The organism is Chryseobacterium sp. IHB B 17019 (genome assembly GCF_001456155.1).
Lineage (GTDB): Bacteria > Bacteroidota > Bacteroidia > Flavobacteriales > Weeksellaceae > Chryseobacterium.
The window spans coordinates 692,060-749,730 of the sequence record NZ_CP013293.1 but is presented as its reverse complement, the minus strand read 5'-3'; the positions used below and the strand labels follow the sequence as shown (position 1 = coordinate 749,730).

The 57,671-nt window shown below is 38.4% G+C and carries 38 protein-coding genes; 6 read left to right on the top strand and 32 right to left on the bottom strand.

Annotation, left to right across the window (positions count from 1 at the left end; all coding sequences use genetic code 11):
* The first annotated feature begins 311 nt into the window (after positions 1–311).
* The 3 genes from ATE47_RS03375 to ATE47_RS03370 all read left to right on the top strand — a co-directional run bounded on the left by ATE47_RS03375 (position 312) and on the right by ATE47_RS03370 (position 1,901).
* Positions 312–551 (top strand): hypothetical protein, encoded by a 240-nt coding sequence (locus ATE47_RS03375; RefSeq protein ID WP_062160633.1) that lies wholly within the window; start codon positions 312–314, stop codon positions 549–551.
* A gap of 363 nt (positions 552–914) precedes the next feature.
* Positions 915–1,064, top strand: a complete 150-nt coding sequence (locus ATE47_RS19140; RefSeq protein ID WP_185097120.1) for a hypothetical protein — start codon at positions 915–917, stop codon at positions 1,062–1,064.
* Positions 1,065–1,076: 12 nt separating this feature from the next.
* On the top strand, positions 1,077–1,901 hold the full coding sequence (locus ATE47_RS03370; protein ID WP_150114767.1) for a hypothetical protein: 825 nt from the start codon (positions 1,077–1,079) through the stop codon (positions 1,899–1,901).
* Between the two features lie 64 nt (positions 1,902–1,965).
* On the opposite strand, the gene ATE47_RS03365 is transcribed toward ATE47_RS03370, so the two are convergent.
* Entirely contained in the window at positions 1,966–2,340 is a 375-nt protein-coding gene (locus ATE47_RS03365; RefSeq protein ID WP_062160631.1) for a hypothetical protein, read from the bottom strand.
* A 547-nt stretch (positions 2,341–2,887) separates the two neighbouring features.
* Between ATE47_RS03365 and ATE47_RS03360 the strand changes: the two genes are divergently transcribed.
* Positions 2,888–3,526, top strand: coding sequence for a hypothetical protein (locus tag ATE47_RS03360; RefSeq protein WP_062160630.1), 639 nt, complete (start codon positions 2,888–2,890; stop codon positions 3,524–3,526).
* A gap of 1,337 nt (positions 3,527–4,863) precedes the next feature.
* A complete protein-coding gene (locus ATE47_RS03350; protein ID WP_062160628.1) occupies positions 4,864–6,015 on the top strand; it encodes a terpene synthase family protein in 1,152 nt (383 codons plus the stop codon).
* 524 nt (positions 6,016–6,539) lie between these two features.
* Here ATE47_RS03350 and ATE47_RS03345 read toward each other — a convergent pair.
* The 11 genes from ATE47_RS03345 to ATE47_RS03295 form a co-directional block, all read right to left on the bottom strand.
* A complete protein-coding gene (locus ATE47_RS03345; protein ID WP_062160627.1) occupies positions 6,540–7,037 on the bottom strand; it encodes a zinc ribbon domain-containing protein in 498 nt (165 codons plus the stop codon).
* A gap of 28 nt (positions 7,038–7,065) precedes the next feature.
* A complete protein-coding gene (locus ATE47_RS03340) occupies positions 7,066–7,863 on the bottom strand; it encodes a Cof-type HAD-IIB family hydrolase (RefSeq protein WP_062160626.1) in 798 nt (265 codons plus the stop codon).
* 75 nt (positions 7,864–7,938) lie between these two features.
* A complete protein-coding gene (locus tag ATE47_RS03335; protein ID WP_335338442.1) occupies positions 7,939–9,006 on the bottom strand; it encodes a UDP-glucose--hexose-1-phosphate uridylyltransferase in 1,068 nt (355 codons plus the stop codon).
* Entirely contained in the window at positions 8,975–10,162 is a 1,188-nt protein-coding gene (gene galK, locus ATE47_RS03330) for a galactokinase (RefSeq protein WP_062160624.1), read from the bottom strand. Before galK ends, ATE47_RS03335 begins: the two co-directional genes overlap by 32 nt.
* Before the next feature lie 97 nt (positions 10,163–10,259).
* A complete protein-coding gene (fsa, locus tag ATE47_RS03325) occupies positions 10,260–10,913 on the bottom strand; it encodes a fructose-6-phosphate aldolase (RefSeq protein WP_062160623.1) in 654 nt (217 codons plus the stop codon).
* Between the two features lie 130 nt (positions 10,914–11,043).
* Entirely contained in the window at positions 11,044–13,077 is a 2,034-nt protein-coding gene (locus ATE47_RS03320; RefSeq protein WP_062160622.1) for an alpha-glucuronidase, read from the bottom strand.
* Positions 13,078–13,184: 107 nt separating this feature from the next.
* On the bottom strand, positions 13,185–14,153 hold the full coding sequence (locus ATE47_RS03315) for a glycoside hydrolase family 43 protein (RefSeq protein WP_062160621.1): 969 nt from the start codon (positions 14,151–14,153) through the stop codon (positions 13,185–13,187).
* Between the two features lie 162 nt (positions 14,154–14,315).
* Positions 14,316–15,437 carry an endo-1,4-beta-xylanase gene (locus ATE47_RS03310; RefSeq protein WP_062160620.1) on the bottom strand — a complete coding sequence of 374 codons (1,122 nt, stop codon included), beginning with the start codon at positions 15,435–15,437 and terminating at the stop codon, positions 14,316–14,318.
* Positions 15,438–15,612: 175 nt separating this feature from the next.
* Complete coding sequence (locus ATE47_RS03305; protein WP_062160619.1) at positions 15,613–17,058, bottom strand: MFS transporter; 1,446 nt, start codon at positions 17,056–17,058, stop codon at positions 15,613–15,615.
* A gap of 33 nt (positions 17,059–17,091) precedes the next feature.
* Complete coding sequence (locus ATE47_RS03300) at positions 17,092–18,996, bottom strand: sialate O-acetylesterase (protein ID WP_082632466.1); 1,905 nt, start codon at positions 18,994–18,996, stop codon at positions 17,092–17,094.
* 56 nt (positions 18,997–19,052) lie between these two features.
* Positions 19,053–21,428 carry a glycoside hydrolase family 127 protein gene (locus tag ATE47_RS03295; RefSeq protein WP_062160617.1) on the bottom strand — a complete coding sequence of 792 codons (2,376 nt, stop codon included), beginning with the start codon at positions 21,426–21,428 and terminating at the stop codon, positions 19,053–19,055.
* Positions 21,429–21,954: 526 nt separating this feature from the next.
* On the opposite strand from ATE47_RS03295, the gene ATE47_RS03290 reads away from it, so the two are divergent.
* The gene (locus ATE47_RS03290; RefSeq protein WP_062160616.1) at positions 21,955–22,641 is read left to right on the top strand and encodes an NUDIX hydrolase; all 687 of its coding nucleotides are present in this window, start codon (positions 21,955–21,957) and stop codon (positions 22,639–22,641) included.
* 2 nt (positions 22,642–22,643) lie between these two features.
* On the opposite strand, the gene ATE47_RS03285 is transcribed toward ATE47_RS03290, so the two are convergent.
* From ATE47_RS03285 to ATE47_RS03190, 20 genes are all read right to left on the bottom strand, one after another.
* Complete coding sequence (locus ATE47_RS03285; protein ID WP_062160615.1) at positions 22,644–24,554, bottom strand: DUF294 nucleotidyltransferase-like domain-containing protein; 1,911 nt, start codon at positions 24,552–24,554, stop codon at positions 22,644–22,646.
* A gap of 2 nt (positions 24,555–24,556) precedes the next feature.
* Positions 24,557–25,201 (bottom strand): 3'-5' exonuclease, encoded by a 645-nt coding sequence (locus ATE47_RS03280; protein ID WP_062160614.1) that lies wholly within the window; start codon positions 25,199–25,201, stop codon positions 24,557–24,559.
* A 313-nt stretch (positions 25,202–25,514) separates the two neighbouring features.
* Positions 25,515–27,242, bottom strand: coding sequence for a sodium:solute symporter family transporter (locus tag ATE47_RS03275; RefSeq protein WP_062160613.1), 1,728 nt, complete (start codon positions 27,240–27,242; stop codon positions 25,515–25,517).
* A 3-nt stretch (positions 27,243–27,245) separates the two neighbouring features.
* Positions 27,246–28,403 carry an aldose epimerase family protein gene (locus ATE47_RS03270; RefSeq protein WP_062160612.1) on the bottom strand — a complete coding sequence of 386 codons (1,158 nt, stop codon included), beginning with the start codon at positions 28,401–28,403 and terminating at the stop codon, positions 27,246–27,248.
* Between the two features lie 21 nt (positions 28,404–28,424).
* A complete protein-coding gene (araA, locus tag ATE47_RS03265; protein WP_062160611.1) occupies positions 28,425–29,921 on the bottom strand; it encodes an L-arabinose isomerase in 1,497 nt (498 codons plus the stop codon).
* Between the two features lie 160 nt (positions 29,922–30,081).
* Entirely contained in the window at positions 30,082–30,780 is a 699-nt protein-coding gene (locus ATE47_RS03260; protein ID WP_062160610.1) for an L-ribulose-5-phosphate 4-epimerase, read from the bottom strand.
* A gap of 393 nt (positions 30,781–31,173) precedes the next feature.
* Positions 31,174–32,871, bottom strand: a complete 1,698-nt coding sequence (locus tag ATE47_RS03255; protein WP_062160609.1) for a ribulokinase — start codon at positions 32,869–32,871, stop codon at positions 31,174–31,176.
* Positions 32,872–33,106: 235 nt separating this feature from the next.
* On the bottom strand, positions 33,107–35,074 hold the full coding sequence (locus ATE47_RS03250; RefSeq protein ID WP_062160608.1) for an alpha-L-arabinofuranosidase C-terminal domain-containing protein: 1,968 nt from the start codon (positions 35,072–35,074) through the stop codon (positions 33,107–33,109).
* A 214-nt stretch (positions 35,075–35,288) separates the two neighbouring features.
* Positions 35,289–37,916, bottom strand: coding sequence for a glycoside hydrolase family 3 C-terminal domain-containing protein (locus ATE47_RS03245; protein WP_062160607.1), 2,628 nt, complete (start codon positions 37,914–37,916; stop codon positions 35,289–35,291).
* A 204-nt stretch (positions 37,917–38,120) separates the two neighbouring features.
* Complete coding sequence (locus ATE47_RS03240; RefSeq protein WP_062160606.1) at positions 38,121–40,862, bottom strand: T9SS type A sorting domain-containing protein; 2,742 nt, start codon at positions 40,860–40,862, stop codon at positions 38,121–38,123.
* 146 nt (positions 40,863–41,008) lie between these two features.
* A complete protein-coding gene (locus ATE47_RS03235; RefSeq protein WP_062160605.1) occupies positions 41,009–43,537 on the bottom strand; it encodes a glycosyl hydrolase 115 family protein in 2,529 nt (842 codons plus the stop codon).
* Between the two features lie 183 nt (positions 43,538–43,720).
* Positions 43,721–45,664, bottom strand: coding sequence for a glycoside hydrolase family 97 protein (locus ATE47_RS03230; protein WP_062160604.1), 1,944 nt, complete (start codon positions 45,662–45,664; stop codon positions 43,721–43,723).
* Between the two features lie 7 nt (positions 45,665–45,671).
* Positions 45,672–47,039 carry a glycoside hydrolase family 43 protein gene (locus ATE47_RS03225; RefSeq protein ID WP_062160603.1) on the bottom strand — a complete coding sequence of 456 codons (1,368 nt, stop codon included), beginning with the start codon at positions 47,037–47,039 and terminating at the stop codon, positions 45,672–45,674.
* 26 nt (positions 47,040–47,065) lie between these two features.
* Positions 47,066–48,457: a glycoside hydrolase family 43 protein gene (locus ATE47_RS03220; RefSeq protein ID WP_062160602.1), complete on the bottom strand. Its 1,392-nt coding sequence runs from the start codon at positions 48,455–48,457 to the stop codon at positions 47,066–47,068.
* 72 nt (positions 48,458–48,529) lie between these two features.
* A complete protein-coding gene (locus ATE47_RS03215; RefSeq protein WP_228376315.1) occupies positions 48,530–50,998 on the bottom strand; it encodes a glycoside hydrolase family 31 protein in 2,469 nt (822 codons plus the stop codon).
* A 26-nt stretch (positions 50,999–51,024) separates the two neighbouring features.
* Positions 51,025–51,900, bottom strand: coding sequence for an alpha/beta hydrolase (locus tag ATE47_RS03210; RefSeq protein WP_062160601.1), 876 nt, complete (start codon positions 51,898–51,900; stop codon positions 51,025–51,027).
* 92 nt (positions 51,901–51,992) lie between these two features.
* Positions 51,993–53,612 (bottom strand): glycoside hydrolase family 43 protein, encoded by a 1,620-nt coding sequence (locus ATE47_RS03205; protein ID WP_062160600.1) that lies wholly within the window; start codon positions 53,610–53,612, stop codon positions 51,993–51,995.
* 3 nt (positions 53,613–53,615) lie between these two features.
* Positions 53,616–55,331 carry a glycoside hydrolase family 43 protein gene (locus tag ATE47_RS03200; protein ID WP_150114766.1) on the bottom strand — a complete coding sequence of 572 codons (1,716 nt, stop codon included), beginning with the start codon at positions 55,329–55,331 and terminating at the stop codon, positions 53,616–53,618.
* 63 nt (positions 55,332–55,394) lie between these two features.
* A complete protein-coding gene (locus ATE47_RS03195; RefSeq protein WP_062160598.1) occupies positions 55,395–56,669 on the bottom strand; it encodes an MFS transporter in 1,275 nt (424 codons plus the stop codon).
* Positions 56,670–56,826: 157 nt separating this feature from the next.
* Positions 56,827–57,642: an SDR family oxidoreductase gene (locus ATE47_RS03190; RefSeq protein ID WP_062160597.1), complete on the bottom strand. Its 816-nt coding sequence runs from the start codon at positions 57,640–57,642 to the stop codon at positions 56,827–56,829.
* Positions 57,643–57,671 lie beyond the last annotated feature (29 nt).

Below are 57,671 nucleotides of genomic sequence, written 5' to 3'. Positions count from 1 at the left end.
CTAATCTGCCTAATGTAACTTTTACAGGAACTACTAATGTTACAGGTAATCATACTCATAACTATACGTAATCCTGCAACAACAATCAATGCGACCGGTGGTACCAATAACCCAATTGCGGCCAACAATCAACTGGCAAGTAACGTCTTGAGCTCGGGAAGCCATAACCATACACTCAGCTTTTCTCTGGGCGGAAGCAGCCAGCCTGTTCCTCTTGAGCCCGGGAATATTATTACCAATGTATTTATCTATCTAGGGAACTAATGAAATCAAAATATTTTTACACATGGATAGGGACGTTATTTTTTATAATGATAAGCTCCCAAGTCGGCATAGGAACTTCCAACCCTTCCAATTCTGCAATTTTAGAACTCAACAGCAATAATAAGGGATTTCTGATGAATACCTCTGCCCTTACCTCTACCACCTCACCCTCCCCCTTCACAAACCATGTGGAAGGTATGTGGGTTTATAATACAGCAGCAGCCGGAGCACCACCTAACAAAGTGATACCGGATTATATTATAATGACGGTACAAAATGGGTTTTAATGTCTTTCAGCGGTGATCTTCCAAAACCCGGAGATATAAAGTCAAGCGTATCCACAGCCGATCATGACGGATGGTATTTGCTAAATGGAAGAAACATTTCAGCGTTACCAGTAAATGCACAGGCCATTGCTGTCAATCTAGGTTTCACAACCGCTTTGCCGGATTCCGGTGACAGAATGATAAAGGGAAAGAATAATGCCGAGACCTTAGCTGCTAGGAGGCTCAAACTCTTATTCTATACTTCGTGCCAATCTTCCAAATCTTACTTTTACAGGAAACACCAGCTCAAGCGGAGCGCATGTACACTCCTATACACAGAGAGGTGCCACCTATTGGAATTACACAGCCGGAGGCTTAGCTGCCGTGCGGTTTATCAATACCGAAACGAGAACTACGGAAGCAGCAGGAAATCACAGCCACACTATTTCTGTAGCCAGCGGAGGAAGCAATACACCTGTTGTACGCTATCCCAAACATCTGGTAGTTCAATACTTTATCTATTTAGGAAATTAACACTTACCAAAAATGAAAAAATTCATATCTATATTAGGCCTGCTTCCGATCTGCTTCGTTTGCAAAGCACAGGTCATGATAACAAGCGGAGTACCCGCAAATCCTACTCCCAGCAATAATGCGATTTTGCAACTTTATTCGGAAAACCCAAACAAGGGTCTCCTGATGCCGAAAGTATCATTAACCGCAACGGATAATCCCAGCCCATTCCCCAATCATCTTGCCGGAATTACCGTTTATAATACAAATACTTCAACAGTAAACAATCTCACAAGTGTAAGTCCGGGAATTTATTATAATGACGGAGTCTCGTGGAACCGCATGGAAGTTCAGGCACCGACTGTAGGCGATATTAAATACAGCAGCACTCCGGACGATCATGACGGATGGTACCTTTTAAATGGCAGAGCAGTTTCCACACTTTCATCTACAGCGCGAAACAATGCTGCTGCCGTTGGGTTTACAACTACTCTTCCCAACAGCACCGACCGTTTTCTAAAAGCAAAATCAGGAACGGAAACCTTGGGCACTACAGCGGGTAACACCTCTGTTACACTTACACAAGCAAATCTTCCCAACGTTACTTACACCAATATCGTAACACAGACTACCGGAGCACATAGCCACACCTATAACGACAGGGCAAATGGTGCACTAAACAGCACAGAGGGCAGCACAACACAAACCGTAGTAGATGATGGGTTCACTACATTAAATACAACCAGTGCCGGAGCTCATACCCATACGTTCTCAATCTCTACAGGAGGTTCCGGAACCGCATTAAATTTACAGCCCAAATATTTATCCGCTTATATTTTTGTATATCTGGGGCAGTAAACTCTGATTATGGGCAAATGGCAAAATAAAGAACATCAAAATAGTCTTGTTTGCTTTTATCCATTTATTGTAAGTCCTTCCCAGGAGTTTTCTCTCTTACATTAAGTATGATATATATTAAATAAGTTATTATAAAAATTGTCAGAGGAATTTGAAATGCTAAATAATTGAACATTCCAATTGGAACTTGTATCAACCTGCTAATGACTGGTGATAACATAAGTATGAAGCTTAGGATAGTTACAATTATGTTTGTTTTCCATTTAGTCAGATTTAAAATAATTCCTGTACATCCAAATATTGCAAATAATTGGTCAATATTTCCGAAATCAAAGACTGTAAAAATTAAATATATTATAAGAGGAATTCCACTCATCCATCCTGCCAAAATAATTAATAAATAAGAAATGATCGAGATTCTCCTAATGAAATTTTTCATCCTTGATGCGCGTTAATTTTATACATTATTTTTAAGTGAAAATAATATTTTTTCTTTAATATTACTGAGCCGTGGTTCTATCTTCGCTTTATTTATACAACACACGAATGTTTTCAATAATGCTAAGCCGTGCTGATGAAACTCGGATTATAAAAACATAACAGTAGGCTAAGTAAAGAATTACTGTTGCAATAACATAGCCGTTACTAGCAAGACTATAAAATAATATCTGGCAAGAAAATAAAAAAATCAATATATCATTTTTAATAAAATTTTAAGCTGATTTTAATTAAATTTTAATCGATCGTTCCCACAAAAACTCCCTGTAATCAAGCAATGTTTGTAAATTTGATCAACAATTGGTGATTTATCAGATAAGGTTTTGGAATATCGTTTTTTGCAGCAGTGACTGACAAAAAAGAAAAAAGATAAAGCTCTTTGAAAAATTCAAGGATTCTGCTAAACACCATAAACTAATAGTCAATAATCGGAAGAAGAAAAATCCTCGACTTCTGCCGAATAATACAAGGGGATTTTATATCTTATTATGAAAAAAATTGTAATCTTATCGTTATCTTTACTTTTTAGTGCACTGTCTGTTTATTCTTGCGACAATCAGGGAGATATTACCAATGATACAACGACAACAGCTCATACTCAAAACAAAATAGGGGCAAATGCATCCAAGCTCGGAGCAATAGAAAACCTTACGAGCCTTGATGCGGTCAGCAATATTGGGAAAGAAGATTATTTCGATGGATTTAAACCAGTAAGCACTGCTGAACTTGATTTCACCCACGGAGAAAACCATGTTAAGGTGAACAGTGGTTTAGATGCCGAAGGTAACTATGTTTTCGATATGGATGGCGACAGGCTGATTGATCTGAAAGTAGTTCCGGTTACCTCAGATTATAGCGAAATCGTTTATGTGGATGGTGAAGGAAATAAGATCAGCCGGGCTAAAGTTGAATTGGACGGAACAGATGCATATGTAACGATTCTGGAAGTTTACAGTACATCTTCCAAATACACCCAGCTTACTCAAAAAGGTAAATGGCGTGCATGTTTTGAAGGTGTAGCAGGTTCTGCAGAAGGTATTGCCGGTGCTGTAGTATGCTCTTTCGGAGGTCCATGGTGCTATGCAGGATATTACTCAGGTATTGCGGTAGGCTGTTTGTTTGCATAATATATTTTATATGAAAAAAAATATTTTAATATCCTTTTTATTTGCATTTGCAATTGGTTTGCTAGTGTTTTTTTTGAAAAGAGGGCACTTTAATGGAAACAGTAATATTATCATTCTTGTTTTATGTGTGATTTTTACTGTTCCGTTTATTAAGCTGTTATTCCCTTCTACCAAGGAGATGGGAATTGGGACAATAAGATTTTATCCCAATCTCTTTTCCAAGGTATTGAATTTTTTTAAAAAGAAATCTCAAAAAACAAACTGATAAAGGGTATTTTCAATATGTACAATGTATGGCAGCAGATATTTAATTTGCTGCCTTATTTTTTTTGATAAGAATGAGGTTTGTACTTTAATTTACCTTAACCGAACCAAATCATCAATAAAAGTGTTTGAAGAAACGCTCATCAAGGTCCCTTAACAGGATTCTTAAGTTGATAAATTGCATAAATTCTTTCTAAATCTTCTATTAAATGGTTCGACACTTCTTCGGTCTTGGGCACAAAAACCTCTGAAATCATTTGATTTTCAGAGGTTTTAATTATTAGGTGGTCGTTTTTTAACCGTTCTATTTTTACTTTATTGGCTCATCCATAAAATATTTTTTAATTTGAGCTTTGAATTACTTAAGTAAATACATAAAATCTGCCGAATCAGGTAATGCTGGTTTCAGAATTGATTGCCAATTCGTCCCAAAGCTTCTCTCTCACCTTCTATTTGCTTTTTAACAATATTAAGTGAATTTGCGCTTGGAGTAGGTTCGTCAAATAAGGACTTATTAAAAGTATTCGATTAGGTAATACTACAATTTAGCGATTTCTTTATCTTGGGATAAGCAAGGCGTCAGCTTGATTTAAGCAACAAAATGACCATAGTTTTCTAAAACATTATGCTCTATATTATTTTATCATCTTATTGATCTACATTTTCAGATTTAAATTAAGAGCTAAATAAGATATATCCACAAGACTTATATCTGTATTCTATTATAGCAGACACAAGATTACTATATTATCATGAACTCAATATGCATGATGTGTTTCTTAAAACGACTGAACGAAAAATTTTATCGAATAAAGTCCTTTGTGCAACGTATTTCAATTGATTGTGAAAATTTAACATAAAAAATTCACTACAATTGGAAAATTATTTTAAATTTACTTATGTAAACATCTGATTTTCTATCCCTTATCTATTAGAAGAAATATGAGCGAGTGATGGGTTCCCATCGTAAGTATTGATTTTTAAAACCAAACTAAAATAATAACCTTTGAAAAACACTTCATCTTATTTTTTTCGAAAACTATAAAAATAAATTAACAAAACTCAAAAAAACCATGAACACACTTGAACTACTAAATGAAGAAAGTATCCAGAAAGATACTGCCACCGAAAAAGAACCTCTACAATTCTATCTTCGTAAATTTAAGAATATACAAAAATATAAATGCTACGTTTTGTACAATGAACAGCTAGAGAAAAAACTCATAGAGTGGGGAGCAAAAAAAAGTGGCATCAAAAAAGGAACAAGAGCATACCAGCAAACCATTTCAAGTGGTATCAGCTATTGGATGGCATTATGCTTCCCTCTCACCAGAGATTTGAATAAATTTAAAAAAACATTTTATTTTTTTCAAATGTTTACTATTATGGATGATCATGCGGATGAAGACTGGGGAGACGGAAATTCTGATTCTGAAACTATAGCTAAGTTTTGGAAAAAGGCTATAAAATTGATAGAAACTCTAAGAGACAGTACTCCATGGCACGTTAAAGCAGTTCGTACTATTTTGATGAGGATGCCTAATGTCCCAATTTATATGCGAAGAAACTTCAGTATGATGAAAAATATTATAGATGATCTGTCTCCTATGCAGAGAGAACGCTATATCAACAGCTTTAAAAGCTATATGGAAAATGCCATGTTACAAGCCAAGATGAGTGGTAATGAAAAAAGCACCACACTACAGCAATACAAAGAGTACAGAGTGAAAAGCGTTGCATCTATTCCCTGCACATTAATGTTGGAATATTTATATGATATAGAACTCACAAATGAGGAATATTTCCACCCTAAGCTTCAGGAATTAGAGAAAATTGGAACACTTCATGTAGCGTTTATCAATGATCTTTTTTCACTCTTTAAAGAATATAAAGGAACGTTTGAGAATCTTCATCTTGCTGTTTCCATATTTATTCTAAATGAAGGAATGACCTTTCAACAGGCTATAGATAAATTATGTGATGAAATAGAACAAATGCAGGAAGAATATATTCAAATAAAAGACGAGTGGTTTGCAAGTGGTGAATATATTTCAAAAAATGTCCGGCAGTTTATTGAAGGACAGCAATATTATATGTCAGGAAATGAAAAATGGCACAGGTTGTCTAAAAGATATCATGGCGAAAGCTTCAATACAACCATAGCTTCTGGCATACTGAAGCGGAGTCCGGAAGGAGGGACAATATATATACCCGATGATTTATAAAAATCCCCTTAAAGTTGACACCCCCATACAGTTACCTGAATTATAAATAACAACTTCTTTGTGAGTCGGAATTCCCAAATAGAAATTACTATACCATCAATAACAAATAAAAAATTAGATAATGACATATTAGTTTATGCCAATATTAAACAACAATATAACATAATAATATAATTAAGATTTTAATTGGTCATTATAATAGTTAATTGCATTATCAACTATAGCGTGATTTTTTTATTTGGAATACTAAATGCTATATAGGCTTTAACCGCCATTCCTTTATTTTTTCCAAATTCCTCAATAAATGTTTCGATATCTCTTCGGTTGTGAGTACAAGACCGGAAAGAGATGATAATTCACTTTCTTTCGGTTTTTTTCGTATGTAACTTGCTATTAATATGTAAGATAAATCTATTTTTTTTCACAGTATCTTCACTTATTTTTTTTCAATTTCCCAATCTGGGTTTGACAATCCTATTTTATTTCATAATATTCGTCATTTTCAATAACTTCTTCGAGTAAATTTATTTCTTGCAAGTTTGAGCTTGTTTTGTAACCTTTAAATTTCTGACAATTTTTTTTCTTCTGTGAATGGGATTCTCATTAATGTCTTTAAAGTTTTCGATAAGTAATTTTCGCAAATAATTCTTCACAGATTCTTTCATTTCAGCTCGCTTGAATATTTCCAAAAACTTGTCATTAACTACCTCTGCTTTACATCTGTAGGTACATGGTGCTTTACAATGATAATAGTAATATCTGTTAGCACGCCCTTTAAAAGCACTTCCGTTACGGATTCGACCACACTCCGGGCAAGTTAAAAATCCTCTTAAAGGAAGATTCTCATCGCATAATATTTTAACATTAGGACGTGTTTTTGAAATTCTGCGATCCATCAGGCCCTGTACTTTATCAAAAAGTTCTTCATAAATAATAGCCTCGTGGATACTCCTTACAAAATGAGCTTCTTCTTCATTATGTTTCTCAATAAATATTTTTCCAGGGTTTCGCAAAGCTACCAAAAATGCACTTAATTGTGTCTGCTTAAAATTAAATTTCTAAATATTCACTAATCGTTTTTAAGACTCCAAAATCATCATTTGAAAGTGTAGAGAAGCTGGCGGCAACCTTTACAGAAGGATGGGCATTTTCCATTGCATAAGAATATTTTGATTTTTCCAGCATGGTAATATCATTCATATAATCTCCGAAGGACATGGTTTGGGACGGTGAAATATTCAGAAGGTTCTGCAGCTTTTCCAGCGCATTGCCTTTGTTGATATCTTTATTCATAATATCAAGCCAGTATTTCCCGGATACAACGACTTCAAGATTATTCTCCCTGAACTTTTCCAGGAAAGGGTAAAGGTTCTTTTCAGAACCTTCAGGATGATAAACTGCGATCTTGAAGACATCGTCATCCACTTCTTCTCCCAAATCATTTACTTTTTGATTCTCCGTATAATATCTTGTAAAATAATCAACAAATTGTTGATCATCACTTTCATAATATGCTTTCTTTTTTGCTGATAAAACTGCTCTCGCACCAGGAATTTCACGAATAGCTGCAGTAATATCAACAATAAATTGATGGTCTAATTTATCTGCGAAAAGCTCTTCATTTTTGTAAACGACATATCCCCCATTTTCTGCAATAAAACCGATGTCATTCTTAATTTCTTCAAAATATTGAGTAATACCCGGCATTTGTCTGCCACTTGCTGGGACAAACAGGATATTTCTTTTTTTCAGCTCTTTAAAAATAGCAGAAAAGTTAGGACTTACCTCGTAATCCGAATTGAGAAAAGTGCCGTCCATATCTGTGACAATCAGTTTAATATCTCTCATAATAATATTCTTTACAAAAAATTCAAATGGAATTTCTTGATCAATTAAAATTTATGGTGCAAAGTTAAGTTCTTTTTATTTATAGGTTTTGTAATGTACAACTGAAAGATTCTGCAATATTTCCGCGCTTTGTTCGGGTGTAATATCGCGTTGTGGTTCTGCCAGCATTTCGTAGCCTACCATAAATTTTTTCACCTCTGCATTTCGTAGCAAAGGCGGATAAAAATGCATATGGAAATGCCATTCAGGGTGTGGTTTCCCATCCGTTGGCGATTGATGAATTCCTGCTGAATACGGAAAAGAAATCTCAAAAAGATTGTCATATTTTATGGTTAAATCTTTCAATATTTCTGCTAAAGAATGTTTTTCGGAATCAGAAAACTTCAGAATATTTTCAGTTTTCCTTTTGCTGACAATCATTGTTTCATAAGGCCAGATTGCCCAAAATGGAACTAAAGCCACAAAATCCTCATTTTCAAAAATGATTCTTTCTCTTACTTCCAGTTCTTTTTTAACGTAATCTTCTAAAAGTGACCTTCCGTTTTTTTCAAAATATTTTTTCAGATTTTCCTGCGTTCTCAAAACTGTTGACGGAATAGAAGATTGCGCCCAGATCTGACCATGAGGATGCGGATTGCTGCATCCCATCACGCTTCCTTTGTTTTCAAAAATCTGAACGTGATTGATGTAATCTTCGGCTCCCAATTCCTCATATTGCTGTTGCCAGACGTCAACGACTTTCTTAATATCATTTACTTCCATTTCCGGTAAAGTAAGGCTGTGATTATCCGAGAAACAAATGACCCTGTTAATCCCGCGCTCAGGTTTTAATGAAAAAAAATCCGGCTGTTCATCAGAAAATTCAACATCAACTTTCATCAGAGAACCAAAATCATTATCAAAAACATAAACCCCTTTATAATCGGGATTTTTCTCGCCATTGACACGCATGTTTCCGGAGCATAAATAACAATTCGGGTCGTGAACAGGAAGTTTTTCTTCGGCAACTTTCTCGGTTTGCCCTTGCCATGGGCGGTTTGCTCTTTGCGGAGACACCAGAATCCATTCATCCGAAAGAGGATTGTATCTTCTGTGAGGGTGTTTTTTCTGATTAAATGACGAATTCATTTCTTTTGTATTCATTAATTCCATCCGATATTTTTACACGGTACACTTTCATTTCGATGTTAAAATCCGTTTTGTATTTTAAACTGATATTTTTAATCACTTCAGCTACATTTTCATCTTTAATAAGATTGATGCTGCATCCGCCGAAACCACCGCCCATTATTCTTGCACCTGAAACGCCTTTTTCCTTTAAAGTTTCCTTTACCATAAAATCGAGTTCTTCGCAGCTCACTTCAAATTCAGTGGAAAGCCCGGAATGTGTTTCGGTAAGAAGCTCACCCAGATACTTTACATCGCCTTCTGCCAAGGCTTTAGCAGCTTTTTCAACTCTTTTGATTTCCTTTAAAAGGTAAAGGCATCTTTTATAAGACGTCTCTCCTATTTCTGCTCTCACTTCATCCAGCATTGAAAAACTGAAATCTCTGAATTTCTCTATTTCAGGGAATTTTTCCCACAATATCTTTTTCCCTTTATCAACATCTTTTCGCCTGTCATTGTAGCCGGAAGTGAGATGCGTGTGTTTTACACAACTGTCGAAAAGCACCAGACTATACCCTTCCAGATTGGCTTCAAAATACTGATGTTCCAGAGAATTGCAATCCAGCATGATCACCTGATGCTCTTTGCCGAAAACGGAAGCAAACTGATCCATAATTCCGCACTTTACACCAACAAAGGTATGTTCGGATTTCTGCCCGATTAATGCCAACTCTTTCTTTGTTAAATTTAAATCAAAAAACTGGTTGAGAATAAAGGCGAATCCGCATTCCAAAGCTGCTGACGACGATAAACCGGAGCCCATCGGTATGTTGCTGCTAAAAGCAATCTGTAAACCGCCAATCTTTTTTCCACTTTCCTGAATAGCATTAAATACACCCAATAAATAATTAACCCAAATCTGCGAAACCGGAGTTTGTTTTTGGTTGATATTAAAACTAAAAGAATCGTCAAAGTCTTTAGCAAAAAAGGTACAGGTTTCCGAGTTATCCACCTTTTTTACAGCAAAACAAATGTGTTTGTCAATAGCCGCGGGAAGCACAAAACCATCGCTGTAATCGACATGCTCACCAATAATATTAATTCTTCCCGGAGCCAGAAAAATACTGTCCGGTTCTGAATTGAATTTTAATTTAAATGCTTCTGTTGTATAATTGATTAATTTCTCCATCATAGATGACTGCAATTTATACTTTTTTAGATAAATTGAGTCTTAAAATTTGATTTAGCTTTTTATCAGGAATATTTTGCAAAGAAGTATCTGCATATAATTATTTCATTTTTTGAGAATCTTTGATAAACTGATCTAAACCACTGTCTGTTAAGGGATGCTTCAGCAATGACAAAATCGGAGGCAACGGACAGGTAACAACATCGGCACCAATTTTAGCACAATTGATTATGTGCATGCTGTGTCTTACGGAAGCTGCCAAAATCTGTGTTTCAAATCCGAAATTATCAAAAATGGTTCTGATTTCTTCAATTAAATTTAAACCGTCTGTAGAAACATCATCCAGCCTGCCCAAAAAAGGGGAAACATAGGTTGCTCCGGCTTTTGCAGCCAGAAGAGCCTGTCCGGCAGAAAAAATCAAAGTACAATTTGTTCGGATTCCTTTTTGGGAAAAATATTTGATTGCCTTGATACCGTCTTTAATGATGGGAACTTTTACCACGATCTGAGGATGCAGTGCAGCCAGCTCTTCTCCTTCTTTGATCATTTCATCATACGTAATTCCGATCACTTCGGCACTTACATCGCCATCTACGATATCGCAGATTTTAAGGTAATGATTCAGAATATTTTCCTTTCCGGAAATCCCTTCTTTTGCCATTAAAGAAGGATTGGTTGTAACGCCATCCAGAATGCCCAAAGCATTGGCTTCTTCGATCATAGCAAGATTGGCTGTGTCTATAAAAAACTTCATAAAATATATTGTTAAAATTATTTAAGTGTTAAATTTACACTTATTAAATTATCCGTACAATTTTTCTCTAACTATTTTAGAATAAAAACTGGAAAATAAGAAAGCAAGTGATTTCTAGGTTGTAAGAATCTTAATTGTGATGTCCCATATTCAGTTTAATCTTCTTCAAATCTTCAAGTTCGTGAACCGGTCTCTCAATATCATAAGGAATCGGCATTTTCGAAAAAGTCTGGAAATAAAGCAGGCAGGCGTCTTTCCACCAAACGGCATCTTTTGCCTGAATTTTTAATTTTGACTGAACGTTTTGAAATCTTTCTTCATCTACATAAGGCTGCATTTTATCCCATATTTTCTGGTATTCGCGTACATTTTTTACACCTGTATCGTATTTGTAAGATAATTCTTCCCACAAAGTCTTTCCGTCTTTCATCTGATGATCCCACGGAACATGATGAAACCACAAAAGCAGGTTTTCCGGGCAGGTTTTGATATTTCCATAGATTTCATTTAACGGAGGAAAATATTGTGAAACAGCATAACTTCCTGATTTTGTTCTGTCAAAACCGATTCCCTGAGCATTTGCCTGATGGTAATATACTGGTGACCAATCCGGTCTTCCGCCTTTGTAATCTCCCCACGGCTCCGGACCGTAATGATGTCCACCTGCGAAAATATGGTGTAAGCCGAGAGGCATCATATAATCCACTGCTGTTTCCCTTGAAATGAGCATCATTTCTTTTACAGGATTGATGAATTTTTCATTATCCGTAAATGTCATTTTAATCCATTCATCGGCAATCTGTTCCGAAGTCAAATCGTGATTCCAGGCCAAACGTCCGAAGGCGTACCAATTAGCTTGCGCAAAATGATGTCCCGTCCAGTTTTTATCTTCCCCAATATTGGAAACTGCTGAGATAGCCGAAATCTTTGCCGGTCTTAAAGTTCCGTCCGTAATTTTAGCAATTGTAGAACCTTTTCCGTTGGAATAAGTATCGCTGTCAAGTGTTTCCTTAAATAACGGAGCAAGATAAACGAGATGATTTGAGAATCCTAAATACTCCTGGGTAATTTGGAATTCAACCATTTCAGAAGTTTTTTTCAAGGCTCCGAAAAGTGGATTAAACGCTTCACGGGGCTGAAAATCAACGGGTCCGTTTTTGATCTGAATGATGACATTATCTCTGAATTTCCCGTCAAGCGGAACAAATTCCAGGTAAGCCTGTTTTGCACGGTCTTCTTTACTTGGACTATACACAAAAGCTCTCCACATCACAATTCCGGCATAAGGTTTCAGAACATCCGCCATCATATTGGCGCCGTCTGCGTGCGTTCTACCGTAGTCCTGCGGACCGGGTTGTCCTTCAGAATTCGCTTTCACCAAAAATCCTCCGAAATCTGGAATTAATTTATAAATTTCGGAAGCTTTATCTTTCCACCATCTCTGAACATCTTTGTTCAAAGGATCGGAATTTTCCAGCCCGCCTAAAACTTTTGGCGATGAAAAATTAACGGAAAGATAGACTTTGATTCCGTAAGGCCTGAAAATGTCTGCCAGGACTTTTACTTTTTCCAGATAGTCTTTCCTGAGCATATTCGGAGAGGCATTCACATTGTTGAGAACAGCCGCATTAATTCCAACCGAAGCGTTGGCTCTTGCATATTCTTCATATCTGGGCGAAATTGTTTTGGGTAAATCTTCCCATTTCCAAAGCGAATGTCCCGCGTACCCACGCTCAATAGTTCCGTCCAGATTATCCCAATGGTTGAGAATTCTGACATCATACGAAGGCTTTTCAGTAATATTAAGATTTGTTACCGCTGATTTTGTCTGCTGCAATCGTAAAATATGATAGACTCCGTAAAGCAATCCGATCTCTTTTTCAGCAGAAATAACCAATTTGTTCTGAACCGATTTTATCGTATAACCGCCTTTCAAATTTTTTAATGATTTATCCGTGCGCAGTTCAATTTCCTGGCCCTGCCAATGATTCATCAATTCTTTTTTGGCAATATTCAACGTCGGACTGTTTCCTTTGACGATAATTTTATCTGCTGAAACTCCATTCTTCGCCGGAAACCGAAGCCAAAGCTGACTTCCGTCCTCAGCCAAAACCGTTAACGGAATCATTAAAAATAATAGGATGTATAATCGGAAATTTTGCATTGGTAAATGTTTCAAATTTATTAAGTTTTGGCTAAGCCAAATTGCATATTGCATTTTAAACGGGCTCCTTCGACTCCGTTCAGGATGATATTGCCCGTTCCTATTGATTATCCCTCTAGACCTTCAATGGTTTTAATTTTACCATCTATGTCATATTCAAGTTCAATGACTTTCATGCTTCTGAGCCATGTTTTTCCTTCGCTCGGAACACAATCATGGAAGAACAGATACCATTTCCCTTTAAACTCCACCATACTGTGATGGGTTGTCCATCCAACGACAGGCGTCAGAATCTCTCCCTGAAAAGTAAATGGCCCGTAAGGATTGTCGCCCGTTGCATAACATATCAAATGGGTGTCGCCGGTAGAGTATGAAAAATAATATTTACCGTTGTATTTATGCATCCACGAAGCCTCAAAAAAGCGGTGTTTGTCGCCGTGAAGTAAAGGACTTCCGTTTTCGTCAAGAATCAGAACGTCTTTAGGCTCTTCCCCGAATTCCAGCATATCATCGCTCAAAACAGCAACCTTTGAAGGAATTGCCGGTTCATTTTCATTAGGAAGAATCGCAGATTCCAGAGCCTTGTTGTTTCTGTAACGTTGTAATTGCCCACCCCAGATTCCGCCGAAATACATATAATGTTTTCCGTTTTCTTCGAAAATACAGGGATCGATGCTGTAACTTCCCATCATCGGATGTTTCTCCGGAACGAATGGCCCGTAAGGTTTATCGCTCACGGCAACACCGATTCTGAAGATGTCATTTTTATCTTTTAAAGGAAAATACATATAATATTTGCCATTTCTATACGCTACATCGCAATCCCACAGCTGTCTTCCCGACCAGGGAATATCTTTTACCGAAAGGACAACACCGTGATCAGTAATCTCACCGTTTTCAACGTCGTCTAAAGAAAAAACGTGATAATCATTCATATCAAAATGGTCGCCGTTGTCATTTTCTTCCATTCCGCTTTCCCAGTCGTGTGACGGGTAGATGTACAGTTTGCCTTCAAAAACGTGTACGGAAGGGTCTGCCATATAATCTTTCGGGAATAGATATTTTGCTTTTTTCATTGTTTTAATATAGATATTTAGATAATAAACTGATAGATAATAAATTTCATTAAATTAAATTGAATCTCTCGTAGATCATTTAACTGAAGAATCTACTTGATCTGCCAAATCTGCGAGATAAACATTTTCTTAATCTGTTTAAACCTTAGGTTTTGAGGGGTATTATTTTTCTTTTGTTAGCTGAATGATTTTTTCCACCACAGGTTTTGTCTGATCATTACGGTCGAAAAGTAACGGATAATCGGTTCTGCCTTTTACCGGAAAATCGTTTTTCCAGGATTGCGCATCGGTAGTGCCCCACAATGTCACTCTTCTGATTTTATCCTGATGTTTCAGGAATAATCTGAAAAAATCCAGATAGCGGTTTTCCCATGCTGTTTTTACGTTTTCGGGAAGACCTTTGGTATAAGGATTCATTTTGGCCTGATATTCCACGGTATCGGAAACGTTGGCTGAAGTTCCCCACGGTGAAGGAAGTGCGCTGATCTCCATTTCAGTAACATTCACTTTTACACCGTTTGCTGCGTAGGCTGCAATTGCTTTTTCATATTCGTCAAGTGTTGGTGTATCGAGACCCACATGGGTCTGCATCCCGACACCATCGATGCGGATTCCTCTGGATTTCAGGTTTTGAACCATTTTGCTGACGGTCTGAACTTTTCCGGAATACCATTCGTTATAATCATTGTAATACAATTCTGCATTCGGATCCGCTTCCTGAGCATACTGAAAAGCCAGGGGGATAAATTCTTCGCCAAGGATTTCGTAAAATTTGCTTTTACGGTAAGAACCGTCCTCCATAATGGCCTCGTTAACCACATCCCAACCTTTTACGCGGCCTTTGTATCTGGTTACCACCGTGGTGATATGATTTTTCATTCTTTGTTTAAGGACTTCCGCTGAAACGTCTTTTCCGTCTTTATCTACGAAAAACCATTTGGGTAACTGAGAATGCCAAATCAACGTATGACCGATGATGAACATTTTGTTTTTCTCTCCGAAAGCAACGAATTTATCGGCATCATCAAAGAAGAATTTCCCTTCCTGCGGTTGCAGAAACATTGATTTCATACAGTTTTCCGCAACAATGGAGCTGAACTGTTTTTTAATGATCTCAACAGATCTCACCTCAGTTTCGTGAATCTGCGGAAGACTCATTGCTGTCCCGATATAGAATTTATTTTTGAATGCACTTTTCAGGGTGGCATCAGAAGCTGCTGTACCTGCTGTTTTGCATGAGACGGTCAAGGTTAAAATTCCTAATAATGCTGCTATTTTTTTCATAAGATTTTATTTGATTTTCAATCAGCCTTGTCAAGGTTTCGAACCTTGACAAGGCTTTTTTAATACGCCCGAATTGCACGCAGCCCGGCTTGAACGGAGCTCTTTTTGCGAGGAACGAGCAAAAAAGCGGGAGTGGAAGACGGATTAAGCTGCCCAAAAAATTATATCTGATCAGTTATTTTCTTCTTTCTTTAAGCTCTTGTTCGATTTTGATTTCCATTTTTTTGTTGATTTCGTAAAACATCAACAATCCACACGCTAAAAAGAACGGAATGGACGGAAATACGCTGACCAACATTTTTGCTCCCGCGGAAACTGTTTCCGGCTGAACAACACTCATTGCACCTTCTGACGAAATATACCCGTACTGGCCAATGATATAAGCTACTAATGAGCTTCCGATGCTTAAACCTACCTTCAGGCCAACCATCATTGCCGAAAAAATAATGGCGGTTGCTCTTCGGTTGTTCTTCCATTCCGAATAGTCTGCGACATCGGCAATCATTGCCCAAAGCAAAGGCGTTCCGATCCCGTAAAAGAAACCGTGTAAAATCTGAGAAAGGAACATCAATCCAACCGATTTTGGCGGATAAAATATAAATGCCAGCACAAATAAAGTTGAAATAAATAACGAAGCAATAAACGCATCTTTTTTGCCGTATTTGTCTGCAAATCTTTTGGAAAAAGTAATCCCGACAATCATCATAATGATTCCGCCCGCATTGAAAAGCCCGAAACCTGCTGAACGCGGATCTTCACCAAAAAAGTTCATCCCGATAGAATTGAAGAAATTGGTAATCGGTGATATAAACTGCTGAAGAGAAGCTTCATCCACATAATTATTGAAATAATACACATACGAACCACCTTTCATTGCCAGTGTAATGAAAATCAATGCTGTAACGATCAACATGATGATCCACGGCTTATTTTTCTTTAAATCTTTTAAATCAGCACCCAAGGTCGATTCCTGTTCCGGTTTTGGAACCACTCTTTCTTTGGTTGTAAAAAACGTTATCAGTAACATGAGTGTTCCTATAATCGCCAGCCAGGTCATTACCACTTCTATTCCGGCTGCTTTATCTCCGTGCCCCGCAGATAAAATAATCGGCAGCATAAATACCTGAACGAAAAACTGTGCAAACATTACGGCAACAAAACGGTAAGAAGAAATGCTGTTGCGTTCACTCATATCGCCTGTGATTACGCCACTTAAAGCAGCATAAGGTAAATTATTGGCTGCATAAAGCAACAGTAACACAGAATAAGTGATTGCCGCGTAAATCATTTTTCCTTTATACGAAAAATCAGGGGTACTGAATGCCAAAAGTGCCGCTGCCCCCAATGGAATGGCAGTGAGCAAAATCCACGGACGGAATTTTCCCCACTTTGTCCGTGTCCGGTCTGCCAGAGCACCAATCAGGGGATTGAAGACAAAACCTGCCAATAATCCGACGGTGAGGGTAATGATAGAAGCATCTTCCGGTTTTAATCCGTAAATATCTGTGTAGAAATAAGCTAAATACGTTACCAGAGTCTGGAATACCAAATTGGCCGCTAAATCTCCTAAGCTGTAGCCGATTTTCTCAACGACGGATATTTTTTGGGATGAGTTGTTCATTTTAATAGTTTATAATTGATAAATGATAATTGATTATTCTGTAGTAAATGGTGAAGCGGGAAGCCCGGATTTGTTTCTGAGGTTTCCGTCGGGATTGTCTGCCCAGTCGTATCTTACTGAAACAGGATTTGAAACAGTATCATTCCAGACGATGATTTTCTTGCCTTCGATTTTAGCTTTTGCCCATTGATAATTTCCGTCTTTTGCTTTGATGGCAAAACCTTTCAGTTCTGAAACATTTTCAAAATCATCCGTTCCTGGTTTGAAAGAGAGAATAATTTTATTTCCTTCCACTTTCATCGACTGATACACCGGTCCGTCTGCGATAATATTTTTCTTGTCAGCAACTTTCAATGCCTGTAAAGCTAATCGGTCTCCAACCGATTTTTTGTTTAAAGGGTGAATATCATTCCACTCTCCTATGTCAATAATTACGGCAAGTCCGGTGTTCGGAACTTTCAGCGAAACCTGGCGCTGCTGGTCTCTCAGCTCTGCCCAATTGCTTTCCACAGGCTGGGTTTTCGGTTCCATAAAATTAGCCAGCTGTACGGTGAAAAACGGCATATCTTTCCGGTTCCATTTGTTTCGCCAATCCAGAATCATAGTAGTCAGCAGATCTCCGTATTCTTTTGGTTTTCCGGTGTTGCTTTCTCCCTGATACCAAATTGCTCCTTTGATATTATAATTGATTAAAGGGTTGATCATTGCATTATACAATCCCGTAGGTTTCCAACGGATAAAAGTCTGTCCGGGAGCCATTTTTTCCATTTTGGCACCGATTTTATATTTCCATTCGGTTTTTAAGTCAATTTTTTGTCCGTCAATTTCAAGATAATACGGTTTGTCGGCAATGAGCTGGCCTTTTCCGCTTCCGTTTGTAACCCTTACAGAGATAACGTTTTTCCCTTCTTTTAAAACACCTGCCGGAATATTGTACCAGCGGGGCGGGTATTCGTAGGTTACATTTCCTACTTTTACGCCGTTAATATACGTAACATCGGCATCTTTTATTCTTCCTAAATTTAAAAATGCGCCTTTTCCAGCCTGATTTTTAGGTAAATTAATTTCTTTTCTAAACCATACAGAACCTTCGAAAGAACCTTCTTTATCTTCCCACGAACCGGGAATATTCATTTTTTTCCATTCAGAATCATTCAGGTCGAAGTTTTCCCATTGCTGATTCAGTCCGATATCACTCTGGTCGAGTTCTGCGTACCACGCCTTGCTCAATGCCTGTTCGTTAGATTCTGTAGATTTTATCAACTCATCATTCTGCCATTTTTGGGCTTCGTCCAGATATTCGGGATATTTTTTCAGTGAATTCTCATCCATCCAGGCCTGAATCGGCGAACCGCCCAAACTTGCGTGGATAATACCAACAGCAACTTTATTTTTTTCACTCAGCTGTTTTGCGAAAAAATAGGCAACTCCGGAGAAATTAAGAATGGTCTGCGGGTTTGTAACTTCCCATTTTCCACCATCAAGCTCAGTTTGAGGCGATTTAAAATTATATTTTTGTGGAACCGTGAAAAATCTGATATTCTGATTATTCGCATTTTTTATTTCATCTGCATAAAGCGGAGTCAGTCTGCGCATCGGCAGTTCCATATTTGATTGTCCGGAAGCCAGCCAAACGTCACCGATGAGAATATCTTTTAATGTAATTTCATTGATAGTCATTGTGTATGGACCTCCGGCTTTCTGCTCTGGAAGCATGATTTTCCAGTTCCCGGTTGGATCGGCGGTTGTATTGTATTTTTTGTTGAGGAATTTAATTTCAACTTTTTCTCCGGCATCGGCTTTTCCCCAGACATTCAGTTTTTGATTTCTCTGCAAAACCATTCCGTCTGAAACCAATGTGGGAAGCTTGATTTTAGCTTCCATGAAAATACAGAATGTGCAGAGAAGTAAGCTTAAAATTTTGAGTTTATTTTTCATATTGGCTGAAAATATTTTTATTAGCCTTGTCAAGGTTTAGAACCTTGACAAGGCTGTTAGTTTTTATCTGGCATTTGAGTCAGTAATCTTACCTCGATGATTTTCGGGGTAATCGATTTTTCATTTGTATTAAATTTTACATTAAGAATTTCTTTCCTACTTTCAGATTCAGGAATTGGGATTAATAATGACTTTGGAGAGCTGCCCGATTTTCCGTCGAAATTTTTAGAAATCACTATTACTCCATTAATTTCTGTATTCAACGTTCGGTTGTTATTGGCATCGAAATAAAGAAGATAAAGATATTTTGCATTTTTATCTTTGTTTCTCATCTGATAGCTGAACCAGCCTTTCGCCTCACGGAAATGACGGTCTTCCATATAACCTGTGTTGGAATCTTTGCTGTCAAAATTATGGTCAGATTCCGGCTGTTGTTTGCCTAATTGAATTTTATCAGTAGTAATATTATCAAGCTTTCTGATTTCCTCTTCTTCTTTGGCTTTTTGTTTCTGAATCATTTCAATTTTATCCTGATTCGCCTGCGGAAAATAAATAATGTAGCGTTCTTCCTGAATTTTGTAAAATGGAACCAGTTCTAATCCGTTACTGAATTGAGTCTGAGGATACAAACCTTTGAGTTTGAAGGTCAAATCTTTTCCGTTAACGGTCTCCAAATGGCTTAAAACTGACGTTGAACCACCCAAAATGGTAGGAATTTCATTCAATGGAATCTGCGGTCCGTGCGCGATATGTCCGCCTCTGCTGTCATCGGCGAAAAGTCCGTCCTGATTTTCTTTCCCGTATTTGGCAGCTAAAACAATCGGGCCATATTTAAATGCGAAGTAATCAGAATGATCCGGAAGCCGTTCTGCGGAAAGATGCATTGGCATTTTCATTTCGATAACATCGCCTTTTTCCCATTTTCTTTTGATGGTAAAATAGCCTTCTGCATCAACAGACACATTTATATTTTTACCATTGACTGAAATGTTGATTTCAGAAGCTTTCGCCCATTCCGGGGCTCTTAATTTTAAATTTATATTTGATTTTGAAGCAACATCGAAGATAAGTTTTGTAGATGCTGATTCCGGGAAATTATTTTCCTGTCTCAGAACCATTTTCTTTTCAGACCATTTTAAAACAGAAGGAATAAAAAGATTCACGTACAGATCTTCTTCAGAATATGCATAAATCATTTCGCCATATTTGGCATGATTCTCCATTCCTGAGCCTACGCAGCACCAGAAGCTGGTCTCCGGCTGGGAATAAACCCTGTAATGACCGGGACGCATTGGTGTGAAATAGACAAAACCGCCTTTCTCTGGATTTTGCGTGGAAAGAATATGGTTGTATAAAGCTTTTTCGTAGTAATCCATGTAAGATGATTTTGGATTGGTCGCATACAATGCTTTGGAGAGCTTCAGCATATTATAGGTATTGCAGGTTTCAGGACCTTCGATACTTTTAATCATTCCACTGAAATCATTGATTGGGTTAAAATGCTCACTCACACTGTTTCCTCCGATAATTGCTGAGCGTTTTTGCGTAACATTCATCCAGAAAAAATCGGCGGCGTTGCTCCATTCTTTATTATTTTCCAAATCTGCAATACGCTTAAAACCAATCACTTTTGGAATCTGTGTATTGGCGTGAATTCCCGTCAGCTTGTCTTCACCATTCAACAGTGGGTTCAAAATGGCAAGATGTGAAAAACGATGGGCAAGTTTCAGATATTTCGGATTTTTTGTAATGTCGTAAACATCAGCAAAAACTTCATTCAGGCCGCCATGCTCACTGCGAAGCATTTCCTGAATCTGAGCATCGGAAAGTCTGTAAACTTCATCAGCCATCCAATCTGTGAGTTTTATCAGCATCTTTTTTGCTTTCTCACTATCTGCATACCAATAGGCATCGCGTAAACCTGAATATATTTTATGAATATTATACAGCGGAACCCAGCGGTCATTCAAACCGAAAGTTGCGGCACGAATATTTCCGTCAGCAACTTCTTTCCAGGCTTTTTTTCCATTCGGAACACCCGATAGATAGCCGTTTCCTGAAAGATTCTGGCAGCGTTCCAATTCATCAATCATATAATCCAAACGTTGCTTTATTTTTGGATCGCCTGTTGAAGCATACATCAATGCCAAAGCAGAAATGTAGTGACCCCCGATATGACCGTCCAGTCCTGTATTTTCCCAGTTGGGATAATTTTCTTTTTTGGGCTTTAATCCTGCTTCTTTCAGATATGGAGCAAGAAGACGGTCAACATCCATCGACAGAATATACTTCTCATCTGTCTGCATTGCTCTGCTGAAAACACTTTCGGATAAATGAACCCTGTTGAGCGGAAAGTAGCTAACATTTTTCTTTACCTGCCCGAAAGCCATTGTAGTAAAGCTTAAAAATAATATCAGTGATTTTTTGTTCATTAATAAATGTTATTTCTACATTTCTAAAATAATAGAAAGTAACTAGATAACAAACAATTTTCATCATTTTGAAATAATACATGTAAAAAAAACATTTTGAAGATGGAGAAAAAAGCTTCAAAAATCTCTACCTTATCATAAAAAACAAGAATAGGCAAACAATAGAATATCAATTAAATAAATGTAATTTCGTCATTATCAAAATAAATCTCGTTTGTTCATAAAAGACATGTGAAATTTATACCTGGACTTATCGTATTTAAATAACATCCCTTATAAAAATTTTAATGAAAACATATATCTAAATTTTAACATATTTTTAACATTTAATTCATATAGGATTCATAGTATTTTCGGCAAATAAATCGCTTAAATGATAAAAATAATTCTCCAAAAGGCCGCCCAAACTAATTAATTTTCAAAAAAGAATTAAAAAAGTAAAAATAAAGTGTGAAAGATACATTTATTTACTTTTCATATTATAATCTACCTTAAAAATTTTAACTTTGTATAAAATCATTTTTTGATGGAAGAAAATTATCTTAATTATCCTAAACATTTTGTGGCAGTTGACTGTATTATTTTCGGTTTTGACGGAGATAACCTGAAAATTCTTCTGGTACAAAGAAATTTTGAGCCAAAGAAAGGAGAATGGTCTCTTATGGGTGGTTTTATTGATGATAAAGAAAGTTCCGACCAAGCTGCCAATCGTGTCCTGAATGCATTGACCGGGCTTGAAAACATATATCTCGAGCAACTGAACACTTACACAGAAATTGACCGTGAGCCGACCGCCAGAATTATGTCGATTTCATATTATGCTTTAATTAATATTCAGGATAACATTCAAATTAATGAAAAATACAGCGCCAAATGGTTTGATCTGAAAGATCATCCTGAACTTATTTTCGACCATAATGCAATGGTAAAAGATGCTGTTCTGAGACTGAGAAGAAGAGCAACGACAAGACCTATTGGTTTTGAACTGCTGCCTGAAAAATTCACGATGAAGGATCTTCAGAATCTTTATGAAGCGATCTTTGATGAAAAATATGACAAGCGAAATTTCACCAGCAAAATAAATGCTTTGGATGTTCTGGTAAAAACCAACGATAAAGATATGAGCTCATCTAAAAAAGGGTCTTACCTTTATACTTTTGATGAGGAAAAATACAATAAGAAAATCTCGGAAGGTTTTATGTTTAAAATCTAAGCTTAAAAACTTCCGGTAAATTTAACTTTAATTCCAAGTTGGAAATTGGCAATGGTCTTGAAAATTTCGATTAAGGTCACCCGTTCTATTCTGGTCAGCTTGCTGATTTCTATATAGTTATCAGGATTCTTTTTATCAATATTAATCTGATTTGCCTGATTTCTCAGCCGAAGCGCCATCAGATAATAATAAGACTGATGCATTTCGTTATACTGCTGCTGTGTGAAAACACCAATTTCCATCAGTTTTTTCATTCTTTCGCCTGTATTTTCTATTTCCAGATGACTTTTCAGTGCATAGACACGAACAAGATCTACAATGGGAGACATTGCCGTTTTGATATCGAAAACCTCAGATTTTCCAATAGTCTGAGTCTTTATTTTTTTGAAAAAAGTAAGAGGAGGTTCATATTGAAGCGCATTTTTGGCGATATGCACAAAAAACAGCTGATTGGGTGAAACCAGTTTTTCTTTGATAAATTCTTTCAGCTCATGTACAATATTTTCGTCACCGTAAATAAAACGGAAATCAAAAAAAGTGGAAAATTTCATTGCATTTTCCGGGACTGATTCTTCAATCCATTGGACATAATTTCTTTTCCAGTGAGAAAGAGAATGGGTCCATTTCGGATTACTTGCCATAAAACCACCTTTGCAATATTCAAAACCAATCGTATTGAGGTCATCTGAAACTTTTTTAGCAAAATCCAGAAAATATTCCCGCACCATTTCCCGCTGTACATTGGCTTTGTCTTCGTAAATGATTCCGTTGTCCTGATCGGTGCTCAGCGTCTGCTCTTTTCTTCCTTCGCTTCCGGTAACAATAAAGGCAAATTTTGCAGGCGGTTTCCCTATTTCCTTTATCACTTTCTCTATCACTTTTCCGGTTATCGTGTCGGCAATCGTGGTAATGACCTGACTGGCAATTTCACCGTGCACCCCTCTTCCCAAAAGCTGACTGATAATATCCGGAACCTGCTTCCATTTTTTACGAAGCTCTTCGGTGTTTTCTGCCTGCTTTACAGACTGGATGAACACCAGCGGGCTTTGCGCCTGCTCACTCAGCAAACGGTTTCTGCTTAGAAAACCAACATATTCTTCTTTATTCTTCACCAAAAGATATCTTGATTTGGTTTTGAACATCATCAGAACCGCCTCATATAAATAGGCATCACTGGAAATACTGACAATCGGATTATCCATTACCTCCAAAATGGCTGTTCTTGGATCCAGACAACGGGCAATCACGTTATCCCGTAAGGTAATATCAGTAGCATAACCGATAATCTCGTCACTCCCCGATTTTTTGATAAAAATACAGCTTACTTTATTGGCGGCCATCAGTTTGGCAGCTTCAAAAACGGGTGTATTTTCTTCGCAGGAAACAATACTTTTGTAAGCAATACCTTCAATTTTCCTGGAATACAGCTGGTCGGCTGCAAAATAACTTTCTTCGAAAGTTGCAGGTGTTTTTACAAAGTGTGAAAACTCTTCATCCAGCATCCTTTTACCGAAATCTGAAGTAAAATAATGAAAAAAATCTTCGTATGCATTACACAATTCATAAAATTCTTTTCTGGGTAAAGTGTAAACCACAGTTCCTTTTTTGGCTATGGCAGATTTCAGCGCACGAACTCTGTTCAAAACCACCGAAATTCCGCCAAAACAGTAAGGAGAGTGATGTTTCGTCAAACATCTTTTATTTTCAGCAGCATCGAAAAAGAAAGTTTCATATTCTCCCGATGAAATAATATCTACACCTGTCATCTCGGTCACTTCCTGACGGTAAACCAGCGTATCTTTGGAGAACTCGGTTTTAATAAGTGTTTCAGAGATTTCAGCAAGAACCGTTTCGGGTAAAAGATGAAAAGGCTCTGTTATTTTTAATAGTGAAATAATTTTTTCTTCCGTCATGATTATTTCATTTTATCTGTTAAAAATTTTAATTTAGACTCTATTTCATGATGAATTTTATGAAGCTCATTTTCCGAAATTTCTCCACGGGAACGAATTTCAAAAAAACATTTTGCTGTCATTTCCGCATCAATCATAGCATCGTGGGAACGTTCCATCTTTTCATTAAAAAGGAAATTGTAAAGTTGTGGCAAACGAAAATAATCAGCTTTAGGATTTAAAATATAATCTTTGCTTTTTAGCATCGTGCAGTAAAAATAACTCTGATGAAAAGGGTTTTCCAGGCCTGCCCTGTAAAAATCGCAACTCAGCGTATGAATATCGAATTCTGTGAAATGTCCTGTAATCAGCGGATAATATTGCTGAATGTCTTCTGAAAGCTTTTGCAGCACAAACTTTCTTCCTTTGCCATTTCTGCTTAAAAATTCCTTGGTAATTCCGTGGACTCTGAATGACGATGCACTGATTTTCAAATCTTCAGCATCAATATAAAAATTTTCTCTTTTAATTTCCCTGCCGTTTTCAGCATACAAGATCCACGAAACCTGAACTGCTGAAGGCCAGTTGTCAGTTTCGGAATACGGCAGATCCCATCGTTTCGGGATTGCTGTTGTTTCGGTATCGATAAAAAGGAGATATTTTCTCAAAACTTTATTTAAAATTACAAAATCATTAGAATTCTTAACAAAGAACGTTGTTTAAACTTTTATTTTAACCACAAAAGAGACAAAAGATCTAACACATTGGTTATTTAAGTTCACTACTAAACTGAAATAAGAACCCATAAGTTAAAAAAATCTTTGATTTTATTCTTTTGCAGGCTTTTGTTTTCAAAATAGTAAAACTTTAAATAGTTCAATAATAGCTTTTGTATCTTTTGTGGTTAAATTTTCAATTAGTTTAAATAAACTTAAAAAATAGGACGCCAATAACGACATCCTATTTTTAACTATTTTTAAATTACCAAAATCTCACGTAAAGTGCGGTCAGTAAAAGAACTGTTACTACAATCATAATCAAAGTTCTGTTATCTACTTTAAACATCGTTGCATCTATAGCGAAAGCTTTCGGATTTACTTTCGGGCCTGCCAAACTTATCATTACCATTACGACAACTGTGATAAAGAATGACCATCCCATATTAATCAGAAACGGAATTTCTGTAATCGTGTGAACCACTCCATTTTCTAATTTTTCATAGGTAAAAGCAGTGTACAACCAAGTTTCTTTTCCGAAAATACCGACTGCAAAACTGTTGAAGAAAATCGCCAGTAAAAATCCCAGAAGAACGCCGACTAAAGCTGCCGTTCCTGTCGTTCTTTTCCAGAACATTCCCAAAAGGAACATTGCAAAAACCCCAGGACTGATAAATCCGGTATATTTCTGGATAAATGTAAAACCTCCTTCTCCGCCGATTCCCAGAACATCCGTCCATGTAAATGCCAGAGCAACAGCCATTGCAATAATAATTGCCCATCGTCCTGTTCTTACCATCTCGATTTCAGTCGCATCTGCTTTCAGGTATTTTTTATAGATATCTAAAGTGAAAATCGTCGAAATACTGTTTACTTTTCCTGCCAGAGATGCTACAATTGCTGCAGTAAGAGCTGCCACCGCCAAACCTTTGAGACCGGAAGGTAAAAATCCTAGAATGGCTGAGTAGGCGCCGTCTTTTACTCCATTGAAGCCCGGCAAATGTCCTTTTGTATATAAAACATAAGCTGCAATTCCCGGAAGCATAACGATAATCGGCATAAATAATTTCAGAAATCCTGCGAATAAAATCCCGGTTCTTGCTGTTTTCAAATCAGCGCCCAAAGCACGTTGCGTGATGTACTGGTTGCATCCCCAATAATTCAGATTGACAATCCACTGTCCTGCAAAATACATCGCCAGGCCCGGTAAAACCACATATTTTTGAACAATCAGATTTTCCGGCATTGCTAAAGTGGTTGTAGTGGTCGTTGGTTTGTCAAGAATTAATTTAAAATGCTGTGGTGCTTCATTCATTAAGGTCTGAAAACCGGCAAAAGCATTTCCTACAGCCGCTCCGTTGATTCTCTGGTCAACAATCTGAAGAGCCATATAAACTGTTGCAAAACCTCCGATAATCAAAACTGCCACCTGAATAACATCGGTGTACCCGATTACTTTCATTCCGCCTAAACCAATCAGCAAAGCCATCAGAAGTAATCCAACCATGATGATATGAAGATTATCTCCTCCCAGCAAAGTATCGATTGCCAAAGCTCCTAGATAAAGAATTGAGGTAAGATTGACAATTATATAGAGAAACAGCCAAAAAACCGCCATAATCAAAGAAACCGATTTGTTGTAACGGGTTTCCAGGAATTGGGGCATTGTGTAAATTTTATTTTTAAGGTAAATCGGAATAAACCAAACGGCGATGATAATCAGTGCAATTGCTGCAATCCATTCATAGGCTGCAACGGCAATTCCTACGAAGAAACCTTCGCCACTCATTCCTATAAACTGTTCTGCCGAAATGTTGGATGCAATCAGACTGGCTCCAATGGCCCACCAGGTGAGTGAACCTTCGGCCAGAAAATAATCTTTACTGCCCGTGGCTGCGGACTTTTTCCTGTTGTAAATCCAAATTCCGTAACCGGCTACCACCACAAAATAAACAAGAAATATGATGATATCAATTGTTGCTAAGTTTCCCATAATTTATTTTTTAACTGAGAATTTATAAATCGTTTTAGTCTGATATTTTTGTCCCGGCTTCAGTTCTGTTGAAGGAAAGGAAGGTTGATTCGGAGAATCCGGGAAATGCTGGGTTTCTAAGCAAAAACCTGTTCGGAATTCATTTTTCCCACCGGTTTTAGTGTCAAATTTTCCATCAAGAAAATTTCCTGAATAGAACTGAACGCCCGGCTCATCGGTAAGAACCTCCATCACTCTTCCTGATTGCGGATGGTATACTTTGGCGATGTTTCTCATCCCGCTTCCATTCAGGATCCAGTTGTGGTCGTAGCCTTTTCCTTTTTTCAGCTGGTCATCATCTGAATTGATGTCTTTCCCGATTGGTTTTGAAACGGTAAAATCAAACGGACTTCCTTTTACCGCTTTCTGTTCGCCTGTAGGAATCAATGTTTCATTAACAGGTAAAAATTTATCTGCGTTAATTTGCAATTCGTGGTCGGTAATCGTTTTTGCGAAATTCCCTGAAAGATTGAAGTATGAATGTTGTGTAAGATTAACAACCGTTGCTTTATCTGTCGTTGCTTCGTAAGAAATCTCCAAAGCATTGTCGTCTGTCAATGTATATAAAACCGTTACAGACAATTTTCCAGGATAGCCTTCTTCGCCGTCTGCGCTGGTGTAAGTCAGCTTTAAAGTTGGAAATTTCGCATCTTTTACCGATTCAATGTTCCAGAATTTGGTATGAAAGCCTTCTTTTCCACCGTGAAGACTATTCGGTCCGTCATTTTTATCAATATCGTAGGTTTTGCCTTCCAGAGTAAATTTTGCATTGGCAATTCTGTTCCCATAACGGCCAATTAAAGCTCCGAAATAATAAGGGTTTCCATTAAAATAATCTTCAGGTTTTGTAAATCCTAAAACGACATCTTCATATTTCCCGTTTTTGTCGGGAGCCGTGAGTGAAGTAATAATTCCACCGAAATTGATGACCTCCACTTTCATCCCGTTTTTATTGGTTAATGTATATTTTTTAATGGAATCGTCTTTTGCCGTCACTCCGTAGTCTGAAACCTGTATATTTTCCATATTTTCTTTTTGAGACTGGTTATTATTTTCTTTTTTGCTGCATCCAACAACAAACAAAAGCGCAATAATAATCAGATTGTAGTTTATTATTTTCATAGTTTGAATGATTTTGCAAGATTAGCGATAATAAATTTCATTCCAGCGAAGATTGTTCTTAAAATCACGGATTTTTGTATTTTCATCAATAACCAATGACTCAATGTCTGCCATTTCAGCAAAATCTTCCAGCTGTTCAGCACTGATATTCTCACTATAGCACGTATGATGCGCTCCACCAGCCAAAATCCACGCTTCTGCAGCCGTGTACAAATCCGGAAGCGGCTTCCAAAGAACTCTTGCCACAGGAAGTTTTGGTAATTCTTCTGTGATTTCCAATGCTTTTGTTTTATTGATTAACAGCCTGAAATGATTCCCGAAATCCATTAAAGCGGCGTTCAGAGAATCGATATTTCCTCTTGAATTGAAAACCAGACGGACAGGATCTGCCTTGCCACCGATTCCCAACGGATGAATTTCACAAGATGGCTTATCGACCGCTAAAACAGGATCAACTTCCAGCATATGAGAGCCCAAAACTGAAGGATTTGAAGGATTGAGATGGTAAGTATAATCTTCCATAAAGGCATTTCCGCCTTGCAGACCCTGCCCCATTGTTTTCATGGCACGGACTAATGCTGCTGTTTTCCAGTCGCCTTCTCCGGCAAAACCGTACCCTTTTTCCATCAACCTCTGAACGGCAATTCCGGGAAGCTGCTCCAGACCGTGAAGATCTTCGAAAGTATCCGAAAAACCTTTGAAATCTCCATCTTTTAAAAATTTCTCTAAACCTAATTCTATTCTTGCCGCTGCTTCAAGTGATTTCCTGTTGCTTCCCCCGGATAGAAGAGACTCTGCCATCTTGTAAGTGGCTTCATATTCTTCCATTAAAGTTTTCACTTCGCCATCACCAATGGAATTGACAACGGCAACCAAATCACCGATTCCCCAGGTGTTTACCGAAAATCCGAATTTTGTTTCTGCTTCTACTTTGTCACCATCTGTAACGGCAACATATCTCATATTGTCTCCAAAACGGGCAAATTTTGCGCCCTGCCAATCGTCCCAGCCTGCTGCAACACGGCTCCAGTCACCGATTTGTTTCTGAACTCTTTCCTCAGCCCAATGTCCGACAACAATTTTTCGGTTTTTGCGGAGGCGGCTTACCATAAACCCGAATTCACGGTCCCCGTGAGCGGCCTGATTCAGGTTCATAAAATCCATATCCATCGTAGACCAAGGAATATCCTGATTGAACTGTGTATGCAAATGCAGCATTGGCTTTTGTAAAGCTGTCAATCCGCGGATCCACATTTTTGCAGGCGAAAACGTGTGCATCCAGGTTACAATTCCGATGCAGTTTTCTGCATGATTGGCAGCCGTTAGTGTCTCAAAAATTTCTTCTGTTGATTTTACGGTTGGTTTAATAATGACTTTTACAGGAATTAATGAAGACTGATTAAAGGCTTCAACAATTTTCTGTGAATGTTCTGCAACCTGAGCCAATGTTTCAGGTCCGTATAAATGCTGGCTTCCGGTGATGAACCAGATTTCTTTTGTATTGAGAGGTGTTAACATATTGTAATTGATAATTGATAATTGATAATTGATAATTGATAATTAATTATTTTTATTTATTCCACAGATTTTGCCTTGTGGATATTGAGTATTTTTCTTCAAACCTAACAGGTTTTAAAAACCTGTTAGGTTTTGCTAGCGCTAACTTATCAGAAGCTATTTACTGTCCATAATAGGCATTTTTACCGTGTTTGCGTTCGTAGTGTTTTTTGATGAGAGCATCTTTCAGGCGTGGTGCGTCAGGATTGATTTGTCTTGTACGATACGCCATTTCTGCAATAGTTTCCAGAACTTTGCTGTTGTAAACGGCTTTATCAGCGTTTTTACCCCAGGTGAATGGTCCATGATTTCCAATAAGAACCATTTCTACTTCTTCGTAAGACAGTTCTTTTTCCTTAAAACAATCCAAAATCTGAATTCCGGTATTGTACTCGTAATTCCCTTCAATTAAATCATCGCGCATCGGCGGTGCGCAGGGAATATCTGCCGTTAAATGATCTGCATGTGTGGTTCCGAAAATCGGAATATCCATCTGTGCCTGTGCCCAGGCTACGGAATAAATGGCATGCGTATGAGAAATTCCGCCAATATTTTCCCAGTTTTTGTAGAGGTAAGCGTGAGTTTTTGTGTCTGATGATGGTCTTAATTTCCCTTGTACAACATTAGCTTCATAATCCAGAATAACAATATCTTCAGGCTTTAGAATCTCATAAGGAACACCGCTTGGCTTGATGGCAAAAATTCCTTTTTCACGGTCAACGGCACTCACGTTTCCGAATGTATAAACGACAAGCTTCAAGGCATCCAGCTGCATATTGGCCTCGTAACATTCTCTTTGAAGTTCTTTATAAATGCTCATTTTTTATTTTATTAAATGATTAAAAGATTAAATTGTTTAAAAATTACAGGTGCTGCTTCGGGTTAAGCCCGTTCTACTGGTTTTCGTAAGCCTTGACAAGGCTTTTAACGTTGAATTGCACGCAGCCCGGGTTGAGCGGAAATCCTTTTTTGCTGGTGGAAAAGCATTGGCAAAAAGATTGGGAGCGGAAGACGGATAAAGCTGCCATAAAAATAATTGTTTAAGGTTTCTAATAATTTATTTAACAGGTCGCCTCTACGAGGCTTAATGCGTATTGACATTGTGATTGGCTATTAACAGAGCGCCTCTACGAGGCTTCATGTGTATGGACATTATGATTGTCTATTAACAGTGCGCTCCTACGGAGCTCCTAAATCCGAAAATTGCTGTCAACTATAAGCTGCCAACGATTAATTTCTTTTTTGCTTTGATGTTGTTTTCGGTAAAGTCGGCGAGGATCTGATATTGATTCATCAATTCTGCGTATTTCTCCACCTGATCTGCCTGAGGGAAATATTCTGCTTCGAAATCGGAACCCATTTTCCGGCTTGCTTCCTGAACATTCGGGTAAATGCCTGCCGAAACTGCCGCATAAATAGCTGCTCCTAAGGCCGGAGCCTGATCAGATGCAGCTACAACAATCGGCATATTCAGAACGTTGGCCAATGTCTGCATAATGAACGGTGATTTTCTGGCTACCCCGCCAATTCCGATGACTTTATTGATTTTTACGCCTTCCTCTTCGAAACGATCAACTATTTTTTTTGAACCGAAACAAATGGCATTGACCAACGCTTTAAAAATATGCGGTGCTTTTGTACCGAGCGAGAGGTTGCTGATCGCTGCTTTGAGCTCCTGATTGGCATCCGGTGTTCTTCGTCCGTTGATCCAGTCCAGGGCAATAGGAGCGGCTTCGGAAAGAGGAATTTTTTCAGCTTCCAAAGTAAGATTGCGGATGAGATTATTTTCTATTTCCTCTTTTAACAATTGTTTCTGATGGTCGTCAATCATGTTGGAATTCATCAGAATATTTTGAGTTGGCCACATCAGAATATCTTTGTACCACGCCAACAAATCTCCAAATGCGGACTGCCCAGCTTCCAAACCAATCAAGCCCGGAATAACGGAACCGTTGACCTGTCCGCAGATTCCTTTGACGGTTTTATCCTGAATAATTTCGTTGGATGCGACCATAATATCGCAGGTGGAGGTTCCCATAATTCGGATCAGTGTATTTTCTTCTACTTTGGCACCGACCGCTCCCGAATGGGCATCGAAAGTTCCTACAGCGATCACAGTGTTGGTTGTTAAACCTAATTTTGCCGCCCATTCCTCATTCAGATTTCCTGCCACTTCATCTGAAGTATATGTTTTTTCATACAATCTGTCACGAAGCCCGGCCAATGATGGATCTAGCAGCCCGAGAAACTCCTTTGACGGCAATCCGCCCCACGATTCGTGCCACATGGCTTTATGACCTGCTGCACAACGGCTTCTTTTAAAAGTTTTTAAATCCTGATGATCGGAAAGCAGAAAAGTAATATAATCGCAGTGTTCCATCCAGCTGTAAGCGGAATTTTTCACTTTTTCATCCTGTCTGTTGATGTGCAGAATTTTTGCCCAAAACCATTCGGAGGAATAGATTCCGCCTTCAAATTTGGTGTAATCTTCGCCGCCCCAGTTTCTGGCCAAATGATTGATTTCTTCTGCTTCATCGATTGAAGTATGGTCTTTCCACAGTACCATCATGGCATTGGGATTTTCTTCAAATCCTGGAGTTAAAGCCAATGCTATTCCTTCTCTGTCTACAGGAATTGGTGATGAGCCCGTCGTATCTATACAGATGCTTACAATGGTTTCCGGCACCACTCCACTTTCTCTTACTACATCAGAAATGGTTTGCTGCAAACCTTCAATGTGGTCTAACGGATGCTGGCGAAACTGGTTTTCTTCAGGCTGACAGAATTTCCCCTGCCTCCAACGTTGGTAATAACTGACGGATGTTGCAAGTTCGGCTCCGTTTTCTGAATCAATCAGTACTGCGCGCACGGAATCTGTGCCATAATCTAACCCGATAACATATTTCTTCATTTTTTATAATGAATTAAGTTTAATAATATTTTGATAACCCCATCGACAAGCTCAGAATGAGATTTATAATGCTAAATGTTTAAGCTTAGGTTTAATTTGATCACTAAAAAGAATCAATTTTAATTAAACCTTAACAAATCTGTTTTTGAGATAAAACAAATATAAGATTCTATTTTAAATAAATGTATAAATTACACTTAATTTTAATTTTTCTTTTATTGACAGCATTTGAAACTTATTTAATCTTTAAAACAACCAAAGAATGGGCAGGAATTTTCACCAAAAATTTTCCCTTTTTAATGACAGAATTATCTTCAACAGGCTGTATGTTTTCCGTTTTAAAATTATTTTCGGAAGAAAGTGCAGGAGCTATTAGGACCGTTTTCGTTAATTTTTGTCCCAGTTTTATATTTTTAGGATTGATTTCAATTGACTTTTCCTGAGAATCTGTGTTGACAATTTTAATGATTACTTCATTATTGTTACTGTCCTTCACTGCGGTTGCATACAATTTATCCTGTCCGCTAACTGAATTTTTATTGTGATAAATTCTCAGTAAATCGGTTCCTTTATTATTTGAAAATAATTTCTGAACATAATAATTGGGCGTTGCATAGGACTGAAGATTATTAAACCATATCAAGTCCGGGGTCCATTGCCAGCCATCGGCGTGAGCAAATAACGGTGCATAAGAAGTCATTGTTACGACGTCCGCATTTCTTTCAAGTCCGGTCATAAAAGCGGCCTCCGAAAGTGCCGATTCCCAATTATTTTTATTGTCCGGACTTACTGTTTTAACCGACTGAACAGCATATTCGCCTGCAAAAACCTTAGGTCCGTTTCTGTCATATTTATCGTATCTCGCCGCATTTTCCTGAAACCATTTTGCAGAATTATAATAATGCTCATCGACGATCTGTGCATTGAGTTTTTTCAGCTCTTTCCAACCGTAATCGAAAAATTCTCCGTCAGGAGAAGGCCCGCTTCCTGAAATGATTTTAATCTCGGGATATTTGGAGTGAATGGCTTTTTCAAAAATTTTGTAGCGTTCGATGTAATCTTCGCCCCACTGCTCATTTCCCACACCGATATATTTCATGTTAAAAGCTTTGGGATGTCCCATTTCTGCACGGATTTTGCCCCATTTGGTATTAACATCACCGTTGGCAAATTCAATTAAGTCCAAAGCATCCTGAACGTACGGATTTAATTCTTCCAGATGCACCAGTTCGCCTGTGTTGAACTGACAAGCTATTCCGCAGCTCAGAATCGGCAGCGGCTCGGCTCCTAAATCTTCTGAAAGCTGGAAATATTCGTAAAAACCTAATCCAAACGACTGGTAATAATCGGGAGTAAGACGGTGTGCAAACCCTGAGCTCCATTTATTAATGAGATATTCTCTGTCCGCTACATTTCCCAATGTTTTTTTCCATTGATATCTTTCAGCAAGCGTTCTGCCTTCTACAATACAGCCTCCCGGAAAACGTAAAAAACCAGGTTTCAGATCATATAATTTCTGAACTAAATCTTTTCTTAAACCACCTTTTCGTCCTTTCCAGGTATCTTGTGGAAAGAGGGAAATCATATCCATATTTACAACTCCGTTTCCGGTAAAAGTAAGCTGCAGTTTTGCTTTTTCAACCGTTTGCGAAGGAGAAAAAACAGCTGTATATTTTTGCCAGCCTTTTCCTTTGATTATTATAGGAACCGTGGAAATGACTGCTTCTTTTTCGTCAACCCAACTTGCATTGACGGCAGAAATATTTCCAGATATATTTTCCAGGTCGAAACTGAAATCATATTTGGCATCTTTATGAAGCCCGATTCCCCGGAAACCTTCATTTTCCAAGATGTACTTTTTATCATTGTGAACGGTAATTTTTGCGTAGTTTTTATTGGTTTTGGAATGATCCGAATAAATGGTCAAAAAACCGGAATCCAGATTATGGGAAAGGGTTTGTGTATTGTGCTGCTTACAACCTGTTAAAGGCTCATCGAACTCAAAGCTTCGATTTTTGATAAGCTCAGCATAAATTCCGCCATCAGCTGCAAAATTGATGTCTTCGAAGAAAATCCCGTACATCGTAGGCTGGATTTTAATGTTGGTGGAACTGCCGTCCAAATCTAAAGTAAACTTTGTCATTTGTGCGGATGAAAATGTAATGCAACTTATGGAAAGAACTGTGAAAATTTTATTTTTCATTCCTTATAATTTTGAAATCAGTTTTAATTTTTTAATGTTTTTTTTAACGCAAAGTGCGCAAAGATTCCTTAACTACTAACTGTTTTTAAGTTCGCAAAACGAAGTTTCGCCGATTCAATAATCAATTATAAAATTGAGGCAAAGGCGCTCTGCTTAGCAAAGTTCACTAAGATTTCAATTACATCAAATTGAGGTTAATTATAAATTGTTTCATTCATTTGACCTTTAACTGGACACTTTTTAAATCTGAGCTTTTTGAAGTTCCGCCGTAAAAAACAGTATAATCTCCAGGTTTTGAAACTAAATCATCCGCTTTTTCGTCGTAAAATTTAAAAGATTCTTCAGAGATTTTTAACTGGATATCTTTTGTTTCTTTAGCTTTAATCAAAACTTTTTCGAAAGCTCTTAATGTTTTTACGGGGGCTAAAGGATCATTATTCCTTTTCACGTACACCTGCACCACTTCTTCGCCATCTCTTTCTGAAGTATTGGTAACCGGAATGGTTACCATGATATTCTCATTAGGATTGATGCTGATTTTGTTCAATTCAGCATTACCAAAAGTGAATTTTGAGTAACTCAAACCGTGGCCAAATGCGTATAAAGGGTCTTCGGTCATATAGCGATAGGTTCTTCCTTTCATATCATAATTTTCAAAACCCTGATGCTTGCTTGTTTTTGAAAGTGCATTATCCAACTGCTCAAGATTTTTGTAAAAAGTAACCGGTAATTTTCCGGAAGGATTGTAATCTCCCGCCAGAACGTCGGCAACAGCAGTTCCACTGGATTGTCCGCCGTACCAGGCATTCAGCAGAGCATCATAATTTTTTTCATCCTGTTGTAAACCAAGCGCACTTCCCGTGCACAGTACGAACACGACAGGTTTTCCTGTTTTTCTAAGCTCAGCCAGCAATTGACGCTGAACTTTCGGAAGTTCTATGGACGTTTTATCGCCACCTTTAAAACCTTCTGCATTCACCAGCATTTCTTCTCCTTCAAGACTTGGGGAAAGTCCGCCAACGAAAATAATTACCTCTGCATCTTTCACTTTATCTTTTACTGAAGCGAAATTTACCGGGTCTTTTCTGTATACTTCAAAGGCAATGCTTACATATTTTCCTTTTTGACTGTGGCGCAATTCTATCTGATATTCTTTTCCTTTCTCCATTTTCACAGGAAATTCCGAAGGATGTCTTGCATCGGGACCTTTTCTTGTAGCGATTTCTTTACCATCAACAAAAAGTGTATAAATATCTGATGTTGCGGCAGAAAATATTACTTCGCCCGAATAACTGCTTTTAAAAATCCCAGAAATTCTTGCAGAAGTATTTTCTCTGGCGACTCCTGGTGCAAGCTGTGTCCCGCCAAAACTGTTGTAGGTAATTCCTGTTTTATTAACGGAAATATTGACCGGCTTTTCTTTGAATTCGTTATTGTTGAAAAACTCTACCTTCATTCCTTTTTCGCCATTCTTCTGGCTTACAAAATTCTGATAAAGCGAAGCTCTGGACGACGGGTCTGCCACTTCACTTCCTTTTTCGTAAATGATTTCAGCATTTGGAAATTTGGCTTTGATTCCGTCTAAAATCGTTACGGTTGAAGAAGGGGTTCCGTTGTAATTTCCCAGCTGCATAATTCCGTCATCGGCATTGGGGCCAACAACAGCAATTTTTTTAATATTCTTATCTAAAGGCAGGACATTTTTTTCATTTTTCATCAGTACAATAGACCTTTGAGCCATTTTTAATGCCTGCTCTTTATGCTCATTAGAATCTACCGTAGAATAAGGAATATTGTTCCAGTGAACTGCAGATTTAGGATCAAGCATTCCCAGTTCAAACCAGCCTTTCAGGATTCTGCGCATCGAAATATCGAGGTCTTTTTCGGTAATTAATCCGCTTGCCAAAGATTTATTCAGATTATTGTAGGTATCTCCGCATTCCAGATCTGTTGAATGTTTTAATGCATCTGCAGCGGTGGTTTTTTCATCAGGATGTGTTCCGTGGTATTTTTCCTGGTAGAAATCTGCCAGAGCCCAACAGTCTGAAACCACCATCCCGTTGTATTTCCATTTGCCACGAAGAATTTCATTAAGCAACGTATTGTTCGCACAGCAAGGCTGACCGTCGAATGCATTGTAAGCGCACATCACTTCTCTTACATTACCTTCTAACACCAGTGCTTTGAAAGCCGGAAGATAGGTTTCATACAGATCTCTTTTGGAGATTTCAGCGTTGTAGGAATGCCGGTTCCATTCCGGACCGCTGTGAACGGCAAAATGCTTGGCACAGGCATGGGTTTTAAAATATTTAGGATCATTTCCCTGCAGGCCTTTTACAGCAGCAACACCCAAAACAGAGGTTAAATAAGGATCTTCCCCATAGGTTTCCTGACCTCTTCCCCATCTCGGATCTCTGAAAATATTGATGTTCGGAGTCCAGAATGTAAGACCTTCGTAACGCCCGGTTTTACTGGCTTCATCAAAAGATTTATTGTATTTGGCACGGGCTTCGTCTGAGATCATTTCAAAAGTTTTTAGATGCTCCGGAACATCCCAGGTTGCCGCCAATCCTATTGCCTGAGGGAAAACGGTAGCGGTTCCTGCCCTTGCTACACCGTGAAGCGCCTCGTTCCACCATCCGTAAGCAGGAATTTCCAGCCGGGGAACTGCTTTGGAATTATCCATCATCATCCCGATTTTTTCATCGGCTGTTAGTAATCCAAGAAGATTTTCAATCCTTTGTTCAACCGGAAGATCGGGATTTCGAAACGGGTATTTATAGTTCTGGGCAAAACTGAGAGTACAGACTACAACTGATATGGTTAATAAAATTTTGTTCATTTAATTGATTTTAAAGCAGATTTTAATTAAATTATCTTAAATATCATTACCGAATATTTCTTTACAATGTGATAAAGACAAATATAAGATTCTATTTTTAATAAATGTACATATTACACTTAATTATAAGTTATAAAGAAAAAAAGTCACCGGAATGACCCGGTAACTTTATTAAAAGCAAATTTTAATTAAATATGATTAAGATTATTGTTTTATAAATTTAGTTTTAATGTTTTCTCCTGAACCGGAAATTTCAATAAAATATACTCCTGTAGGAAGTTTTGAAATATCAATTCTGTTTTTACCCTTGGTCAGTTTTGTATTATAAGAAACTGTACTTCCTTTTGCATCAATAATTAAATAAACTGCATCAGTCGCTTTCCAATCAACAAAAATTTCGGTTTTGGCTGGATTTGGATATAAAATAATATCCCTTTTCGCTGCCATTATATTATCAACTTTCAATGTAGCAAAGCTCAATGGAAGAAAATTATCCGTATATGTATTGTTTTCAGTAAGATATCCCTGGAATGAATTGACTGTTGGTTCATTGCCCGCTGTTACTTTATAAAATCCTGTAACACCGTTTTCTGTTTTCAGTACATATCCTCCCGCGGCCACTTTTATAGATTGATAAACACCATTTATCTGATTGACTGTAATTGCTTTTGGTGTAGATACAGCGCCTGATCCTGTGAATGTTTTACTTCCTGTAGCATTGATTAACACAGGAGTATTCGCAGGAATAACCCCATTAGAAATCTGAGTACAAATTACACTTCCTGAATTTGGCTGCATTGTATATGCTGTAGTTCCCGAAGGAATGGCTGACTGAAAAGGTAAAATAACGATTCCGTATCCATTGAAGGTTCTTGTATACGCAGCAGAATTTGCTGTAAAACCAAAAGGTACCTGAAAATCTTTACCCAAATCAGAAAGACTAAGATTTTGACAGAAATTGCCTGAAACTACATTGACATTAGTATTGCTGACACTTCCGTTCACATAAAAAATACTGTTACGATTGGCAGAAGCATTAATCCAGGTATCTGCCGATGTGTTTCCTGTAACATCTCTGAAATCTACGGATGTATAATATTCATTTTCCAGGGCATCCATAAGATTACTGTCGGTAAGCGAGTAAGCCGCTGCAAATTTTGACGCTCTCTCATTACCTATATTGAAATAAACATCACCTAACGTGAGGGTAAGAATGGAGCTGTAATTTCCGCTTCGAAGTCCAATAATTCCTTTGCAGCCATACGGAAGAACTGCTCTGGAAATATCAAATACCAGATTGAAACTTCCCGAACCCGGTGCAGGAAATGCGACACTGCCATAATTATGATTTCTTACCGTTCCGTTGGCATCAACGTAATATAATGTCGTATTGGAAGAAGTCGGCAAGTTGCTCGTTGTATAGTTTAATACATGAAAAATTAACTTATTGTAACGGTCGTCAAGATTTAAATATCCGCTGTTGGCGTCTGTGTTTGAGCTTATCAACGGAGTGGAATTATAGAACGTAACCGTTTTTCCGCTCAGCTGATAATTAGTCCCAAATGCTGAATTGGTCGGGAGCTGAGTTTCAATTTTATTATAATGAACATCACCACCCGTCATTAATGATAACGGTCTGTCGCCACTTTTATTAAAAACAAAAGTCATTACACTGGAAGGGCTGACCTGAACCGTCGGACGAAAACTCGCCGTACTGAAAGAAAAAGGTGATGAAGTCATATTCAAGGATTGTGACGTGGTGGTCTGGACTCCCGAAGTCGTAAAAAATGGCAGATCAACTTTAAGATCATAGGTATTTGAAGAGGAATTGATAACAACAAGGGTGATCTGGTTGCCGTCCAACGAAATATAAGAAGAACCTTCCAACGTTCCGGTTGAGGTTTCCCATTTTGCATCAATTCTGGTTTTGCCTGTGGTATTTTTAGCATATTGGGATAAAATATATCCTCTTTTGGTCATTTCCCCGGCAACGGTTCCGTATGAGCCGTCTCCCATCAGTCCGTAATATCTTTTTGAAGCGTAATGAATCCACGCATTTACATTTCCAAGCAACGCATTATTGACACTTTTTGCGAACGTGAAACCATCGGTATCCCATAAAAAATCTCTTGGCGTCTGGCTGCTGGGAGAATTCCAGTTGATCAGATATTCTGTCTGCCATATTTCTTTGTTATGATTCTGAAACTGCTTATAAACAGACTGCATGGAACCGTACTGATGACCTCCGTACACTTCAAAATTTGCCATTACCAGAGGATCTAAGAAGGCATTGGCATAATTATCCGTAAAACCTACACTTTCCGGCGCAATGACCTTACAGTTGATAAGCTGACCGTAGTTTTTAACAAAGCTTGCAATTTGGGCCGGTGTCCAGATACAACCCTGATACTGAGCCATTTCATCGGGCTCATTTTGTATAGAAATATAATCCAGTGCAACACCGTTATTTTGCAAATAGGTCACAAAACTGTTGAGATACAGGGCATAATCCTGATATTTTTCCGGCTTAAGATAGCCGACTTGCTGTACGCCGTTTGGATCGGTATATACTGCGTTCACGTGGTTATTGGTTTTCCATTCTGCAGGCATCGTCCATGGGCTGGCGAATATGGTAAGTCCCATAGATTTTGCCAGCTGGGCTGTCGCAAGGGCTGCACTCCAGTTGCTGCTTTGTTCAGGAATATAAAGACGCATGATATTATATCCTGCTACACTGCCTGCGCCCCAAAGCTTCTGTATTTCTGTGGTCGTCATGTGGTTGTACCCAAACTGCGGACTGCAGACAAAGCCACCGAAACCTGTTATTTTCTGGTAAGCAATACTCTTGTCAATCTTTACTTTTGCCTGCAGATTTTGTGCATTCAGCTGTACTGAAACTGCAATACCTGTAATCATTACAAGTACTAATTTGAAGATTTTTTTCATAGTAATAAGTTGTTTAATTTGTGATGTTAAATGGGTCTAATGAATAGGTTTAAGGTTATCGCTAATTAATATTTCAGCTTCTTTTTCTGAAAATTATCCCTTCATTAGATTCACAATCATTAATTTTCAACAATTATCATCTTCATTTATTTTTCTGAATAATCACTCTGAGGAGCTCCCAGATAACTTGGTTTAAGACCTCCCGTATCAATCAGTATTTTCTCTAAAACAATTCCCGGTTCCAGCACCCTGAATCTCAACGTATGTTTCCCAGGTTGTGAAATCTGATGTTTTGTCACTGATTTAATGATGTGTTCCGACTGCCATTTTCCTAATTCTCCGCGGTAGTGTCCGTTGAAATTGACGGTCTCCGGTTTTCCTCCGTCAAATGAAATTTCATAGCGTAATCCTTTATTATGATTGAAATTTAAAGTCGGTGCCAACAGGAGCTGAACTTCAAAATTCCCTTTAGATTCAAAATTAATATCATATTCCAGGTAAATGTTTTCATCGGATTTCGGATAGGCATTCTGTGGAAAAGTAGTGATCCCGGATTTTGTCTTCCCGAAATCTGGAATAATTTCCCAATGAATCCTGCCTGAATTACTCATTCTTGCAAAATTTTCCGCTTCAATAGAAACATAGCCGTTTTTTTCTGCAAATACTTTCTCTTTCGGTACATCGGCCCCGGAAATATAAGTCACTTCAGGCATTACATTTGCTTTTCCGTCAAACCATGCTTTGTAACCTATCTTCATCTGATCCATCATATGTGTCCATTTTCCATGGGCAATTTCATTGTTATATTTATTGTCGAGATAAGCATTTCTTTCAAAACATTCTTTCACTTTATCTGCATAATCATTGGCCTGAATATCTTTTTTGGCAGCTAACTCTTTATTTTTAGCCACGGCATAATACATTTCATATAAATTGCTGCACGCATCGATCGGATAAAGAACCAACTGATAATAGGCGTCCTGATATTGTGCAGGAATCTGGTCTTTCAGACGTAATGCATCCACCGCCAACGCTCTGTAATCGTTCAGCACCGTTTCGAATTCATTATAATTTTCAAGGCTGAATGTTTTGCTGTCAAGCGTTTCCGGAGTTACTCTGCGATTGTATTTTGCATACAGGTTAATCATTCTTGCAATTTCCTTTGAATGTTTCTCTCCAAACTGCTGTGCAGCCCATTTTTCGGTATATTCTAAAAGGTTTTTAGAGTTAAACTGTTTCGGATTCCAGGCCATTTCCAAAAAGAAGCTGATTGGGAATTCCATTGGTTTTAAGTCGCCCACGTTGACTACCCAAACTTTATCCACTTTATGCTCATACGAAAGATTCATCTGTTCCCAAACCCGTTGAATCGGACTGATATTGATCCATTTAGAATTTCTCGGCCCGCCCACATAATCAAAGTGATAATACATTCCGTACCCGCCTTTATGCAAGGGTTTTGAAAGATCCGGAAGCTTTCTCACATTGCCCCAGTTGTCATCACAAAACAATAGAATTACATCATCCGGAACTCTCATTCCTTTGTCATAATAGTCCTGGACTTCTTTGTACAAAGCCCAGACCTGCGGCGTTTTGCTTGGATTTTTACCTGTAACATCCTGGATGATTTTGCGCTGATCTCTAACGATGTTTTCAAGCAAAGAAATATTGGTTCCCTCTCCCATCGCCTCATCGCCGTCGCCACGCATTCCCACTGTGACCAGCTTTTCCCAGTTTTTACTTCTTACAATTCCGGCTTTCCAGAATTCCTGCAACACTTTAGAGTTTTTAGAATAATCCCAGACATTCGGAAGGTTATTTCTTTTGATATACCGGTGCCAGTCGGTCTGCGCCTGCGCCATCGGCTCGTGATGTGAAGTTCCCATTACGATTCCCATTTCATTAGCTAATGGTCCGCTCAAAGCATCATCGTCGTAAAATGCTTTCCCCCACATGGCAGGCCACAGATAGTTACCTTTCAGACGAAGGATCAGTTCAAAAACCTTTTCGTAAAACTTAGAATTAATCCCGCCAAAAGTGGCTCTTGCCCAGCCTCCGAGTGAAGGTTCTTCGTCATTCAGGAAAATTCCGCGGTATTCTACGGCGGGTTCTCCATCGGTATAAATTCCTTTTTTGAAATATAAATTTTCTTTCGTTTCAACCGGAACATCGGCCCAGTAATTCCAGGGCGAAACGCCAATCTGCTGTGACATTTCGTAAATTCCGTAAATGGTTCCTCTCTTGTCGCTACCTGCTATCACAATGGCTTCCGAAACGCCCGGAAACGGATTACTTACATTCTGGATGATGTACTTTTCTGTTTTTCCGTTTAATGATTTCCCATCGATCTTTTTCTGTTTGATTAAATCATCAATCACCGATTTTGTTCCGACTGTTCCGATGATAATTAAAGGAGAATTGATTCCGGAAATCTGATTTAAAAATGTGGGCTGAGTTCCCGTGACTTTCTCAAAATCAGACTGCAGATTTTTGACCGCTCTCATAATTCCTGCGTCGATGTTATTGTTTGTAAATATTGAAATGCTGACTGATTTGTCTTTCAGAAGAATGGATTCGTTAGTCTTCTCTGTTGTGATAAACCGTTCGGTTGCCTTTATATGAGAATAAGCACCAAACAACAGTACAAAGAAAAATAGTATCGTTAATCTGTTCATAATCTTTATCTTTTTATCTTATTGAAACCTTATAGGTTTTGAAAACCTATAAGGTTTAAGTTAACATTTATCAGTTGCGAATTGCACGCAGCCCGGCTTGAACGGAGCTCTTTTTGTGAGGAGGAACGACGAGCAAAAAAGCGGGAGTGGAAGACGGATAAAGCTGCCCAAATTATTCCTGCATTAATTTGTCAACACAAATCCTCCATTCGGCTGAATTTCAATTTCAAACTCTCCTTTTTTATTGACTGAAACTGATTTTTTAAACGTGGCTTCATTTTTATCATCATTAATTAATTCCAGATTTTTATTAACTAACATTGGGAGATTAATCTTCAATTTTTTCACCGTTTTTTCTGCATTCACTCCTGCCACGTACCATTGATCCTGATGTCTTCTTGCGATCACCGAATATTTCCCTGGATAGCCGTCGATGAAAATTGTTTCATCCCAAAGCGTCGGAATACTTTTCATAAAATCAAGCTGGAATTTTGGAACATCGGTGAGATTGTTCGGCATTACCGCAAACATCTGAATGGGATTCTGAAAAAGAACGGCTGTGGCTAACTGAAATCCGTCGGTCGTCAATCTTTTATTTTTATCCTTGTTGGATTTCGTTAAAAATCTATTGAGAAAAGTTCCGCCAAATTCCATACTTCCGACCGTATTTCTGATAAACGGATGCAGGGTGGCAAAAAAAGCTTCCTGCTTGCGGACATCTTCTGAAAAATAAAGCATTTCTGAGGCTAAAACGGCTTCACTTCCTGCATAATTCGGGTACATTACTTCCCAACCTCTCGGTAAAGTGGCGCCGTGGAAAATAATAGTCAGACCAAAATCGTTGGCATCAGATAAAATATCTTCATACAGACGCATGGTTTCCTGTTTGTCACCTCCGAAGAAATCGACTTTCAGGCCTTTTACACCAAATTCCTTCAGCCATTTCATTTCTTTTTTGCGTTCGACAGAACTGCTCATTTTGTTTCTCGGTCCCATCGGCGCATCGTTGGCGGCTCCGTTGGAATTGTACCAAAGCAATACTCCAACATTTTTAGATTTTGCATACTGAATGAGTTCTTTCATCCTGTCTTTCCCAATATTCTTATCCCAAAGCGCATCAATTAAAATGAATTCATAACCGAGTTTTGATGCCAAATCAATAAACAGACTTTGATCATCATAGTTCATACTGTTATCCTGCCATAGAATCCAGCTCCAGGTAGAACGTCCAAACTGATATTTCTGTGAAGGCTCGTAAAGCGGCTCTACCACATCAAAAGGAATGGTAGTTTCCACAATAGGCTTCAACGAATCTCCAATCGTAATCGTTCTCCACGGTGTTTTTCCCGGAAGAGAAATCGCTGATCCCGAACTTCCGAAACCATTGTTTTCTGCCGTATCCGGATAAGCAACTCGGTAAAGATTTTTATCTGAAGTGGTTTCAAGATGAGAAGCACAATACAAACTGTTCACTCCGGTCTCCGAAAGTAAAACCCAGCCCTCGTTTCCGATATGAAAAAGCCCGGGGAAAACGTAACCGTAATCGGCTTTCGTCCCCAATTCCGCATCAGCTTTATAACCGCTCTCGTAGCTTGGTGCTGTTCGGGCAAAACCAGTCATCGGCTTCATCATGGGCGATAGGAATGTTGTAGTCTGAGCTGGAAACCTGTATCCTGTAACTTCCGATTGTACAACAGCGCTGAAACGGTCTTTCATTGGCGGAATATCATATCGGAAGGCAATATTATTATCACTAATCTGAAACTCAATTCCGATATTGAACTGATCTGCATTCATGAAATTGACGGTCAACGTATTCGCTTTATACTCAATGTCAGATTTTTTTATTTTTTCGTTGCTGTACTTTTTGGAAATTAAATCCTTTTTAGTGTTGATGAATTTTAAATTCTTAGAAAAATCCGATTCATTAGTGATCAGTCCCAACGGAGATTTGTCGAGCATTGTTTTTCCCTGAAAACTTACAGAGTACATTGCTTTTCCTCCTTCTGAAAATACATTCAGCTTCAGCTTACCGTCCGGACTGGAGACTTCCGTGACCTGCGCTTTAACTTCCGATAAAAGACAGAAGCTTATGAATAATAGAAATACGAGTGTTACTTTTTTCATTTTAAAATTATTTTGAAAACAACCAATAATCAAGAAACATGATATCTTTTTCCGCTTTACCATTGAAGACGAAATAAAGATTGTGAAGGCCTGCAATTTTGTTGGATACGTTAACTGTAACCGTTTCAAAACGATCATCGCCACCGGTCAGTGGAACTTTTACAGTTGCGGCAATTGGTCCGTCCAGACTGTCTAAACGAACATCCATGGTGACACCGCTGTTATGTGTAGTTCCGACTCTTGCAGAAAAAGTCGTTGCGCCGTCTTTTCCGAAATCAACATTTTTCACACTTGAGTAAGCACCGTTTTTCTTTGCTTTGATGAAAACGCCCGCCGTTTTGTTCTGATACGATTTTACATTCTCTGACCAGGCAATCATTTCCGCCTGATTGAATGAATAAGGATTAATGGCTGCAATTGCTTTCATAATGCCGTTGGTCATTTTAAAAGATGAAATGGAACCGTCTTTATTGAAATTAAGCTCCTGAACACTTACTGATCTTGTGAATCCGCTTCCTCCCGGCAATGCGCCGTTGTGATAGAAAAAGTAGGTTTTACCCCTGAAATCAATCACTCCGGGATGATTGGTAAAGGATTTTCCTTCCGCAGGCATTATAATTCCGCCATATTTCCACGGACCTTGTGCACTTTTGCTCGTCGAATAGCCTATAAATTCAGGAAGCGGACCGCCCGGCCAGAACAGATAATATAAATTTTTACGTTTGTACAGCCACGGACCTTCTTCATATTTGGTAGGTCTTTCGGGATTTCCTTCTCTTTTGCCGAAAGCTTCTTCAGTCATCGGAACCTCAACAATATCACCGGAATAGGAAATCATATTTTCATTCAGCTTTACATATTTAAGTTTCGGATTTCCCCAGTACATATGCGCCTGACCATCATCATCAATAAAAACTGTTGGGTCGATATCACCCCATTCGCTCTGAACTAAAGGTTTTCCCAGCGGATCGTGGAATGGCCCAAACGGACTATCGGCAACCGCTACTCCAATCGCACCTTTATTATTGGTTTTGGAGATCATCGGAACATACATAAAAAATTTTCCGTTTCTTTCGATACACTGCGCTGCCCAGGCATCACGTTTTGCCCAATCGAAATCGTTGTAGGAAAGAATCACGCCATGATCTGTCCAGTTCACCATATCATTGGTAGAAAATACCTTCCAGTTGTTCATCGTAAACCATGTAGAATCGTCTTCATCGTGCGTCGTGTAAACATATAATCGATCGTTGTAAACCATCGGAGCAGGATCTGCAGTATAGGCGGTCTGAATGATGGGGTTTTGCGCGGTTACAATTCCTGCGCAACCCATCAGTAAACTACTTATTATCAATTTTATGGTATTATTCTTCATTTTTAAATATTTCTATGATAAATACTTTAATTTGAACTGAATTTCCACCAGTCGAAGTAGAAAAGGTCTTTGTTTCCTTTAAATACAAAGTATACATCGTGAACGCCTGTTATATTTTTCACCGGAGATTTAATCGTTTTGAAGAGGTCGCCTTCAGCCTTTCCTGTTACCTGAACGGTTCCTGATATCGGTCCGTCCAATACATCAGTATGGATTTCTATGCTTCCGCCATTCATTGAGGCAACTGATATTTCCAGGAATTTTGTTCCTTTCGAAAAATCAACGCCCTGAACTTTGATATAATCTCCATTGTTAATTGATGAAACAACAAGACGATCCGTTATTTTTTTGCCGGTATCGTAGGGATTATTCCTTTCCCATTCGGTCATTTTTTCTGTTTTCAAGCCTTCACTGTAAGCCATGGTTTCCGCTTCAACTTTATTGTAAGGATTTAAAACTCCAATTCTTTTTACGCCTTCCGGATTCCAAAAAGGTAATTTTTGAATGGTGCCATCGGCATTATAAATCATTTCGCTTACACAGATGGAACGGCGCTCGTAATGCTTGCTTATTGTTTGTTTTCCCAGATTGTAATTGAAACCGAAAACGTAAGTTTTTCCTTTATAATCAATAATTCCGGGATGATTTCCGTTGGAGCGTTTGTCGCTGTCCATAATCATTCCTCTGTATTCCCACGGACCGGTTGCCGATTTGCCCATTGCATACCCGATTCCTTCAGGACAGCACGTTGAAGCATATGCCATATAATAGTTTCCGTTGCGTTGCCAGACCCAGGGACCTTCCTGATAGTGAAAAGGATCGGGAGCATCTTTTACTTTGGCAATCGACGGGTCTTTTACAATAGATCCGTCCACGGAAATCATATCTTTATTCAGCTTTACATACCATAAATTAGGATTTCCCCAGTACAGATAAGCCTGTCCGTCATCATCGATGAGTACGGTTGGATCGATATCGTCACTGGAATTTTTCACAAGAGGTTTCCCGATAGGATCTTTAAAAGGACCATACGGACTGTCTGCCACCAAAACCCCGATTCCTCGTTGTCCGGGCATCGGGCAATATATATAAAACTTGCCGTTTCTTTCGATGACCTGAGGTGCCCAGGCTCCATTTTCGGGATCGGTCCATTTAAAATCCTTTAGAGAAGCTACAACACCGTGATCGGTCCAGTTGACCATATCAGTTGAGGTGTACAGCAACCAGTCTTTCATTTTAAATCCAAATGCATCATCTTCGTCGTGGCTTGTGTATAGAAAAACAGTGTCCTTGTAAACCATCGGTGCCGGATCTGCCGTGAATTTTGTCTGAATAACAGGATTTTGCGCAGAAAGCCACGACCCGCCAAACAATAATCCTATGTTTAAAGTATATTTTAAGAGTGTTTTCTTAATCATAACCGAATATTTTTCATTAATAGTTAGAATAATCTAGTTTATCTTGGTATGTCAAGAGTTAATTATCTTATTTTAGAACATCACTTTACTATTTTTACCCGAATAAGTCACCGTTTTTTGCTGACCATTTGGAAGAATAATGATGAAGTTTCTGTTTTCAATCATTCCTTTGTATTTTCCTTTTCGGGCATTTATGGTAAGTGTCTGGGATTTTTCATTCCAATGCATTGGTATTTCTGTGTAATCTCCTTTCTCGTAATTGTAATTGTCGAATTCGTCTTCATATAAAACAAAATCGGCATCTGAACCCGGATAGATTTTTAAGGTTAAATTATCCCATTTTTTCTCAGTTGCATATTGAACATCAGGCCCGAAAGGAATAATACTTCCACCTTTTACATACAATGGAATATTTTGGATATTGACTGTTTTTTCAATTTCCTGCCCACCCTTGTGCTTTGCATTCGTCCAGTAATCAAACCATACAGAACCGGATGGGAGATAGACTTTGACCGATTTATTCTGTGTGAAATCTACATCAGCAGCGGAAGCCCCTTTTTTAGTTTCTTCTTTTTTATCCCAACCATCTTGCTCGTTTGTCTTTACTATTTTTTCAGGAGTATATTGTGCATTCAGTACAGGAGCAACCAGGAAGGATTTTCCAAACATATATTCATTATTGATGTTCCAGGTCTTTTTATCTGCTGAAAAATCCATTGCAAGCAGTCTCATAAAACTTGACTGATTTTTAGAAACATCCCAAGAAACGGAATACATATAAGGCAGCAAACTGTATCTTAACCTGATAAATTTTTCAACGGCATCATATATTGGTTCTCCTTTTTTCCCGAACTGATAAATTTCTCTCGGCACATCGGTTCCGTGTGAACGCATCATCGGGGTAAATGTTCCATATTGCAGCCAGCGAACATACAGTTCCTGAAACATCGGATTTTTTGATCCTGAACTTTCATTCCAGCCTTTTTTATACGTTCCGGCAAAGAATCCGCCGATGTCCGAATTGAAATTAGGATTTCCAGTGAGGGTAAAATTCAGACCTGCCGGAACCTGATTCCGTAAAGATTCCCACGAAGAATTAACATCACCTGACCATGTATTGGCCCCATATCTCTGCTGACCGGCAAATGCTGATCTTGTGAGAATGAACACTCTTTTGTCTCTCGTTGTCGCTCTCTGGTGGTCATAAACGCCACCAACCGCCATCAAAGGATAAGCATTTCTTACTTTTCGGAACGAACCCAAATAGGTTTTGGTGTCTAAATCTTCCGGTTTCTGGCTAAGATGATCAGGTTCTGTAGAATCCATCCACCAGGTGTCTACACCAAGGCTGAAAACCCCTTTGTTCAGATATTTCCAGTAAATGTCTCTTGCTCCGGGATTGTAGGCATCATAAACACGCACTCCGGAAGGATAATTCATATCTGGAGGCCATACTTCTCTGCCAGATTCGGGCCAGGTTTTGAAATTGAAAAGCATTCCTTTTTTGTCCATTTCACGATATTGATTCGTCATCGGTCCGAATGACGACCAGATGGAAACAGACAAATGCGCATTCATCCCGTGGATATCATTAATCATTTTTTTGGCATCAGGAAAATCCGGGCTGATAAAATCCATCGCATTCCACTGGTAATTATTTCCCCAATACTGCCAATCCTGAATAATTCCATCTAAAGGAACTTTCAGATCACGGTATTTTTTTACGACATCAACAATTTCATCCTGACTTTTGTAGCGTTCTTTACTTTGCCAAAAGCCGTAAGTCCATAGTGGGAACATCGGGACATTCCCTGTCAGATTTCTCATTCCGGCAATGACGCCATCGGCATTTTTTCCGTAGATAAAATAATAATCAACACCCTCTCCAACTTCCGAAGAGAATGATGTTTTGTCTGGTTTATCGGTAAACTGAGTTGGCGAATAATTATCCCAAAAAATGCCGTAACCTTTTACAGACTGGAAAAAAGGCACAAAATCCCATGTATTGTTTTGCACCATTCTGATGTCCTGATTCCGTTGGGATAATTTACCGTTTTGAAGAATTCCCAAACCATAAATCGGCTCGTCTTTTTCCAACTGAAAAAACTGGGTTACAGAATAAGTAGGATTTCCGGCATCATTAAAAGGTTTAAAATCACTTCCTTTTTCCTTCAGAAGCTGTTTTCCGGATACTGTGGTGTAAGCTATTTCTCCGTTTTTTGTATTAACGGATACTTGTAAATCATTCGTTTTTATTACTATAACATCTTTATTTTCTGTAACAGAGAATTTTGTTTTTTGTTCATGTTTAATAACAGATAAACTGTTTTTGATGAATGATTTTCCTGCTGGATATTTGATGATCCGGACCGTATGCAGACCGTAAAATTTCACTTCCACATTCATATCAGCAGTAGAAAAACTTAGTCCTGTATCAGTTTTTTTGTATGACTGCGCGTTCGCATATTGCCCAGTTATGGACACCAATGTGATCGTGGTGATGTATGCTTTTATTTTCTTAAAATTCATTCTTGTTATCATGATTTGAATTAATTTTTCAGACCGCTTTATTTTTCAGATTTTAACTGAGCCGAAATTGCCTGCTGGTCAACCTTCTTAAAAAGCAATTGAGAAAACAGGTACAGATCATTCTTCCAGACTTTGAAATCGTGACCGCCCGGCTCTACATAAAAAATGTGTGGAATATTATTTTCCGTGAGATAGTCACTTGTCCTTTTGCTGAAGGGCATCAGTCTGTCCTGATCACCGCAGGAAATCCAAAGCAGTTTTAATTCTTTTGCCTTGGCAGGATCTGGGAGTAACTTTTGAGGTTCTTTGGTATTTGGGGCAGAAGAAAAGCCTCCCACCCAGGCAAATTTGTCGATATTTCCCAATCCAAAATTAAGGGCTTGTCCGCCACCCATTGACAGTCCGGCAATCGCTCTGTTTTCCCGGTCTTTTTTTACGGGATATTTTTTTTCGATAAAAGGAATCAGGTCGTTCAGCAAATCTTTTTCAAAGGTTGCAAATGCTTCCACCTTGTCTTTTGCCATAATATCACCGGTCGCTCTGTCGTCTTTCATCGCTCTGCCATTGGGTAAAACGACAATCATTGGCGTCAGTTTCCCCTGAGCATAAAGATTGTCAAGAATAATCTGAGGTGTTCCGTTTCTGAACCATTCTTTTTCGTCTCCGCCAATGCCATGAAGAAGGTACAAAACCGGATATTTATTGCCTTTTTTATACCCCGGAGGTGTATAAATCAAAGCTTTTCTTTGCGTTCCTACCGTTTTTGATTCATAGGTTACGGTATCAATTTTCCCGTGAGGAATTTCTTTCTTTTCAACATCAAAACCCTGCGGTGCCTGTTTATCAAAGTTTTGTGCAGAAATAAACATTCCTGACAAGATAAAACCTAAAGCTAATACAACTGATTTATTCATAAATTTTTTATTTGTATTTTTAACACTTATTAATTTGGATAAAAAAATAACGGTCGGTAATTATTTCATCATTTTATGTAATATTTACCGTATTATTTTTTGATTGAAGGATCCGTTATTCTGAAAAAATCAACATCTACAAAGCCTCCTGTACTTTTTGTGGCGTAATTAAAAACCGCGAATTTAGATCCCATAAATAACCTCCTGTAATCGAAAATCATTTTATATCCTTTTTCCATAACTGTCCAGTTTTTTTGGTCGGTGCTGTAAGAAAAATCTGCCAAGTCTTTTCCAAGGTTAAAATCAGCTTCAATACGAAGATAAATTGTATCTGAAGTTAACAGAATACGCTTCTTTTCTTCCTTTTTAACACTTAAAATGGCTTTTGTTTTATTATCAAGACTGACTTCATTGGTAGAAAACGTAAGAAATTTCTGATTGCCTTCTTTTATAACTGAAATCAACCCGGAATCCCCATTAAATGCACTTAAACCAGCAACATCGCCGTCTTTCATACCTTTTAAATCTAAAGCAACAACAGCACTGGATTTCGGTCCGGTCATTCTTTGCGTCAACGTATTCGGAGCGGCGTAAAGATTGTCCACCACACGGCTCGTTTTCAGTCTCATAAATCCTTTTCGGTCAGACAAAGACCAGGCTTCGTTTATGGGATTATGGTTCCATTGCCACTGGATTTTTAATTTTTTATCTGAAAATTCATCACTTTCTACGATGTTATTTTTAGGTTTAAACGGAGGAAGCGGAACTTCACCATTCAAAGGGACTTTCCCGTTATCACCCAAAACCGGCCAGTCGTTTTCCCATTGTACAGGAATCAGAATCGGAACACGCCCTACTCCGCCTCTATCCTGAAAAATAAGCGAATACCAGTTGCCGTTTTTATCATCGATCAAAGCACCCTGACCGGCGTAAGAGAACCCAAGAAAATTGTCTTCCAGAATAACTTTTTTCTCGTAAGGCCCGGTTACTTTATCGGCTCTGTAAACTACCTGGCGGCGTTTTCCACCCTTAGGCCAGGAAATCATCATCATATAATATTTTCCGTTTCTTTTAATGATCTGATTGCCTTCAAGAAGTCCGGTTTCCGAAGAATCTTTCTGAAAAACTACCGTTCCTTCAGGATTTCCGATGATTTGTTTAAAATCAGGACTTAATTCAAAAACTTTATTGGATGTAAAAACATAAACTTTGTCATCATCATCAAAAAACAAAGATGCATCGTGAAAATGTCTGGTTCTGGTTATGAGTTTCCAATTGCCGGTTTCCGGATTGTCCGTTACATAGAAATAGGATTTGAAAGGCTCATCATTCGGGGAGAACAAAACGTAATATTTTCCTTTATGATAGCGGATGGAAGATGCCCATTGTCCGCGGCCGTAGACCGTTCCGTCGATCAAATCATATTTGGAATTATCATTCAATGTATTGAAGACGTAGCTTGCCATTTCCCAATGTACCAGATCTTTCGAATGCATCACCGGAGCTCCCGGCATTAAGTGCATGGTGGTACTGATAAGGTAAAAATCGTCACCGTTTCTGGTAACCGATAAATCCGGAGCATCTGCCCAAATAATAGGATTGGTAAACGGTGTCGTCTGCTTTTTCTGAACAGGATTTACCTGGGCCGAAAGGAGATTCAGCCCGATAAATCCATAAAAAGAAACTATATAAAATGATTTTTTAATTTTCAAAATTTAAGGTTTAATATCGTTAGACGAAGTGCTGTACAAGCCAATCAAGCTTCCGGTAAATCCACCTGCAACATCGGTAGAAAGAATGTCTCCGGAAACCGGACCTCCAAGGTTTTTGAAGTTTTTGCCATCCAGAGAGTAATTAAAATGATGTTCATCTTTCTCACCAACTACCTGTAATCTGACCGATTTTGAAAGTGAAATTTTTTCGCTGGCAATCAGTTTTGATTCTCCTTTTTCGGTTCTTTCCAAAACGATATAGTAGTCTTTATCTTTTTTTGTAATTCCGAATACATAGTTGAATCGTTCGCTTTGGTAACAGGTAATTCCTGCCAGTTCTTTTTCAGATTTCGGCTTGAAATCCAGCGTTACAGAAGTTTCAAAATCTTCATGCTGCAATCTGTGAAATAGTGCTGAAACCGGTGCGAGAGCTTTAATATTCGTTTCAAAAGAATTGAGTTTTACTCCGTTTTTAGAAATACTGATGAAATTTTCACGCGGTCCACGCATGGCGATCCATCGGTGATCCAGATTTTTATCGGTCAGCTTGTCGGAATATGTAAAGTTTCCGTTCGGGAAAAATCCGCTTTTCCCGGTCTGATTTTTTACGCCTTCCGGTAATTTCAATTTTGGTTTCATCGGAACCAGCCCGTTTTCAAAAACAGGATAGGTACCGCTCCAGTCCACCGGAAGGATAAACGTTTCTCTCCCGTGATTCACACGTCCTTTTTCGTTGGGACGAATGGCCAGAAAGACACCGTAATATTGACCTTCAGGAGTTTCTACCAAATCGGCATGGCCAGCCCAATCCACTTTATCTTTTCGGTCTTTCGGAAAATATCGCTGCGTCAAAATCGGATTATTTTTCGCTGGAACAAACGGACCTTTCGGAGAATTTGACATAAAAATAACTTCGCTGTGATTCCCTCCTGTTCCTCCTTCTGCACACATCAGAAAATATTTTCCGTTCTTTTTATATATATGCGGACCTTCTATCCAGATTGGTTTTTGGGAAAGATCGACACCGCCGTTTACAATAATTTTATCTGAACCTGCAACCACCTGGTCTTTTTCCAAATCATAATCCCACATTTTGATGACACGATGGCCATTGTATTGCTCGGTTCCTTTTGGTGGCGCATCGTTGTGAACGATATAAGCTTTACCATCATCATCAAAGAAAATCGAAGGATCGATACCGTCAAAATTCAGCTTTTGCACTTCACTCCAGCCTTTTGCAGGATCTTTGGTTTTCACAACCATATTCCCTATTCCACCGGCAATCTGCGTGGTGATCATATAAAAAGTATCATTATGCTTATTATATTTGATATCCGGAGCATAGATTCCCTGAGAAACTCCACCTTTTTCCACTTTAAGCTGAGAAGGTCTGTCGAGGACGTGACCAACCTGCTTCCAATTGACCAAATCTTTGGATGTAAAAATCGGAATACCCGGAAACATTGAAAATGAAGAATTGACAAGGTAATAATCTTCTCCTTTTCTGGTAATACTCGGATCCGGATAGCATCCCTGAAGAATAGGAGAATAAAATTCGTTTTCTTTCAAAGGATTGTTTGTGTATATTTTATCATTTCCACGGTAGGAAAAATCTGAGAAAGTCTGTGCCGAAATGCTGCCAAAAGCTAACAAAGCAACAGCAGCCATCAACGTTTTTTTGTTTTTTAAAAATATCGGGTTCATTATTCTCTGTCTCATAGTATATTTTTTAGTTTATTATTTAATTTTAATGTATTAAGTTTCAAAATGAAGTTTGATCTTTTAAACTATTTTTCTCCTGTTGATCAGCCAAATAATTCCCCAGGCGGCAACATAAGAAATACCGGCAATGAAAAATATGATGTTGTAACCTCCGTTGATGTTTCCTGCTTTTTTGAAGGTGTCCAAAACAATCCCGATGAAAAGCGGGAAAATAATTCCTGCTGCTGAACCCAGCATTCCGCCAAATCCAATGACAGAGCTTACATAATTATTGGGTAATCTGTCTCCGACTGTTGTCATCAGATTGGCTCCCCAACCCTGATGTGCTGCCGTTGCCAAAGCAATAATGATGGTAATGAGCCACATATTGTCTACGTATTTTGAGAACATTACCGGAACGACCATCAATGCAAAAAGTAACATCGTAAAGCTTCTTGCTTTTCCGATTGCCCAGCCTTTTTTAATTAACAATGAAGAAAGATAACCGCCGCCAATGCTTCCAATCGTGGTTCCGCTGTAAATGATAATCAACGGAATGGAAGGTTTCGTTACATCCATTTTAAAAACATCTGCAAAATAAGCGGGCAGCCAGAACATAAAGAAATACCAAATGGGGTCTGTAAGGATTTTCCCTACGGCAAAAGACCAGGTTACTTTGTATTTTAACAATTCTGATAACGGAACTTTGGACTGTTCCTGTGTTGTTCCGTCCTGATCGCTTTTGATATACTGTAATTCTTCCTGGCTCAGATTTTTGGCTTTCTCCGGAATTTTATAGAATCTCCACCAAAGTATAATCCATAATAACCCAAGGGCACCAATCCAGACGAAGGTTTCCCGCCATCCGTAATGTCCCAGAATAAATGGCACAAGAAGCGGTGCTAAAATTGCTCCAACCGTCGCCCCGGAGTTGAAAATCCCAGTTGCCAACGCTCTTTCTTTTTTCGGAAACCATTCGGCAACCGATTTTATTGCTGCCGGAAAATTTCCTGCTTCGCTGATTCCGAGTGTACTTCTTGCTATTAAAAATCCAACTGTGCTTTTCACAAAACCATGCCCTATCGAAGCCAGGCTCCAGACAATCAGTGAAACGGCATACCCTATTTTAGTTCCTACCCTGTCGATAAATCTTCCCATCGCAAGATATCCAATAGCATAGGTGGTGGTAAATGCCATCACGATATAGCTGTAGTCTTTTTCGTCCCAGCTGAACTCTTTTTCAAGAACAGGTTTCAATAATCCCATGACCTGGCGGTCGAGATAATTGATGGTGGTGGCGAGAAAGACCAAAGACAGCATGAACCATCTTATATTGCGATTTTTAGGAGCCTGCATTTAGTTTAATTAGGTTATTTTAGTTTTAATTCTAATGATGGAATTTTTCCATTCTTTCCACAGGTTGTGACTGCGACTATTGATATTGAACCTTTTGGGTTCTGTTGAATTGTCTTTTAGTTTGATAAGATTAAACCTATCTTTAAATAATGCTCATTTAAACACCACTAAACGCACTGAAACCGCCATCAATAGGCAATAATGCACCAGTAATAAAACTTGCGGCATCCGAACATAGAAACTGAACGGCACCGTTGAGTTCATCAGCGTTTCCGAAACGTCCCATTGGTGTTTTAGCAATTACCTTTTTGCTTCTGTCGGTTAAAGAACCATCCGGATGTAATAAAATCGCCCGGTTTTGATCTCCGATAAAAAATCCCGGAGCAATGGCATTTACACGGATTTTATCGCCAAATTTTAAAGCTAAATCAGAAGCGAGCCATTGCGTAAAATTGGTAATTGCGGATTTGGCTGCGGAATACCCCGCTACTCTTGTGATGGCGGAATATGCTGCCATTGATGAGATATTCACGATACTTCCGCTTCCCTGCTCTGCCATTACTTTCCCAAAAACATAGCTTGGGTAAACCGTTCCGTTGATGTTTAGTTCGGTTACCTCATTCCAGGCTTCCATTTTCAGGTCGAAAAAGGATTGGTCCGGAGCTAATGTTGCGGCAGGAATATTCCCACCGGCAATATTGAGAAGAATATCGATTTTACCATATTTTTCGAGGATTTTCTTTGAAGCAGATTCAAGACTTCCAATATTCATTACGTTAGCTTCCACAGCGAATGCATCACCACCCAGATCTGTCAGTTCTTTTACCCTTGCATCTAATGTTTGTTGATTTCTTCCCAATGCAACAATTTTTGCTCCGGCTTGGATGAAGCTTTTAGCCAAACTTCCGCCCAAAACGCCCGAAGCACCTGTAATTACGGCTACTTTATCTTTTATGCTGAATATTTCGTTCATTGTTTTATAGTTGATAAATGATGATTGAT

Bases quoted from the DNA above. Each gene is read 5' to 3' on its own strand.
- ATE47_RS03375 (WP_062160633.1), top strand. From the start codon at position 312: ATGATAAGCTCCCAAGTCGGCATAGGAACTTCCAACCCTTCCAATTCT.
- ATE47_RS03370 (WP_150114767.1), top strand. From the start codon at position 1,077: ATGAAAAAATTCATATCTATATTAGGCCTGCTTCCGATCTGCTTCGTT.
- ATE47_RS03365 (WP_062160631.1), bottom strand. From the start codon at position 2,340: ATGAAAAATTTCATTAGGAGAATCTCGATCATTTCTTATTTATTAATT.
- ATE47_RS03360 (WP_062160630.1), top strand. From the start codon at position 2,888: ATGAAAAAAATTGTAATCTTATCGTTATCTTTACTTTTTAGTGCACTG.
- ATE47_RS03350 (WP_062160628.1), top strand. From the start codon at position 4,864: ATGAACACACTTGAACTACTAAATGAAGAAAGTATCCAGAAAGATACT.
- ATE47_RS03340 (WP_062160626.1), bottom strand. From the start codon at position 7,863: ATGAGAGATATTAAACTGATTGTCACAGATATGGACGGCACTTTTCTC.
- ATE47_RS03335 (WP_335338442.1), bottom strand. From the start codon at position 9,006: ATGAATACAAAAGAAATGAATTCGTCATTTAATCAGAAAAAACACCCT.
- galK (WP_062160624.1), bottom strand. From the start codon at position 10,162: ATGATGGAGAAATTAATCAATTATACAACAGAAGCATTTAAATTAAAA.
- fsa (WP_062160623.1), bottom strand. From the start codon at position 10,913: ATGAAGTTTTTTATAGACACAGCCAATCTTGCTATGATCGAAGAAGCC.
- ATE47_RS03320 (WP_062160622.1), bottom strand. From the start codon at position 13,077: ATGCAAAATTTCCGATTATACATCCTATTATTTTTAATGATTCCGTTA.
- ATE47_RS03315 (WP_062160621.1), bottom strand. From the start codon at position 14,153: ATGAAAAAAGCAAAATATCTATTCCCGAAAGATTATATGGCAGACCCT.
- ATE47_RS03310 (WP_062160620.1), bottom strand. From the start codon at position 15,437: ATGAAAAAAATAGCAGCATTATTAGGAATTTTAACCTTGACCGTCTCA.
- ATE47_RS03305 (WP_062160619.1), bottom strand. From the start codon at position 17,058: ATGAACAACTCATCCCAAAAAATATCCGTCGTTGAGAAAATCGGCTAC.
- ATE47_RS03300 (WP_082632466.1), bottom strand. From the start codon at position 18,996: ATGAAAAATAAACTCAAAATTTTAAGCTTACTTCTCTGCACATTCTGT.
- ATE47_RS03295 (WP_062160617.1), bottom strand. From the start codon at position 21,428: ATGAACAAAAAATCACTGATATTATTTTTAAGCTTTACTACAATGGCT.
- ATE47_RS03290 (WP_062160616.1), top strand. From the start codon at position 21,955: ATGGAAGAAAATTATCTTAATTATCCTAAACATTTTGTGGCAGTTGAC.
- ATE47_RS03285 (WP_062160615.1), bottom strand. From the start codon at position 24,554: ATGACGGAAGAAAAAATTATTTCACTATTAAAAATAACAGAGCCTTTT.
- ATE47_RS03275 (WP_062160613.1), bottom strand. From the start codon at position 27,242: ATGGGAAACTTAGCAACAATTGATATCATCATATTTCTTGTTTATTTT.
- ATE47_RS03270 (WP_062160612.1), bottom strand. From the start codon at position 28,403: ATGAAAATAATAAACTACAATCTGATTATTATTGCGCTTTTGTTTGTT.
- araA (WP_062160611.1), bottom strand. From the start codon at position 29,921: ATGTTAACACCTCTCAATACAAAAGAAATCTGGTTCATCACCGGAAGC.
- ATE47_RS03260 (WP_062160610.1), bottom strand. From the start codon at position 30,780: ATGAGCATTTATAAAGAACTTCAAAGAGAATGTTACGAGGCCAATATG.
- ATE47_RS03255 (WP_062160609.1), bottom strand. From the start codon at position 32,871: ATGAAGAAATATGTTATCGGGTTAGATTATGGCACAGATTCCGTGCGC.
- ATE47_RS03250 (WP_062160608.1), bottom strand. From the start codon at position 35,074: ATGAAAAATAAAATTTTCACAGTTCTTTCCATAAGTTGCATTACATTT.
- ATE47_RS03245 (WP_062160607.1), bottom strand. From the start codon at position 37,916: ATGAACAAAATTTTATTAACCATATCAGTTGTAGTCTGTACTCTCAGT.
- ATE47_RS03240 (WP_062160606.1), bottom strand. From the start codon at position 40,862: ATGAAAAAAATCTTCAAATTAGTACTTGTAATGATTACAGGTATTGCA.
- ATE47_RS03235 (WP_062160605.1), bottom strand. From the start codon at position 43,537: ATGAACAGATTAACGATACTATTTTTCTTTGTACTGTTGTTTGGTGCT.
- ATE47_RS03230 (WP_062160604.1), bottom strand. From the start codon at position 45,664: ATGAAAAAAGTAACACTCGTATTTCTATTATTCATAAGCTTCTGTCTT.
- ATE47_RS03225 (WP_062160603.1), bottom strand. From the start codon at position 47,039: ATGAAGAATAATACCATAAAATTGATAATAAGTAGTTTACTGATGGGT.
- ATE47_RS03220 (WP_062160602.1), bottom strand. From the start codon at position 48,457: ATGATTAAGAAAACACTCTTAAAATATACTTTAAACATAGGATTATTG.
- ATE47_RS03215 (WP_228376315.1), bottom strand. From the start codon at position 50,998: ATGATAACAAGAATGAATTTTAAGAAAATAAAAGCATACATCACCACG.
- ATE47_RS03210 (WP_062160601.1), bottom strand. From the start codon at position 51,900: ATGAATAAATCAGTTGTATTAGCTTTAGGTTTTATCTTGTCAGGAATG.
- ATE47_RS03200 (WP_150114766.1), bottom strand. From the start codon at position 55,331: ATGAGACAGAGAATAATGAACCCGATATTTTTAAAAAACAAAAAAACG.
- ATE47_RS03195 (WP_062160598.1), bottom strand. From the start codon at position 56,669: ATGCAGGCTCCTAAAAATCGCAATATAAGATGGTTCATGCTGTCTTTG.
- ATE47_RS03190 (WP_062160597.1), bottom strand. From the start codon at position 57,642: ATGAACGAAATATTCAGCATAAAAGATAAAGTAGCCGTAATTACAGGT.